The organism is Flavobacterium plurextorum (assembly GCF_002217395.1).
Taxonomy (GTDB): domain Bacteria; phylum Bacteroidota; class Bacteroidia; order Flavobacteriales; family Flavobacteriaceae; genus Flavobacterium; species Flavobacterium plurextorum.
On sequence record NZ_MUHD01000015.1, the window covers coordinates 1 to 57,671 of the forward strand.

At 32.5% G+C, this 57,671-nt stretch carries 59 protein-coding genes (1 of these 59 running past the window's edge); 36 read left to right on the plus strand and 23 right to left on the minus strand.

The features are described from left to right. The 4 genes from B0A81_RS08380 to B0A81_RS08395 all read left to right on the plus strand — a co-directional run. The coding region (locus tag B0A81_RS08380) for a S41 family peptidase (RefSeq protein ID WP_123922169.1) at positions 1 to 1,071 on the plus strand (1,071 nt) is incomplete at its 5' end. 2 nt (positions 1,072 to 1,073) lie between these two features. After that, positions 1,074 to 1,625 (plus strand): hypothetical protein, encoded by a 552-nt coding sequence (locus tag B0A81_RS08385; protein ID WP_089057603.1) that lies wholly within the window; start codon positions 1,074 to 1,076, stop codon positions 1,623 to 1,625. A 10-nt stretch (positions 1,626 to 1,635) separates the two neighbouring features. Beyond that, positions 1,636 to 2,835, plus strand: a complete 1,200-nt coding sequence (locus B0A81_RS08390) for a hypothetical protein (RefSeq protein WP_123922170.1) — start codon at positions 1,636 to 1,638, stop codon at positions 2,833 to 2,835. Between the two features lie 128 nt (positions 2,836 to 2,963). Continuing rightward, positions 2,964 to 3,848 carry a L,D-transpeptidase gene (locus tag B0A81_RS08395; protein ID WP_089057605.1) on the plus strand — a complete coding sequence of 295 codons (885 nt, stop codon included), beginning with the start codon at positions 2,964 to 2,966 and terminating at the stop codon, positions 3,846 to 3,848. Positions 3,849 to 3,908: 60 nt separating this feature from the next. Here the strand turns inward: B0A81_RS08395 and guaB are convergent, their stop codons facing one another. The 4 genes from guaB to B0A81_RS08415 all read right to left on the minus strand — a co-directional run bounded on the left by guaB (position 3,909) and on the right by B0A81_RS08415 (position 8,443). Then, the gene (gene guaB, locus B0A81_RS08400) at positions 3,909 to 5,381 is read right to left on the minus strand and encodes an IMP dehydrogenase (protein ID WP_089057606.1); all 1,473 of its coding nucleotides are present in this window, start codon (positions 5,379 to 5,381) and stop codon (positions 3,909 to 3,911) included. Between the two features lie 171 nt (positions 5,382 to 5,552). Next, complete coding sequence (locus B0A81_RS08405) at positions 5,553 to 6,950, minus strand: DUF5723 family protein (RefSeq protein WP_089057607.1); 1,398 nt, start codon at positions 6,948 to 6,950, stop codon at positions 5,553 to 5,555. Continuing rightward, the gene (locus tag B0A81_RS08410; RefSeq protein ID WP_089057608.1) at positions 6,947 to 7,498 is read right to left on the minus strand and encodes a hypothetical protein; all 552 of its coding nucleotides are present in this window, start codon (positions 7,496 to 7,498) and stop codon (positions 6,947 to 6,949) included. The genes B0A81_RS08405 and B0A81_RS08410 overlap by 4 nt, the downstream gene beginning before the upstream one ends. A gap of 78 nt (positions 7,499 to 7,576) precedes the next feature. Further along, positions 7,577 to 8,443 (minus strand): hydroxymethylglutaryl-CoA lyase, encoded by an 867-nt coding sequence (locus B0A81_RS08415; protein WP_089057660.1) that lies wholly within the window; start codon positions 8,441 to 8,443, stop codon positions 7,577 to 7,579. 259 nt (positions 8,444 to 8,702) lie between these two features. Between B0A81_RS08415 and B0A81_RS08420 the strand changes: the two genes are divergently transcribed. Both B0A81_RS08420 and B0A81_RS08425 read left to right on the plus strand, forming a co-directional pair. Then, the gene (locus B0A81_RS08420; protein ID WP_089057609.1) at positions 8,703 to 9,317 is read left to right on the plus strand and encodes a hypothetical protein; all 615 of its coding nucleotides are present in this window, start codon (positions 8,703 to 8,705) and stop codon (positions 9,315 to 9,317) included. Continuing rightward, positions 9,314 to 10,021 carry a DUF3307 domain-containing protein gene (locus B0A81_RS08425; RefSeq protein WP_089057610.1) on the plus strand — a complete coding sequence of 236 codons (708 nt, stop codon included), beginning with the start codon at positions 9,314 to 9,316 and terminating at the stop codon, positions 10,019 to 10,021. Before B0A81_RS08420 ends, B0A81_RS08425 begins: the two co-directional genes overlap by 4 nt. Here B0A81_RS08425 and B0A81_RS08430 read toward each other — a convergent pair. Then, positions 10,016 to 11,050 (minus strand): quinone-dependent dihydroorotate dehydrogenase, encoded by a 1,035-nt coding sequence (locus tag B0A81_RS08430; protein WP_089057611.1) that lies wholly within the window; start codon positions 11,048 to 11,050, stop codon positions 10,016 to 10,018. The genes B0A81_RS08425 and B0A81_RS08430 overlap by 6 nt on opposite strands. A 283-nt stretch (positions 11,051 to 11,333) precedes the next feature. On the opposite strand from B0A81_RS08430, the gene B0A81_RS08435 reads away from it, so the two are divergent. The 6 genes from B0A81_RS08435 (at position 11,334) to B0A81_RS08460 (ending at position 17,474) form a co-directional block, all read left to right on the plus strand. Continuing rightward, positions 11,334 to 11,915: a hypothetical protein gene (locus B0A81_RS08435; protein WP_089057612.1), complete on the plus strand. Its 582-nt coding sequence runs from the start codon at positions 11,334 to 11,336 to the stop codon at positions 11,913 to 11,915. Between the two features lie 43 nt (positions 11,916 to 11,958). After that, on the plus strand, positions 11,959 to 13,185 hold the full coding sequence (locus tag B0A81_RS08440) for an OprO/OprP family phosphate-selective porin (RefSeq protein ID WP_089057613.1): 1,227 nt from the start codon (positions 11,959 to 11,961) through the stop codon (positions 13,183 to 13,185). A gap of 109 nt (positions 13,186 to 13,294) precedes the next feature. Continuing rightward, a complete protein-coding gene (locus B0A81_RS08445) occupies positions 13,295 to 14,254 on the plus strand; it encodes a DUF6515 family protein (RefSeq protein WP_089057614.1) in 960 nt (319 codons plus the stop codon). A gap of 97 nt (positions 14,255 to 14,351) precedes the next feature. Then, positions 14,352 to 15,488: a formylglycine-generating enzyme family protein gene (locus B0A81_RS08450; RefSeq protein ID WP_089057615.1), complete on the plus strand. Its 1,137-nt coding sequence runs from the start codon at positions 14,352 to 14,354 to the stop codon at positions 15,486 to 15,488. 120 nt (positions 15,489 to 15,608) lie between these two features. Beyond that, positions 15,609 to 16,883: a peptidase T gene (gene pepT, locus B0A81_RS08455; protein WP_089057616.1), complete on the plus strand. Its 1,275-nt coding sequence runs from the start codon at positions 15,609 to 15,611 to the stop codon at positions 16,881 to 16,883. Positions 16,884 to 16,886: 3 nt separating this feature from the next. After that, positions 16,887 to 17,474, plus strand: a complete 588-nt coding sequence (locus tag B0A81_RS08460) for a YdeI/OmpD-associated family protein (protein WP_089057617.1) — start codon at positions 16,887 to 16,889, stop codon at positions 17,472 to 17,474. Positions 17,475 to 17,846: 372 nt separating this feature from the next. Here the strand turns inward: B0A81_RS08460 and yajC are convergent, their stop codons facing one another. From yajC to B0A81_RS08475, 3 genes are all read right to left on the minus strand, one after another. Then, a complete protein-coding gene (gene yajC / locus B0A81_RS08465; RefSeq protein WP_089055418.1) occupies positions 17,847 to 18,122 on the minus strand; it encodes a preprotein translocase subunit YajC in 276 nt (91 codons plus the stop codon). Positions 18,123 to 18,189: 67 nt separating this feature from the next. Beyond that, positions 18,190 to 19,101: a transcription antitermination factor NusB gene (gene nusB, locus B0A81_RS08470; RefSeq protein ID WP_089057661.1), complete on the minus strand. Its 912-nt coding sequence runs from the start codon at positions 19,099 to 19,101 to the stop codon at positions 18,190 to 18,192. Between the two features lie 295 nt (positions 19,102 to 19,396). Beyond that, entirely contained in the window at positions 19,397 to 20,503 is a 1,107-nt protein-coding gene (locus tag B0A81_RS08475; protein WP_089057618.1) for a Glu/Leu/Phe/Val family dehydrogenase, read from the minus strand. Positions 20,504 to 20,706: 203 nt separating this feature from the next. Here B0A81_RS08475 and B0A81_RS08480 point away from each other — a divergent pair, with 203 nt between their 5' ends. From B0A81_RS08480 to B0A81_RS08490, 3 genes are all read left to right on the plus strand, one after another. After that, positions 20,707 to 22,485: an ABC transporter ATP-binding protein gene (locus B0A81_RS08480; RefSeq protein ID WP_089057619.1), complete on the plus strand. Its 1,779-nt coding sequence runs from the start codon at positions 20,707 to 20,709 to the stop codon at positions 22,483 to 22,485. A 69-nt stretch (positions 22,486 to 22,554) separates the two neighbouring features. Continuing rightward, positions 22,555 to 22,923: a PUR family DNA/RNA-binding protein gene (locus B0A81_RS08485; RefSeq protein ID WP_078227816.1), complete on the plus strand. Its 369-nt coding sequence runs from the start codon at positions 22,555 to 22,557 to the stop codon at positions 22,921 to 22,923. 147 nt (positions 22,924 to 23,070) lie between these two features. Continuing rightward, positions 23,071 to 23,619 carry an RBBP9/YdeN family alpha/beta hydrolase gene (locus B0A81_RS08490; protein WP_089057620.1) on the plus strand — a complete coding sequence of 183 codons (549 nt, stop codon included), beginning with the start codon at positions 23,071 to 23,073 and terminating at the stop codon, positions 23,617 to 23,619. Between the two features lie 73 nt (positions 23,620 to 23,692). Here B0A81_RS08490 and B0A81_RS08495 read toward each other — a convergent pair whose 3' ends face one another. Further along, positions 23,693 to 24,028: a tRNA-binding protein gene (locus tag B0A81_RS08495; RefSeq protein ID WP_089057621.1), complete on the minus strand. Its 336-nt coding sequence runs from the start codon at positions 24,026 to 24,028 to the stop codon at positions 23,693 to 23,695. Between the two features lie 175 nt (positions 24,029 to 24,203). Here B0A81_RS08495 and B0A81_RS08500 point away from each other — a divergent pair, with 175 nt between their 5' ends. Together B0A81_RS08500 and B0A81_RS08505 are read left to right on the plus strand one after the other, a co-directional pair. Beyond that, positions 24,204 to 24,758 carry a thioredoxin family protein gene (locus B0A81_RS08500; RefSeq protein ID WP_089057622.1) on the plus strand — a complete coding sequence of 185 codons (555 nt, stop codon included), beginning with the start codon at positions 24,204 to 24,206 and terminating at the stop codon, positions 24,756 to 24,758. A gap of 416 nt (positions 24,759 to 25,174) precedes the next feature. Further along, positions 25,175 to 25,570, plus strand: coding sequence for a GreA/GreB family elongation factor (locus tag B0A81_RS08505; protein WP_089057623.1), 396 nt, complete (start codon positions 25,175 to 25,177; stop codon positions 25,568 to 25,570). A gap of 111 nt (positions 25,571 to 25,681) precedes the next feature. On the opposite strand, the gene B0A81_RS08510 is transcribed toward B0A81_RS08505, so the two are convergent. The 8 genes from B0A81_RS08510 to B0A81_RS08545 all read right to left on the minus strand — a co-directional run bounded on the left by B0A81_RS08510 (position 25,682) and on the right by B0A81_RS08545 (position 31,578). Continuing rightward, complete coding sequence (locus tag B0A81_RS08510; protein ID WP_089057624.1) at positions 25,682 to 25,993, minus strand: cytochrome C; 312 nt, start codon at positions 25,991 to 25,993, stop codon at positions 25,682 to 25,684. Positions 25,994 to 26,088: 95 nt separating this feature from the next. Next, positions 26,089 to 27,021 (minus strand): peptidylprolyl isomerase, encoded by a 933-nt coding sequence (locus B0A81_RS08515; protein WP_089057625.1) that lies wholly within the window; start codon positions 27,019 to 27,021, stop codon positions 26,089 to 26,091. Between the two features lie 68 nt (positions 27,022 to 27,089). Then, entirely contained in the window at positions 27,090 to 28,232 is a 1,143-nt protein-coding gene (locus B0A81_RS08520; RefSeq protein ID WP_233207107.1) for an MFS transporter, read from the minus strand. Between the two features lie 145 nt (positions 28,233 to 28,377). Then, complete coding sequence (locus B0A81_RS08525; RefSeq protein WP_089057627.1) at positions 28,378 to 28,722, minus strand: cupin domain-containing protein; 345 nt, start codon at positions 28,720 to 28,722, stop codon at positions 28,378 to 28,380. 12 nt (positions 28,723 to 28,734) lie between these two features. Beyond that, positions 28,735 to 29,640 carry an archaemetzincin family Zn-dependent metalloprotease gene (locus B0A81_RS08530; RefSeq protein WP_089057628.1) on the minus strand — a complete coding sequence of 302 codons (906 nt, stop codon included), beginning with the start codon at positions 29,638 to 29,640 and terminating at the stop codon, positions 28,735 to 28,737. Positions 29,641 to 29,654: 14 nt separating this feature from the next. Then, a complete protein-coding gene (locus B0A81_RS08535; RefSeq protein ID WP_089057629.1) occupies positions 29,655 to 30,530 on the minus strand; it encodes a sugar phosphate isomerase/epimerase family protein in 876 nt (291 codons plus the stop codon). A 130-nt stretch (positions 30,531 to 30,660) separates the two neighbouring features. Further along, on the minus strand, positions 30,661 to 31,122 hold the full coding sequence (locus B0A81_RS08540; RefSeq protein WP_089057630.1) for a nuclear transport factor 2 family protein: 462 nt from the start codon (positions 31,120 to 31,122) through the stop codon (positions 30,661 to 30,663). Positions 31,123 to 31,251: 129 nt separating this feature from the next. Beyond that, entirely contained in the window at positions 31,252 to 31,578 is a 327-nt protein-coding gene (locus tag B0A81_RS08545) for a hypothetical protein (protein ID WP_089057631.1), read from the minus strand. A gap of 227 nt (positions 31,579 to 31,805) precedes the next feature. Between B0A81_RS08545 and trmD the strand changes: the two genes are divergently transcribed. After that, complete coding sequence (trmD, locus tag B0A81_RS08550) at positions 31,806 to 32,480, plus strand: tRNA (guanosine(37)-N1)-methyltransferase TrmD (RefSeq protein WP_089057632.1); 675 nt, start codon at positions 31,806 to 31,808, stop codon at positions 32,478 to 32,480. 197 nt (positions 32,481 to 32,677) lie between these two features. Next, entirely contained in the window at positions 32,678 to 33,028 is a 351-nt protein-coding gene (rplS, locus tag B0A81_RS08555; RefSeq protein ID WP_089057633.1) for a 50S ribosomal protein L19, read from the plus strand. Positions 33,029 to 33,036: 8 nt separating this feature from the next. Here rplS and B0A81_RS21910 read toward each other — a convergent pair whose 3' ends face one another. Together B0A81_RS21910 and B0A81_RS08560 are read right to left on the minus strand one after the other, a co-directional pair. Next, the gene (locus tag B0A81_RS21910; RefSeq protein WP_262490135.1) at positions 33,037 to 33,159 is read right to left on the minus strand and encodes a hypothetical protein; all 123 of its coding nucleotides are present in this window, start codon (positions 33,157 to 33,159) and stop codon (positions 33,037 to 33,039) included. A gap of 827 nt (positions 33,160 to 33,986) precedes the next feature. After that, positions 33,987 to 34,400, minus strand: a complete 414-nt coding sequence (locus B0A81_RS08560; RefSeq protein ID WP_089057634.1) for a helix-turn-helix domain-containing protein — start codon at positions 34,398 to 34,400, stop codon at positions 33,987 to 33,989. A 401-nt stretch (positions 34,401 to 34,801) separates the two neighbouring features. Here B0A81_RS08560 and B0A81_RS08565 point away from each other — a divergent pair, with 401 nt between their 5' ends. From B0A81_RS08565 to B0A81_RS08615, 11 genes are all read left to right on the plus strand, one after another. Further along, complete coding sequence (locus B0A81_RS08565; protein WP_089057635.1) at positions 34,802 to 37,024, plus strand: NADP-dependent isocitrate dehydrogenase; 2,223 nt, start codon at positions 34,802 to 34,804, stop codon at positions 37,022 to 37,024. A 153-nt stretch (positions 37,025 to 37,177) separates the two neighbouring features. After that, a complete protein-coding gene (locus B0A81_RS08570) occupies positions 37,178 to 39,559 on the plus strand; it encodes a TonB-dependent receptor (RefSeq protein ID WP_089057636.1) in 2,382 nt (793 codons plus the stop codon). Between the two features lie 39 nt (positions 39,560 to 39,598). After that, positions 39,599 to 40,426 carry a DUF4249 domain-containing protein gene (locus B0A81_RS08575; RefSeq protein WP_089057637.1) on the plus strand — a complete coding sequence of 276 codons (828 nt, stop codon included), beginning with the start codon at positions 39,599 to 39,601 and terminating at the stop codon, positions 40,424 to 40,426. Positions 40,427 to 40,428: 2 nt separating this feature from the next. Continuing rightward, a complete protein-coding gene (locus B0A81_RS08580) occupies positions 40,429 to 40,911 on the plus strand; it encodes a GyrI-like domain-containing protein (RefSeq protein ID WP_089057638.1) in 483 nt (160 codons plus the stop codon). Between the two features lie 44 nt (positions 40,912 to 40,955). Next, positions 40,956 to 41,402, plus strand: coding sequence for a DinB family protein (locus B0A81_RS08585; RefSeq protein ID WP_089057639.1), 447 nt, complete (start codon positions 40,956 to 40,958; stop codon positions 41,400 to 41,402). 108 nt (positions 41,403 to 41,510) lie between these two features. Then, a complete protein-coding gene (locus tag B0A81_RS08590) occupies positions 41,511 to 42,173 on the plus strand; it encodes a thiamine diphosphokinase (protein ID WP_089057640.1) in 663 nt (220 codons plus the stop codon). Between the two features lie 214 nt (positions 42,174 to 42,387). Then, on the plus strand, positions 42,388 to 43,338 hold the full coding sequence (gene rlmF / locus B0A81_RS08595; RefSeq protein WP_089057641.1) for a 23S rRNA (adenine(1618)-N(6))-methyltransferase RlmF: 951 nt from the start codon (positions 42,388 to 42,390) through the stop codon (positions 43,336 to 43,338). A gap of 81 nt (positions 43,339 to 43,419) precedes the next feature. Next, positions 43,420 to 43,656, plus strand: coding sequence for a uroporphyrinogen decarboxylase (locus B0A81_RS08600; RefSeq protein ID WP_089057642.1), 237 nt, complete (start codon positions 43,420 to 43,422; stop codon positions 43,654 to 43,656). A gap of 82 nt (positions 43,657 to 43,738) precedes the next feature. Continuing rightward, positions 43,739 to 44,680 carry an alpha/beta fold hydrolase gene (locus B0A81_RS08605; RefSeq protein WP_089057662.1) on the plus strand — a complete coding sequence of 314 codons (942 nt, stop codon included), beginning with the start codon at positions 43,739 to 43,741 and terminating at the stop codon, positions 44,678 to 44,680. Positions 44,681 to 44,726: 46 nt separating this feature from the next. Beyond that, positions 44,727 to 46,718, plus strand: coding sequence for an excinuclease ABC subunit UvrB (gene uvrB, locus B0A81_RS08610; RefSeq protein WP_089057643.1), 1,992 nt, complete (start codon positions 44,727 to 44,729; stop codon positions 46,716 to 46,718). A 104-nt stretch (positions 46,719 to 46,822) separates the two neighbouring features. Continuing rightward, positions 46,823 to 49,006, plus strand: coding sequence for a prolyl oligopeptidase family serine peptidase (locus tag B0A81_RS08615; protein ID WP_089057644.1), 2,184 nt, complete (start codon positions 46,823 to 46,825; stop codon positions 49,004 to 49,006). Between the two features lie 45 nt (positions 49,007 to 49,051). On the opposite strand, the gene B0A81_RS08620 is transcribed toward B0A81_RS08615, so the two are convergent. Continuing rightward, positions 49,052 to 49,453: a helix-turn-helix domain-containing protein gene (locus B0A81_RS08620; RefSeq protein ID WP_089057645.1), complete on the minus strand. Its 402-nt coding sequence runs from the start codon at positions 49,451 to 49,453 to the stop codon at positions 49,052 to 49,054. A 57-nt stretch (positions 49,454 to 49,510) separates the two neighbouring features. Between B0A81_RS08620 and B0A81_RS08625 the strand changes: the two genes are divergently transcribed. The 4 genes from B0A81_RS08625 to B0A81_RS08640 all read left to right on the plus strand — a co-directional run bounded on the left by B0A81_RS08625 (position 49,511) and on the right by B0A81_RS08640 (position 52,972). Beyond that, positions 49,511 to 50,308 (plus strand): alpha/beta hydrolase, encoded by a 798-nt coding sequence (locus B0A81_RS08625; RefSeq protein WP_089057646.1) that lies wholly within the window; start codon positions 49,511 to 49,513, stop codon positions 50,306 to 50,308. A 30-nt stretch (positions 50,309 to 50,338) separates the two neighbouring features. Continuing rightward, complete coding sequence (locus B0A81_RS08630; protein WP_089057647.1) at positions 50,339 to 51,349, plus strand: dipeptide epimerase; 1,011 nt, start codon at positions 50,339 to 50,341, stop codon at positions 51,347 to 51,349. Positions 51,350 to 51,352: 3 nt separating this feature from the next. Beyond that, complete coding sequence (locus tag B0A81_RS08635) at positions 51,353 to 52,375, plus strand: aminotransferase class I/II-fold pyridoxal phosphate-dependent enzyme (protein ID WP_089057648.1); 1,023 nt, start codon at positions 51,353 to 51,355, stop codon at positions 52,373 to 52,375. Positions 52,376 to 52,507: 132 nt separating this feature from the next. Continuing rightward, positions 52,508 to 52,972, plus strand: a complete 465-nt coding sequence (locus B0A81_RS08640; protein ID WP_089057649.1) for a DUF1456 family protein — start codon at positions 52,508 to 52,510, stop codon at positions 52,970 to 52,972. Positions 52,973 to 53,131: 159 nt separating this feature from the next. Here the strand turns inward: B0A81_RS08640 and B0A81_RS08645 are convergent, their stop codons facing one another. Continuing rightward, positions 53,132 to 53,839, minus strand: a complete 708-nt coding sequence (locus tag B0A81_RS08645; protein WP_089057650.1) for a LytR/AlgR family response regulator transcription factor — start codon at positions 53,837 to 53,839, stop codon at positions 53,132 to 53,134. A 3-nt stretch (positions 53,840 to 53,842) separates the two neighbouring features. Continuing rightward, positions 53,843 to 54,883 carry a sensor histidine kinase gene (locus B0A81_RS08650; protein WP_089057651.1) on the minus strand — a complete coding sequence of 347 codons (1,041 nt, stop codon included), beginning with the start codon at positions 54,881 to 54,883 and terminating at the stop codon, positions 53,843 to 53,845. Positions 54,884 to 55,103: 220 nt separating this feature from the next. Here B0A81_RS08650 and B0A81_RS08655 point away from each other — a divergent pair, with 220 nt between their 5' ends. Beyond that, positions 55,104 to 55,889, plus strand: coding sequence for a DUF5694 domain-containing protein (locus B0A81_RS08655; RefSeq protein WP_089057652.1), 786 nt, complete (start codon positions 55,104 to 55,106; stop codon positions 55,887 to 55,889). A 355-nt stretch (positions 55,890 to 56,244) separates the two neighbouring features. Then, complete coding sequence (locus B0A81_RS08660) at positions 56,245 to 57,042, plus strand: DUF5694 domain-containing protein (RefSeq protein ID WP_089057653.1); 798 nt, start codon at positions 56,245 to 56,247, stop codon at positions 57,040 to 57,042. Positions 57,043 to 57,412: 370 nt separating this feature from the next. Here B0A81_RS08660 and sucC read toward each other — a convergent pair whose 3' ends face one another. Further along, positions 57,413 to 57,671 carry the 3' end of an ADP-forming succinate--CoA ligase subunit beta gene (sucC, locus tag B0A81_RS08665; RefSeq protein WP_089057663.1) on the minus strand. It continues 935 nt past the right edge of the window, so the window shows 259 of its 1,194 coding nt (coding positions 936-1,194); the start codon falls outside the window, past its right edge; it ends in the stop codon at positions 57,413 to 57,415.

Genomic DNA, 57,671 nt, shown 5'->3' on the forward strand with positions numbered 1-57,671 from the left:
ATTAAAACCAACAAAATAATAAAGGACTTTAATAAATATTATACCACTGACGGCTATAATATTTCTGGAAAATCTATTGGAATAAACAGTTCTTTTGCTAAATATTTTGAAATAGAATATGGTTCTAAGAAGAAATTTGCAGTAGAATATTCCCTTCCAAACAAAACTGAAAAAATAACCAAAACGGTTGCAGGGGTTTCTAATGACAGCCGAAAAGAGAATTTCAAAAAACGTCACTCCCTTCCTATTGACAGTCTCCAATATGGAAAAATAAAAAACAAATACTCTTTTCAAGTTATTTCGTCTAACATCTCTTTACTTACCATTAATACTTTTGCAATTGGAAAAAATGCAAAAGATAAAGAACATTTGATTTATAAAAAATACCTTGACAGTTGTTTTCAATACCTTTCTAACAATTCACAAATAAACAATTTAATTGTTGATGTTAGAAATAATGGAGGTGGAACAGATCCGAATGACATCTTGACTTTTTCTTATCTAACACAAAAGCCATATCGGGAAAATGCTTCCGCTTATGTTAGTTTTCAGGAAATTCCGTTTTCAAATTATTTTGTTTATGACGAAAAAGAGCCTCAAAAACAACTGGAAGAAAAAAATGATTTTGAAGCTGATTTAAAAGAAGAATTTCCGAAACTAGAAGAAGAAAAATATCCTCAAGATGAAAAATTCAATCTTTTATTACAACCTAATATAAACAATTTTAAAGGACAAATCTATTTATTGATCAGCCCCAGAATAGCATCTGCAGGATCACTTTTTGGTTCACTTGTTGCAGGAAACACCAACGCTATAACAATTGGGGAAGAAACAATGGGTGGCTATTTTGGTCATAATGGCCACACTCCTATTGAATATGAGCTTCCTAACACAAAGATCAAAACACAGTTTTCAATTGTAAATTTAGATCAGGATGTTCCTAAAAAACCAAATCAGATTTTTGGAAGAGGAATTATTCCTGATCATGAAGTCCAACAAACATACGAAGATTTTATGCAAAACAAGGATACTCAATTTGAATATACTTTAAAATTAATTGATCAGAAATAAACATGGATATTTGGAAAGAATTTGCAAAAGAAACCAATAGCACTTTTAAAGAAGGCAATTCCTGGCACTCAGATTCTGTTTCAGTTCAATACAAAAACTGGAAAATAGTTTTTGACAATTACACTTTATGGTCTGGAAAATATAGCGCGGAAACGACAAGAGTTATTGTCCCTATTTCTTTAAAAGGCGAATTTAAATTTGAAGTTTACAACGAAGGATTTATACGAAAAGTAGAAAAACTATTTGGAGCACAAGATATAGAAATTGGTTTTCCCGATTTTGACAAAGCTTTTACTATCAAAAGTAATAACGAAGCTAAAATAAAAGCATTATTGCGAAACAAAGAAATTAGAGATCTTATTTCGTCACAAAAAGAAGTAAACATACAAATTTGCAATCGAAAAGGCATATGGGAAGAAAAACTTCCAGAAAATGAATTTGAACTATCCTTTTACGCAGATGGAAAAATCACAAATATTGAAATTCTAAAAAGTATTAACCTTTTATTTAAGACATTACTAGATAAATTACATGAAACCAATTCGATTAACTAAAACTAAAAAAATGCTCCATTTTAAAATATTTCTTTTACTGCTTTTGTCCATAAATATAACTGCTCAAGAAAAAAAAGAGACCTATCTTTTTTCAGAAGATATTAGTACAAATTTTGAAAAAGATAAAACTTTACCGCGTTTTCAAGTTGCTGCAACCAATTTTTCTATAAGCGGTTATTACAAACTTGCTCTAGAAACTTGGGACAAACAATTTGAAAACGACTTTTCTAAGAAGAGAACTATTTCAAAAGAAGACAGTATTTATTTTAAAACATTTAACCCTGTAAATGCTAAAGAATACATTATTGATCGTTCTAAAAACGAAAGAATCATTCTTATTAATGAAGCACACAACAATTCTAGACATAGAGTTTTTACAACATCATTATTACAAGATTTATACAATAACGGATATCGTTTTCTGGGACTAGAGGCATTATGGGAAAATTTGAACGATAAAGGATATCCAGTTATAGAAAGCGGCTTTTATACTAAAGAATCTCAATTTGGAAATTTAATTAAAGAAGCAACAGCTATTGGTTTTACCGTTTTTGGATATGAATCAACCTCAAAGACAAGAGATGGCGGAAAAACTAGAGAAATAGAACAAGCAGAAAACATCGTCAAATTAATGAAAGAGAATCCAGATTCTAAATTTCTTATTCATTGTGGATATGAACATATCGTTGAAGGAACGCCAGGAATTAAAACATGGGAAAAAGCGATGGCAGGAAGAATTATAGAAATGACCGGAATAAATCCTTTGACAATAGATCAGACCAATTATTCAGAAAAAGGAACTCCGATATTAAATTCTCCTTATATTGAAATGGTAAATTTAGATTATCCAGTCATTATGGTAAATAATGAAAATCAAACATTTAATGGAGATAAAGATAATCCTAAAAAAATTGACTGCTGCATTATACATCCAGTTACTAAATACAAAAATAACAGACCAGACTGGCTGAGCTTATCAAATGAAAGAAAAACTGTTATGATTAAAAAGTCAAAAATTAAAGAATATCCTGCTTTAATTATGGCTTATAGAATCAATGAATATGAAAACAATGGAATTCCTGCTGATATCATTGAAATTTCAAATCGTGATGAAAAAACAAATTTAATATTGAAAAAAGGTCAGTATAAAATTTTAATCAAAAACAAAAACTATAAAATAGCCACCGAATTTGAACAATCTGTAAAATAGACAAACTCTATTCTATCTGAATAAATCAAGCTTATAGCAAAATGAAAATCAGACAACCATTTCTAAAAATTATGTAACCCTTTTATACGATTCTATTTATAACTTTATTTTCATAAAAAACTCATCTTATGAAAAAGTTATATTATACAACGAATCTATTATTCTTTTTAATGTTAGTTTTATTAGGAGCGTGCAAGAAAAACGACAAAGTAAACCTAACCGAAAATACTAAACCTAGAAAAAAGATTGAATACAAGAAACCAAAATCATCTGTTTCGTTTCAAATTGAAAAAACAAAAGACTGGTTAAAAATCAATGAAGCTGACAGCAGCAAACTTAATATTGTTTATGCATTAAACAGAACGGATAAAGCTAATTTTAAAAAACTTGATTCTGCTGTTATTCCGTCAGATTTTAGTGGGGATTTGGTTTATTATATGCCATTCCCCTTACATGTTTCTGCTTTGGAAGAGGTTTCTAAAATCATTCTTTTCTCTTATCCTGCACAAACTTTTGCCGCTTATGAAAATGGCGAATTAGTTTATACCGGACCAACAAATATGGGAAGAAAAAAAGATCCGACTCCAACGGGATTATTCTTTACGAATTGGAAAGCTGAAAAAACAACAAGTACTTTTAATGACGAATGGGATTTAAAATGGAATTTCAATATCGAGAATAAACTAGGCGTTGGTTTTCATGAATACGAACTTCCCGGTTATCCAGCATCACATTCTTGCTTAAGATTATTAGAAAAGGACGCTAAATATCTCTACAAATTTGCTGATGAATGGATTTTGAAAGACAAGGAAAATGTAAAAGTAAAAGGAACTCCAGTTATAGTTTTTGGAAACTATAATTTTGACGGTCCAAAACCTTGGCTGCAATTATCCTCTAACCCTAAAGCTTTAAATATTTCTGAATCTGAAATTGAAAATGAAGCAAAACCATTTATTCCTCAGATTTTAGAGAATCAAAAATTGAGAGAAGCGGAACAGAATACTTCGCTATAAAACCAAAAAAGGCATAAGAAACTGATTCTTATGCCTTTTTGATATTTGAAAAACTAAAAATTATCTAGAATAATTTGGAGCTTCTTTTGTAATTGTTACGTTATGCGGGTGACTTTCAGTAATTCCGCTTGAAGTAATTCTAACAAAACGTCCTGATTCTTGTAAAGTAGGAATATCTTTTGAACCACAGTAACCCATTCCTGCACGAAGACCTCCAATAAACTGAAGCATGCTTTCGTTTAATTCTCCTTTGTAAGGAACACGACCAACAATTCCTTCTGGAACTAATTTTTTAACATCGTCTTCAACATCTTGAAAATAACGATCTTTTGAACCCGTTTGCATCGCTTCAACAGATCCCATTCCGCGGTATGATTTGAATTTTCTTCCTTCAAAAATAATAGTTTCTCCAGGAGATTCTTTTGTTCCTGCTAATAATGAACCTAACATTACACAATCAGCACCTGCAGCGATTGCTTTAGGAATATCTCCAGTATAACGAATTCCACCATCAGCAATAACAGGAACTCCAGTTCCTTTAATAGCCGCAGCAACTTCTAAAACTGCTGAAAATTGAGGAAAACCAACACCTGCAACGATACGTGTAGTACAAATTGAACCTGGTCCAATTCCTACTTTTACACCATCAGCACCATTTTCTACTAAATATTTAGCAGCTTCCGGCGTTGCAATGTTTCCAACGATTACATCTATTTGAGGGAATTTTGACTTTACTTCTTTTAAAGTGTTTACCACACCTTCTGTATGTCCGTGTGCAGTATCTATAATAATTGCATCTACACCTGCATTTACTAAAGCTTCAGCTCTTTGAACTGCATCTCCAGTAACTCCAATTGCAGCAGCAACTCTTAAACGACCAAATGAATCTTTATTAGCGATTGGTTTTTGAGTCAGTTTTGTAATATCTCTAAATGTAATTAAACCAACTAATTCATTATTAGCATTTACAACTGGCAATTTTTCGATTTTATGCCCTTGTAAAACAACTTCTGCCTGCTCTAATGAAGTTCCTTCGGCAACAGTCACTAAATTTTTACTGGTCATTACCTCAGCGATTGGTCTTGCACCATTTTTCTCGAAACGTAAATCACGATTGGTAACAATTCCTTTCAGAATTCTATTTTCGTCAACGATTGGAATACCGCCAATTCCAAATTCTTTCATGGCATTTTTTGCATCTGCAATAGTTGAAGTTGTTGGTAATGTTACCGGATCGATAATCATTCCAGCTTCTGCACGCTTTACTTTTCTAACCTCAGCAGCTTGCTGCTCGATAGTCATGTTTTTATGTAAAACACTAATTCCTCCTTCTTGTGCCATAGCGATTGCCATTGCACTTTCGGTAACAGTATCCATAGCAGCAGATACGATTGGAACGTTTAATGTTATGTTTCTTGAGAATTTCGATTTGATACTCACTTCGCGGGGAAGCACATTCGAGTAGTTAGGTACTAATAATACATCGTCGTAAGTTAAACCTTCGCCGATAATCTTGGAGTTGTGTGCTATCATGTTGCAATTTCTAGTTGAATTGCGTGCAAATATAGTGAATAAATTGGAAACTTGAATACTAACTTATTCATAAATTTACTTTTACAGGAAAATACTTAAAATTTAAAACTCCAAAAACTAAATTTTAAATTCCAATAAAAGTAAAAATGAGATTCTATTTTTTCTAAGATTTTACTCTTTTGAATCTTGAAAAATAAAATTAAAACCGAATTGAAATGCAATACTATTTGCTTTTGAAACATCTTTATATTCAAAAACATTATCTACAAGAACATACATATTGAGTTTTCCAAGAGTTCCAGAAAGTCCCAAACCGATATTTGTATAAGAATATGGATCAACTGTATAAGTTGCTTTTACATCCAATTTATCCGTAATACTGCGTTTGTAAAAAGCGGTTAATGCGACGTAAGGATCTTTTGGCATTGTCATAGCAAATAATTGCACACCAACAGCATTAAGGTATTTTCGTTCGCTTGAACCTTTGCAATTACAATCTTCATCAGATCTTGTTTCTCCGAATGAATATTGAATAGAAGAATTAAATTTAACAGGACGCCAAGTTGTATATTTATTATATAGTTTTTCTTCTGGAATAGCTTCTTCAAAATCATCTATAATATTACTTGGTTCATTAGTCGCATCAAAACTAGGATTTACTCCATCATACTTATAACTTCCTTTATAAGTTCTGGTTTCAACATCTTTTGATTGTCTAATAAAACCAACATCAAGCACACTTGCAGTAAACTGAAGATTATCTTCTATATTATAAGTAAGTCCGGCATCAAATCCTAAACCAAGACTTCCGTTAAAAAAAGTATTGCGCGCAATATCCTTAGGAATACTGCCATCGTACTCGTCTTTTGTAAATTTTGCTATTCCGGCAGTTTTAAGTTCTAAATTTGATTCAATTATTTGGGTATACATATTTGTTCCCGTGCCTTGTGCTGTATAAATGTATCCTGAATTTTTGGTTGAAGTTGCGTTGGCACCGCTCGAATAAATTTTAGCGCGTCCGCCCAAAACGAGTTTTTTGTTTAATTTTTTATGAAAACCAACATGAAAAACAGAAAGTACTTCGGCACGAACATTTATATCGGCTAAATTGAAGGATTTGCCCATATAATTCTGATTTCCATCAACGGCCAAAATAGCTGCGTCTTTTGGAAAATACATTAAAAAATCAAATTCCTGATAAGCTCCAAATGAAATATAAGACTTACTTTCCTGTCCTCCTATTCTAAATCCGCCTGAGAATATTTCAAGCTGTTGATTAACTTGTGTTTTATCATTTGCTGATGATTTATTGATAACATTTCTGACTTTATCATTAAAATCTACACCGTTGTTGGCAAACAAATCATAAGCAGAAAAACTGCTTGAGCCAACATTTGCAGAAACTCCTGATAAAACGGGAATCCCAAAATAGAATTTATAAGACACATCAGCACCTGGATTAACGAGGGAAGACTGCGGGATTGATGTAAAGTTGTATAATACTTGTTTGTTCTGAGCGAAAGATGAAAATTGAAAAATCAAGATTACAATTAAAAGTGTTTTTTTCATTGTATTTTCATATAAACAATTGCACCTGATTTTAGTTTTAAGTTACCTGAAATGGTTCCTGTTCCTGATCCTGGAACTATACGCACAACAAATGCTATTTTTACAGATTTTTTCAGCCTGACTAATCGTTCTCCTTCAAAAACCTCTGTGGGATATTTTATAATATTTGAACCTCCGGTATAGGTTGGAACATTTAAAGAAATAGTTTCTAAGGGTGCATTATTAGCATCAAGCAGAATCAAATCAACCTCAAAACCTCTGTTAATTGTATTTTCGATTTCAAAATTAAACTCCGCTTTCATCAAATTTTCATTGAAGAACTTGTTTTTAAAAACATCAAAATCTTCTACAGCTGGAGGAATTGGAAATCCCGAACCATTGTCTTCAATTTGATCTGCCGCAATAGTAAAATAAGCCAGATTAGCAACAAAAGTTGGCTGAAGTACTAGATCATCGACTTGATTAAAATCTAAATCACTCGAACAGGAGAGAAATAAAATCGATGAAAACAAAACTATAGAGATTCTATTTATGAAATTTGACTTCATGTTTGTTTTATATAGGATAAATAAAAACGTCTTTCTTTAATTGGATATTGCCTAATTGCTAAATTATTGTAATCTTTTTTAATGAAACTTTCCAAACAATTTTGACGCTTCGTTATACGCACTTTCAAAGCTTAAGGAATTAAGTCCTGTTGCTTTTTTATTCGCAGTAAAATACGAAACCAATTTTTCGGTTGGCATATTTCCTGTTAGTTTATCTGTTGCCATCGGACAGCCTCCAAATCCTTGAATTGCACCATCAAAACGTGCACATCCAGCTTTTGCTGCGGCATCAATTTTTTCAAACCAGCTATCGGGAGTTGTATGCAAATGCGCTCCAAATTCAATTTTCGGGTATTTCGGAATTAAATTTGAAAAAAGATAGGTAATAACTTCTGGTGTCGAACTTCCAACAGTATCTGAAAGTGATAAAATTTTCACTCCCATTCCTGCCAATTTTTCTGTCCATTCAGCCACGATCTCAACATTCCACGGATCTCCATAAGGATTTCCAAATCCCATTGAAAGATAAGTAACAACCTCTTTCTTTTTTTTATCAGCAATCTCTAGAATTTCTTCAAGAGTTATCAAAGATTCTGCAATGGTTTTATGAGTATTACGCATTTGGAAATTCTCTGATATCGAAAAAGGAAACCCTAAATACTGAATTGATTCATGTTCTGAAGCCAAAGCTGCTCCTTGTGTATTTGCAATTATCGACAAAAGTTTACTTGTAGTTTGAGACAAATCTAGCTGTGCCAAAACCTCGGCAGTATCCTGCATTTGCGGAATAGCTTTAGGCGATACAAAACTTCCAAAATCAATAGTATCAAACCCTACACGAAGTAAAGCCTGAATATAGGTTACTTTATTTTTTGTGGGAATAAATGCTTTAATACCTTGCATGGCATCTCGCGGACATTCGATAATCTTGATTTCTTTATTCAAAACGTACTCTTTTGTAATGGCTAAGTTAGTTCCTTTTTTAAAGAAATAAAAATTAAGTCGTTTTGTATAATTCGTTTTTTTTAACCATATAAGCCTCATAAGTCTTATTCCTTTTTTATACCATTACCAAAAATAGTAATAAAACAAAATATTCCTAAAAAAGGTAATAATCAAATATATTACCAATAAATGTAATATTTAAAAATATTACTTATATTTGTAATAGAAATTTTATTATTTTTTAATTATATTTGATGTTATGACTAGTGTAATTACAGGCGACATAATTGATTCAAGACAGCAGCAATCAAAACATTGGGTTGAGGATTTAAAAGAAATCCTAGCTCAATTTGGCGACGCACCAAATCAATGGGAAATTTACAGAGGAGATGAATTTCAAATTGAAGTTAAAAATCCCGAAGAAGCTTTACTTACGGCTATTTTAGTAAAAGCACGTTTAAGAGCTATAAAGCTGGACGCTCGAATGAGTATTGGTTTTGGCAATAAAACACATAGTGCTGCAAAAATATCCGAAAGTAACGGAACTGCTTTTATAAATTCTGGAGAACTTTTTGGAACTTTAAAAAAACAAAAGGTAACACTGGCTTTACGAACTGGCGATAGTATTTTTGACGAAAAGCTGAACTTAATGTTACAACTGGCTTTAACCTTCATGGATAATTGGCTGGTACAATCTGCTGAATTTGTAGCAACAGCAATAGAAAACCCTGCTTTATCTCAGGAAGAAATTGGTCAGAAATTAGGAATTAACCAAGCCGCTGTGAGCCGCAGACAAAAACGTGCTCAATTTGATTTGGTTATGACTTTAGACCGCTATTTTAGAACGCAAATAAAACAACTCACAGCTCCATGATTTTATTTATAAAACTGTTTTTATCTCATTTATTAGGAGATTTTATATGGCAGCCCAACAAATGGGTCGCTGATAAAGAAACGAAGAAACATAAAAGCATTTATTTATATCTTCATGTTTTACTGCACGGAATTTTGGCAGCAATTCTAGTTGGAGAAATTAGTTTTATACCTTACGCAGCATTCATAGCCATTACCCACGGCTTTATAGATTTTATCAAACTTAATTTTCAGAAGAAGAAAACAAAACGCACTTGGTTTGTTGTAGACCAAATTGCACATATTTTGATTCTGATTGCCATCACACTTTTATACCAAAATAAAAATATGATTCATTTTTGGCTTGATGATGAATTTTGGATTTTAGTAACAGGAATTATATTTATCACTAAACCGACTTCTATTTTTATTAAAACTATTATCTCTATTTGGAATCCCGAAAGCCAAAACAGTAATCAGGATAACTCACTTGCCAATGCAGGAAATTACATTGGCATATTAGAGCGTTTATTTATATTCTGCTTTATCCTTTTAGGACATTTTGAAGCAATTGGATTTTTATTGGCCGCAAAATCTATTTTTAGATTCGGAGATTTAAAAGAAGCCAAAGATCGAAAACTTACCGAATATGTCTTGATCGGTACTTTAATCAGTTTTGGAATCGCAATACTTGTTGGACAAGTCGTTCAGACGTTAATTTTATAACTGGCTTAAAACTTTCTTGTTTATTGCTTTTATAAGCGCTGGGCCTTCATAAATAAAACCTGTATACAATTGCACTAAACTTGCACCTGCATTTAGTTTTTCGATTGCATCATCTGCAGAATGAATTCCTCCTACTCCAATAATTGGAAACGCTTTATTGCTTTTTTCCGAAAGAAAACGAATTACTTCTGTAGAACGTTTTGTTAATGGTTTTCCAGATAAACCTCCCATTTCAGATTGGTTTTGAGATTGTAATCCATCTCTTGAAATAGTAGTATTTGTAGCAATTACACCCGCAATTTGAGTTGTTTTTACAATATCTATAATATCTAACAATTGCTCATCTGTAAGATCTGGAGCAATTTTTAAAAGAATTGGTTTTACTTTTTGAGTACTTGTTTTTTGTTTCTCGATATTTCTATCTTGCAACGTCTGCAATAAAGCTGTTAAAGGCTCTTTGTCTTGTAATGCTCTTAGATTTGGTGTATTTGGAGAACTTACATTTACCACAAAATAATCAACATGATCAAACAAAGCATCGAAACAAATGATATAATCGTCAACCGCATTTTCATTTGGTGTCACTTTATTTTTTCCGATATTTCCGCCAATCAAAACTCCTGAATTCTTTTTCAAACGTTCTACAGCTTCAATAACTCCGCCATTATTAAAACCCATTCGGTTAATAATTGCCTGATCTTCTTTTAAACGGAACAAACGCTTTTTAGGATTTCCTTCTTGACCAACCGGCGTTACAGTTCCAATTTCGATAAAACCAAAACCAAAATCAGAAAGTTCCTTATATAACTTGGCATCTTTATCAAATCCAGCCGCAAGTCCAACCGGATTTTTGAATTTAATTCCAAAAACTTCTCTTTCTAAACGAGAATCTTTAACCTCGTAAATAGATTTTATAATTGACGAAACTCCAGGAATTTTTGAAATGAATTTTACAAATGAAAAAGTAAAGTAATGCACTTCTTCAGGATCAAACCAAAAAAGTATCGGACGGATTATCAATTTATACATAAGTGTGTTGTTGTTTTTTTTCGGATGCAAATTTAAATATTATAGTTTAAAAAGGTGCTTTTTTACAAAAAACAAATTACAAGAGTTTTCAAATCAATTTTAGCTTAAAAATTTGAACCTTCTTAAAAAACATGAAATACTGAGTCAAAATTTACTTTTTTGACGTTGCAAGTTATAAAATGAAACGATTTAAGAGCTTGAAGCAAGCTTGTTTGGAGTATTTATTATTTAATTTTGAGCTATTTACAGCTTTAGACTAATATTTTATTAATACAGACTTTAAATGTTTTCTACTATAAATCATATTAAGATAACAGTTCTACTGACAACGATTTTTTATTTAGTTAGTTACAGCAGTGTTACAGCCCAAGAAAATGAAAAAAAAGTATTTAGTCGGCATCATCAAATAGGAATATCAATCAATCACGCTCATGTTTTTGAAGGTCGTGATGATGAAGGAAATCATGAAGTCCTAAATCTGCCTGCATGGGGAGTTGATTACACGTATCAGTTTCATGAAAAATGGGCAATTGGTCTTCACACCGATTTTATTATTGAAAAATTTAAAGTCGAAAAAACATACGCAAGCGGTGATGATAAAGAAACTGTCGAACGCAGTTATCCAATCGCTCCCGCAGTTATGGGAATCTATAAACCTAGCGAATCATGGAGTATTCTTTTAGGATTTGGAGGAGAATTTTCAAAAGAAGAAAACTTCTTTTTGACGCGAGCTGGAGTAGAATATGGTTATGAACTTCCAAAAGATTGGGAAATATTTGGAACTTTCAGCTATGACTTAAAATGGAATGCATATGACAGTTGGGGAATTGGTTTAGGAATTGCAAAAAACTTTGGGGGAAAATAGGCGTATTTAAGTAACTAATAAATTACACAAACATTCTAAGCATATGCATAACGAAAACATTTTAATTCGCATATCGAATACTCTTCTTCTCAGCTTAGTACTATTATTTAGTTTACATAGTTCAGCGCAGCAAGTGAAAGAAAAAGATACCACCAAACTAATTAATGTTCGTTATGGAAATAAAGGAATAGAATTACAAACCAAAGACAACAAATTTCTATTTCAATTGCAAAGCCGGTTTCAATTTCGATTTTCCACTCCAAACGATACTGATCCTTTAACTTATGATGATTACAGCCAAGATAAAAAAACTACTTTCAAGATAAACCGCGCCAGACTAAAAGTTGGCGGTCATGCTTTTGAACCTTGGCTAAAATACTATTGGGAATACGAACTCAGTCAATCCAACTTATTAGATTTCAGGTTAATGATTGAAAAATGGGAATGGTTGAGTTTTAAAGTAGGACAATGGAAGGTAGAATATACTAGGGAACGTTTTATAAGCAGCGGCGAACAGCAAACTGTAGAGCGATCATTGATCAATAGGCCTTTTACTGTAGACAGACAAATGGGAGTTGAAGTTAATGGTCACCTTAAAGGAGCAGGAATTGCCGATTTTAATTACTGGGCAGCTGCTTTGACAGGAACTGGTAGAGGAAATACCAGTAATGACGATAATAATTTAATGTATTTTGGACGCGCTCAATGGAACTTTTTAGGACGATTTCTTGAATTTGAAGGCAGTGATCTAGAATTTCACGAAAAGCCTACTCCAATTATTGCTTTCTCAGCCTTAACAAACCGAAGCCCATATACCCGATTTTCACAATCTGGCGGAGGCTCTTTAGATGGTTATGAAAACGGTGCACCTGGTCAATATCGAGTAAATCAATGGAATCTGGAAACTGCTTTTATGTATCGCGGTTTTTCTTGGCAAAGCGAATGGCATACCAAAGAAATTATTGACAAGCTGAATAATAATGACACAACAACTTTAAAAGGATACTACGTTCAGGCTGGTTATTTTTTTCATAATGTATTTAATTGGTGGCCGCAACACTTGGAAATGGCAGGAAGACATGCTGCCTATCGCCCTGACAACAGCATAAGACAAAATCTGCAAGACGAAACAACTATTGCTTTTAATTGGTTTTTTAAAGGACATAAAAACAAACTTACCTCAGAGGTTTCCTATTTTAGCTTTCAAGACAAAACACTGCCTTTAGAGCAAGGCTGGCGTTTTAGAATACAATGGGATATTTCTTTGTAGAATTTAAATTTTTAATCTAAAAATGATATTGCAAAACTCAAAATATTCGATTTAATATTCTATACAAATTATATTTTTTAATAACTTTAACCAACATAAAAATCTGAAAATGAAAAACTTAACTAAAACTCTAAAAAAAGGTGCATTACTATTTTTAGCTGGATCATTTTTTTTGATTTCAATCGATAGTACAGCACAGCGTCGAGGCGGAGGCGGTGCACACAGACCTGCCGGCGGAATGCAGAGAGGCGGCGGTGCTATACAAAACAGACCTGCAACTCAAGCGAGACCAGCAGTAAACAGACCTGGCGCCAATAATTCGGGTACTAAAATAAACAGACCTTCCAACTCTTCCAACTCAAAAATTGGAGGAAGAACTACAACCAACAATAGAAATTCAAATACGGTAAATAGAAATAAAACAGGAAATAGAAATACCAATATCAGCGGTAACACTGTTAATCGAAACAGAAACAATGTAAACATTAATGTAAATAACAGTGTTCACGTTCGCAACAACCGTAATACTGTGGTTAGACCTGGCGTTAGACCTTATGCACGTCCGCCTTATGTATATGGCGGATATCGATACAATTGTTATCACCCTTATTTCCCTCGTCCGTATACACCTTTTTATTGGGGACCAGTTTGGCATCCTTGGGGATTCTTCGTAGCAACACTAGCCGTTACAGCAATTGTAGTGAGCGTAGAAAATGAAAAATACCATTATGATCAAGGTGTTTGGTACACTTCTTCAAATGGAGGTTATACTGCTGTTCCTGCCCCAGTTGGAGGTACCGTAAACAACATTCCGAGTGGAGCCGAAACAGTCAATACAGGAACCGTCAATAACTATTATTACGGAGGAACGTATTACGAAAAAGACGGAAGTAACTATAAAGTAGTTGCTCCAACTGCTGGAACTGTAGTAGACAAACTGCCAGAAGGTGGTGAAGAAGTAACTATTGGAGATGTAAAATATGTAAAATTTGGTGAAACCTATTATCAACCAGTTCAAGTTGACGGAAAAGATAAATATGAAGTAGTTCAGGTTGAAAAAGAGAATTAATTTTTTAAATTCTACTAATTCAGTATACTATTAAAAATTATTTTATTTACTTTTATACCTATCTATTAACAACCATTATCAGCTTAAAATTTTTACAATGAAAAATAAAACCTACTGGATATTTGCCGTGCTGACTATCTCTATTATTTCAATTGCTTATGGTTATACCAAATTAATATTACCTAAGCAAAATATGGCAGTAATGGATTGTGCCGAAACACCCGATAAATCAATAGCTTCTGTCTTTACACCAACTGTTGAAAATAAAAATAAGCCTTCAGGAAAAGCTCCAAAAGGAATGGTTTGGATTCCGGGCGGTGAATTTTCAATGGGAAGCAATGTCGAGGACGAAAGTTTATGCAGCATAAAAGGTGTTACAAAAGATGCCGCTCCAGTACATAGAGTTTATGTTGATGGCTATTATATGGACGAAACAGAAGTTACGAACGAACAATATGCTGAGTTTGTAAAAGCTACAGGATATGTAACTGTTGCTGAACAAAAACCTACCAAAGAAGAATTTCCAACCGCTGCTGAAGAAGACTTAGTAACTGGTTCTGTAGTATTCAGCCCTACTCCTGCTGCAGTAAATTTGAACAATTTTTTGCAATGGTGGGCATATATTCCTGAAACGGACTGGAAACATCCTCTTGGACCTCAAAGCTCTATACAAGGAAAAGAAAAATATCCGGTTGTACATATTACTTATGAAGATGCTGCTGCTTACGCAAAATGGGCTGGAAAAAGACTCCCAACTGAAGCTGAATGGGAATTTGCTGCAAGAGGTGGCAAAACAGGAGAAATTTACGCTTGGGGAAATGTTTTGAAACCAAAAGGAAAATTTCAAGCCAATATTTACCAAGGTAATTTTCCAATTAAAGACGGAGATACAGGCGAAGACGGCTTTAAAGGAATTGCTCCAGTAAAACAATATGCTCCAAACTCTTACGGACTTTACGATGTTGCTGGAAATGTTTGGGAATGGACAAGCGATTGGTACAGCGTAGATTACTACAAATCTTTAAGTGAAAGCGGAAAAGTTGCTAAAAACCCGCAAGGACCTGATGCTTACAATGATCCTGCAGATCCAAGCCAAATAAAACGCGTGCATCGAGGCGGTTCATTTTTATGTACAGATAAGTATTGCACAAGATACATGGTTGGAACTAGAGGAAAAGGAGAAATAAGATCTGCGGCCAATCATCTTGGTTTTAGATGCGTTAAAAGTATATAAAAGAATAAATCATATCAAAAAAAAGGATTCTGAAAACAGAATCCTTTTTTTGTTTTTAGCGACAACTTACTAAAGATATCTGCTGAAAAAATTACTTATATTTGCTAAAAATTAAAAAAAATGCAACACATCATAGATCGTTTTATCAGTTATGTAACAATTGATACCGAATCAGATCCGAATTCGAAAACTACTCCAAGTACAGAAAAACAATGGAATCTTGCTAATAAATTAGTTGAAGAACTAAAAACTATAGGCCTAACAGATATTACAATTGACGACAAAGCTTATATCATGGCGACTCTGCGAAGTAATGTTGATCATGAAGTACCGACTATTGGATTTGTTTCTCATTTTGATACGTCTCCAGACTTTAGCGGTGCAAATGTAAAACCACAAATTGTAAAGAATTATGATGGTAAAGATATTATTCTGAATGCTGAAAAAAACATCATTTTATCTCCTGATTATTTCAAAGATTTATTGCAATATAAAGGTCAAACTATCATTACAACTGACGGAACTACTTTGTTGGGTGCCGATGATAAGGCTGGAATTACAGAGATCGTTTCTGCAATGGAATACTTAATTCAGCATCCAGAAATTAAACACGGGAAAATTAGAATTGGTTTTACTCCTGATGAAGAAATTGGACGCGGCGCACATCATTTTGATGTTGAAAAATTTGGTGCTCAATGGGCGTACACAATGGATGGAAGTCAAATTGGCGAATTAGAATATGAAAATTTTAATGCTGCTGGTGCAAAAATTACTTTCAAAGGAAAAAGCGTTCACCCAGGATATGCCAAAGGAAAAATGATAAACTCAATGTTGATCGCAAATGATTTTATCAATGAACTTCCTAAAGGCGAAACTCCGCAGGAAACAAAAGGCTACGAAGGCTTTTTTCATGTTCATCATATAAAAGGTAACATTGAAGAAACAGTTTTAGAATTGATTATACGCGACCATAACAAGAAAAAATTCGAAAAACGTAAAGAGTTAATCGCAAAAATTGCCAAAAAATTCAACAAAAAGTTTGCGAAGAAATTTGGTGAAGATATTGTAATTGCTGAAGTAAAAGATCAATATTACAATATGAAAGAAAAGGTGCTTCCTGTTAAACATATTGTAGATATTGCCGAAAAAGCAATGCGAGAACTAGACATTAAACCAATCATAAAGCCTATTCGAGGCGGAACTGATGGATCTCAATTATCTTTCATGGGATTACCTTGCCCAAATATATTTGCGGGAGGGCATAATTTTCACGGAAAGTACGAATATGTTCCTGCTGAAAGCATACAAAAGGCAACAGATGTAATTGTAAAAATTGCTGAACTTACAGCAATTCCTGGAATTTTTGAAGCAACCGAAAAACCTAAAAAGAAATAATAATTGGAACCTAATTCTGATAAAAAACACGTTTGGGACAAAGTCAATTATTGGCAGGAAGAATTACTTTTCCTTAAGTCAATTATTGATAAAACTGAACTGGTTGAAACTATAAAATGGGGCGGACCTATTTATGTTTACAACAAAAAAAATGTTATTGGAATTGGAGGTTTTAAAAATTACTTCGCTATTTGGTTTCTGAACGGAGTTTTTCTAAAAGATGAAAAAAAGAGACTTATCAATGCTCAGGAAGATAAAACAAAATCTATGCGCCAATGGCGTTTTACTTCAAAAGAAGAAGTAAACGAAAAAGAAGTTTTAGAATATATCTTAGAAGCTATTGAAAATGAAAAGCAGGGCAAAATTATTAAACCTTCAAAAAAAGAAATGATAGTTTCAGAACTGTTGGAAAAAGAAATGATCCAAAATCCAGCTTTAGCCACAGCTTTTCAAAAATTCAGTCCATACAAACAGTATGAGTTTTTAGAATATATTGAAACCGCTAAACAAGAGAAAACGAAGCTTACCAGAATCGAAAAAGTGATTCCGATGATATTAGCAAATGTTGGACTGAATGATAAATACAGGTAGTATTTAAAAATTCCACGTTACATTAAACCTTTGCCAAAGTTTTAAACCTTGACAAAGGTTTTCTTTTTTTGTCATTTCGAGGAACGAGAAATCTTCGTAAGAAACTCTACAATGATTGAGGAAATTGATTGAGGAGCTACCTACAGAGATCCCTCGTTCCTCGGGATGACAATATTGAGTCGATTTCTATAGAGTTCCTGTTGTAATTTCTCTTCATAAGCAGCTCTACAAAGATTAACGATTTTGTTTGCGGAGTTTCATACGAAGATTTCTCGTTCCTCGAAATGACAAAATTGTGTTGAATTTTGTCACAAAAAAAAATCCCAAACTCCATTGAGGAATTTGGGATTTTCGATATTGTAATTTAAAAAATTAAGCTTTTTTATTCAAAGCAGCACTCATTTCCATAGAAATAGCTGAACGCTCTATTTTTAATTTTCCAGACATTGTTTCGATAATAACTGAAGTTTCAGCAAGTTCAACAACTTTACCGTGGAAACCGCTTTTTGTAATTATTTTGTCACCTACTTTTAGGCTGCTTTCAAATTCTTTTTCGTTTTTTGCTCTTTTTTGCTGTGGTCTGATCATGAAGAAATAGATTACCACAAACATTAATAGAAATGGCGCAAATTGAGTTAATTGTCCCATAATTGAAATTCTGTTTTTGATTTATATTAATACTTTCTTTTGGAATTTATAAACTGGAATTACCCTTTTACATTAGTCCTCTTCCAACTTTAACCATTTTTTTATTGGCTGTAAGTTCCTTAACAAGATTATCTAAAATTCCGTTGATAAAAATACTACTTTTTGGTGTAGAATACTCTTTTGCAATTTCTAAATATTCGTTAAGAGTTACTTTTACTGGAATTGAAGGAAATTTCAAGAATTCGCAAATTGCCATTTTTAAGATAATAGTATCAATTTCGGCAATCCTTTCACTGTCCCAATTTGGCGTTTTATCATCGTATTCTTTTGCCAAAACAGATTCGTTTAAAACTGTTCTTCTAAATAAATCTTTCGCAAAATCCTTATCCTCAACATCTTTATACAATTTAGGAACTCTAAAATCGTCTGGATCTTCAGTCTTAATTGCTTTCAATTGTTTAATGATATGTGTATTTACAACCGGAATATCATCAACCCAAGTTAATTTATCGTCTTCAAGATATTCGTATAATTTATCATTTGGAACAATAACTTCAGCAAACAAATCAGCAATAAACTGTTTGTCTTCCTCAAAAGTATTAACATTGTTGCTCATGTATTTTTTATACAAATCGCTTGCTTTAATATCATTTAAAAGTAAAATGATATAATCGTCATTTAAAGTCCAGTTGTTGATTTTACGATTTTCTAAAGCGATACTTAGAGAATTGCTCTCGGCAAGAAGTTGAAAAATTTTGTTTTTGATAAATTTTTCATTCGGATTACGTTCTGCAGCAGTTGCAAGATGTTTTTTGCTTGAAAGATGTAAAAAAACAGATTCTTTTTTGCAAATTTCAATCAATGAAGAAAGCATTATAAGATATAAATCCTGAATATTATCAATGCTGTAGAAAAGAAACTTCTCTTCTTTTTCCATATTATCAGAACCGCTTTGATGCATTGCATAAATGGACTGCATTACTTTAACGCGTATGTGTCTTCTATTTACCACCTTGTAAGAACATTTAAAAATTAGTCTGCAAAATTAGGAATTTCAATCCTTATATTAAAATTTATTCGCAAAAAAGTAATGGTTTTAGCGGTCAGTTTTCAGAATTTACTGGTCAGTCTCCGTTTATAGTGATCAGTAATCCGTATTTTAGTAGTCAGTCTAAGTATACAGGTAAAAAAAATCTCAGTCTACAGAAAAACTGTAAACTGAGACTTACTAATATATTTTCTAAACACTATAAAAAGTGAACACTGAACACTAATTATTTCTTAGCGTTTTCAATTTTTCTTGCATCAATACGATTTTGAGCAATCGTAAGCGCAGCTTTATGAGTAGTCATTCCGTTTTTCACAGCATAATCGATAATCTCTAAAGTAGTATTATAGATATTCTCGGTTTTAGCCATGATTTCTGCTTTACCATAATGCTCTAATTCAGCATAAACATTGATAATTCCACCAGCATTGATCAAGAAATCTGGAGCGTATAAAATTCCTCTTTCTTGTAATCTTGCACCGTGAACATTCTCGTCTGCCAATTGGTTGTTTGCAGCACCAGCAATAACTTTAGCTTTAATTTTGTTAACTGTATTATCGTTAATAGTTGCTCCCATTGCACATGGTGCATAAATATCAACATCTGCAGTATATAAATCCTCGCCAGTATAAATTGTCGCATTGTATTTTGAAGCAACCTGATATAATTTTTCTTCGTTAATATCAGTAATTGTAACCTGTGCTCCTTCTTTAGTTAAATACTCAACCAAAGTTTCACCCACGTGTCCAATTCCTTGAACTAAAACTTTTTTACCATCTAAAACATCAGAACCAAATTGGCTTTTTGCAGCCGCTTTCATTCCTAAATAAACACCGTAAGCTGTTACAGGAGAAGGATTTCCAGAACCACCTCTTTCTTCAGAGATTCCAGTTACGTAAGGAGTTACATCTCTTACAGTATCCATATCTTTAGTTTCCATTCCAACATCTTCAGCAGTAATATATCTTCCGCTTAAAGAGTGAACAAACTCACCAAACTTGCGCATTAACTCAGGTGTTTTTTGCGTTTTAGCATCACCAATAATTACTGCTTTACCACCTCCGATATTCAAACCGGTGATAGCTGATTTATAAGTCATACCTCTTGAAAGACGCAAAACATCGTTTAACGCTTCCCATTCAGTATTGTAATTCCACATTCTAGTACCACCTAAAGCTGGACCCATAACCGAATTATGAATACCAATAATTGCTTTTAAACCTGTATCTTTGTCATTGCAAAATACAATTTGTTCGTGATCGTCAAAAGATAATTGACCAAAAACAGGATCCATTTTTTGAAGTTCCTTTCCAGTTGCGAAAGCTGCATCCATAGCGCTAGTATTAATTAGTTAAAATTATGAATTTGTCAAAAAGACTTCTCAAACTTAAACAAAAAATACACTTGTGCTAATTTTTTATCTATATAATAACAATTACACAATATATTATTTCTGATTTAATTACATTTTATTATAATTTTAATTAAGAATAATTCATAAAATTAAATCAATTCAATATTGAATCTCTTAAAAAAATGAAAGAATTAAGCTATTTAAATAAATATTTCATTAAATACAAATACAGTTTCTCCTTAGGTATTTTAATCACCATAATCGCACAAATATTTTTCTTATTTACTCCAAAACTGGTCAGTAAGTGTTTTGACGTGATTGAGCGCTTTCTAAAATTATCCGAAGCAGACAAAAATTCAACAATAATTATCGATTTTTACCAGCGTGAATTAATCCATAACGCACTCTTAATCACGGCAAGTGCCATCGTTGGAGGATTTTTAACCTTTTTAATGCGCCAGACTTTAATAGTAATGTCCCGTCATATTGAGTTTGATTTAAAAAATGAGGTTTTTAAACAATACGAAAATCTTTCTCAAAATTTCTACAAGCAAAACCGCACCGGAGATTTAATGAACAGAATTAGTGAAGATGTATCAAAAGTTCGTATGTATGTAGGACCTGCGGTTATGTATACCATTAATACTTTTATTCGTTTTGCGATTGTTATACTATATATGTATAATGTCTCGCCGTTACTTACTTTATATACCATTTTACCTTTACCAATTTTATCGTATTGCATTTTTAAACTAAGTTCTGAAATCAATAAGCGAAGCACAACCTTTCAACAATACTTATCAAAAGTTTCGAGTTTTTCGCAGGAAATATTCTCTGGAATTAGAGTTATAAAAGCGTATTCTTTAGAAAATCAACATCAAAACAACATGATTGATCTTGCCGAAGAAAGCAAACGTAAAAGCTTAAGTCTCGCAAGAGTTCAATCATTATTTGGTCCTTTAATGATTGCCCTGATCGGAATCAGTAATTTAGTTGTGATTTATTTTGGAGGCGTAATGTATATCAACGGAACAATTCCGAATATTGGAACTATTGCTGAATTTATATTGTATGTAAATATGCTTACATGGCCTGTTGCTTCATTAGGATGGGTTTCATCTATGGTTCAGGAAGCCGAAGCGTCTCAAAAGCGTCTAAATGAATTTTTGAAAATCGAACCAGAAATCAAAAACAACAATCCAAACTCATCAGACATTCAAGGTTCAATTGCTTTTGAAAATGTAAGTTATACTTATGCAGATACTAACATTGAAGCTTTAAAAAATGTCACTTTTACCGTAAAAAAAGGAGAAACATTAGCCATTTTAGGAAAAACTGGTTCTGGAAAATCGACTATCTTATCTTTAATATCGCGATTATACGATGTTAATGACGGAAGAATAACGATTGACGGAAATGAAATCAGTACGCTAAACTTAAATGATTTGCGAAATAATATTGGAATTGTTCCTCAAGATGCATTCTTGTTTTCGGACACAATTAAGAATAACATCAAATTTGGCAATCAAAATGCAACAGATGAAGAAGTAATTGAAGCCGCAAAAAGTGCCGTTGTACATGATAATATTGCCGCTTTCAACAAGCAATACGACACTGTTTTAGGCGAAAGAGGGATCACACTTTCTGGCGGACAAAAACAGCGTGTATCGATTGCGAGGGCAATTATAAAAAATCCAGCAATTTTACTTTTTGATGATTGTTTATCTGCGGTAGATACCGAAACAGAAGAAACTATCCTAAATAACCTTTTCGAAATTTGTAAAGATAAAACTACAATAATAGTCAGTCATCGAGTTTCCTCAGCAAAGAATGCCGATAAGATTATAATTTTAGAAGATGGTAAAATCATTCAACAAGGCTCTCATAATCAATTAATAAATCAGGAAGGCTATTATTCCTCGTTATATTTAAAACAACTTTCGGAAAAAGAATTACTTTAATTGTTGCGTAATAGATAATTTTTTATGATTTTTGAGTACTATTAATTCCAAAAAATGATAGAACGTATTATGAGAGAAAATGACATGTTAGAAAAAGAAGAGATTTTTTCTAAAGTATTACGAGCAGGAAGAAGAACTTATTTCTTTGATGTGAGAGCTACTAAAGCTGACGATTATTATATCACAATTACTGAGAGTAAAAAATTTACTGAAGAAGATGGTTCTTTTCATTTTAAAAAACACAAAATTTATTTATACAAAGAAGATTTTAGTGCTTTTGCCGAAATATTAGAAGAAATGACTTCATACGTTTTGAACCACAAAGGCGAAGAAGTAATTTCTGAAAGACATCAAAAAGATTTTAAAAAAGAATACAGTTCTGATAAACCTGAAGGACAAAGATCTAGCTTTACAGATATCGATTTTGACGATATTTAGTCCTATTATAACTTTTTAAAAAGTACAAGTCCAAAATGCTAACCATTTTGGACTTTTTTTATATATTTAAACTCTATAAGTTTAGTCGAGATAAAACTAGGTCTAAACTTTTAAACTAACCATTTTAATATATAAAAATTCCAAGAAATGGAAATACAACTATTAATATTACCTGGCCTAGGAAACTCTGGCGACAAACATTGGCAGACCTTTTGGCATGAGAAATTTAAAAATTCTATTCGTTTAGTTCAAGATAATTGGGATGAGCCCGTTCGCGAAGATTGGATTTCTCGCTTAAACGAGCAAGTTTCTAAACTTGACAAACCAACTATTTTGGTCGCCCACAGTTTAGCCGTTTCTTTAGTATTGCATTGGGCAGAAACAAACAACAATAAAAATATTGCCGGAGCATTACTGGTTGCTCCTGCCGATGTCGATTCACCCGAACACACTCCTGATGTTATTAGAAATTTTTCGCCAATGCCGCTTTATAAATTACCATTTCCGTCGATAGTTGTAGCCAGTGAAAACGATCCTTACTCTTTGTTTGAAAGAAAGCAGTATTTTGCTGAAAAATGGGGTAGTGATTTTGTAAATATTGGCAGACAAGGCCACATTAACTCAGATTCTGATTTAAAATATTGGGAAGAAGGACAAGCGATTTTGCAAAAGCTGATATCGAATATTAATAAGTAATCAGTGTTCAGGTTTTTAGTATTCAGTTTTAGATAAGTAAATAATTGAACACTAAAAACCTGAACACTGAACACTATCCTATACGAAGTCCATTTTCAATCTTAAAATCGGGGGCTAATAAAATAACATCTCCCTCCTCGCCTACTGCACCAAGCACAAGACATTCGCTCATAAATTTCCCTATTTGTTTTTTAGGAAAGTTTACAACCGCTACAATTTGTCTGTTTAGTAAATCTTCTTTTTGGTAGCGTTTTGTAATTTGTGCAGATGATTTTCTAATGCCAATTTCTGACCCAAAATCTATAGTCAATTGAAAGGCAGGTTTTCTCGCTTCAGGAAAATCATTTACCTCCACGATAGTTCCAACTCTCATATCTGTTCTTTCAAATTCATTCCAGGTTAAATCCATTTTTTGATTTTTGATTATTTACAAACCTATAAATTTTGTCCCTAATATCATTATTTCTGCAATCTATTTTTTAGAGCTGTCTTTACTCTTAAAAAGCAGCTCTAGAAGAATTATTCTTGTGCTCTTTTTTTTACAGAAATTAAAAGCTATTTTTGAGAACTAATTTTCTATAAAAATGGCACGAACTCCTTCAAATATGATTCCTTTGGGAACAATTGCTCCCAATTTTTATCTAAAAGATACCAATTCTAATAATGAATACTCTTTTGAAGATTTGAAAGGATCAAAAGGAACTCTTGTTATTTTTATGTGCAATCATTGCCCATTTGTTCTTCATGTCATCAAAGAAATTGTAATGATTGCAAATGATTACCGCGTTCAAGGACTTGGCGTAATAGCCATTTCAAGCAATGATATTGAAAAGTATCCTGAAGATTCGCCAGAGATGATGACTGAATTTGCTTTTAAAAATAAAATTGATTTTCCCTACCTATTTGATGAAACTCAAGAAATTGCAAAAGCTTATAATGCCGCCTGCACTCCTGACTTTTACTTATTCGACAGTCAAGATCGATTATTTTACAGAGGTCAGCTTGATGATTCAAGACCCGGAAACGGAATTCCGTTAAGCGGAAGCGATTTAAGAAGTGCCATTGATGCCTTAATTTACAATCGTACCTTAAATGCAATTCAAAAGCCAAGTATAGGCTGCAATATCAAATGGAAATAAAGAGTGTACACCTTTAAAAAAGTTTACCTATCTTTGCACTATCTAATAAACAAATCCTCATTTTGAGCACTATAACAATATTTACAGTTTACCTGTTGTTGTCTTCTTTAAGAAGAGAACTGTCTGGTGCTGTTTTTATTTCACATAGTAAGGCCTTTATTAATTAGGCCTCCGTCTATTCCAATTTCTTCTTTCAGGCGGAGGATTTTACCACATTTTAATATTTATTTTTATTTGAAGGAGTAACTTCTCTCAAATAATTTTTTGCTTTTTTTAATCAAACAATCCCAAAACATCAATTGTACAAAATCTACAATTTGATTTTTTTTGAGTTAAAAAAAAACTAATCAGCCTGAAAGAACAAATTTGAAATACAAAACACAAACGTTTAAATTATAACAATAAAATATAGATATATGAAACCAACACCCACATTCTGTAAAACAGATTATCAATTTTTAAGAGAATTGATATTAAAAAGCAAAAATTCAACAAATACTAAAGAAGCAAATCAGCTTTCGCAAGAATTAGATCGTGCAGTTATCAGCAAAGAAAGCGAGCTGGATAGTTCTGTTATCCGAATTAACTCTTTTGTAACAATTGAAGATGTAAAGGCGAATAAACAAATGAAAATTCAAATCGTTTTACCTTCATCTGCAGACGTAAAACAATCTAAAATTTCGATTCTTGCACCATTAAGCGTTGCTATCATCGGATTTAAGGAAAATGACGAAGTCGATTGGGAATTACCTGCTGGTATAAAGACTTTAAAAATAATAGCAGTAGACAATACGGCTGTACATAATTTATAACTTTTTAAACACCTCATTCTGTGACGGTGTTTTTTTTATATCTATCCATAAACAAAAAAACTATTCAATAGACTTACTGAATAGTTTTAATTATCATTTCTTAAAAGCAAATTATAACTGCGAATGAATATAATTTGTTATTGATGCCATTTTCACATCGTCTAACTTTGCTTTCTTCTGCATACGCACCAAAATTGGCTTCCAATCTTCTTTCGTAAAATCTTTTGGTTCGTACAATTTGTGACATTTTGCACAACTATTATCATACAAATTTTTACCCTCTGCCAATTCAGGAGTTAATTCGGCTTTTACCGTTTTAGAAGCTGGAGCAGAAGTTTCTGCTGTTGCAGCGGTTGTTTTTTTTGTACCGCACGACGCTAAAAGTAACGTTACAACTGCTAAAGTTAGAATTTTTGTTTTCATTGCCTTGATTTATTTTTAAGTAAATATAAAAAAAATCCCATTCGACAAGGCGAATGGGATTCTATTTAAAATCAATTTAAACTTTATCAGTTTTATTATTTTACGTCCATTAATTCAACGTCAAAAATCAAAGTTGCGTTTGGCGGAATTACTCCTCCTGCACCTGATGGTCCGTAAGCTAAATCAGAAGGAATTACAAAACGAGCTTTGTCTCCAACTTGTAATAAAGCAATACCTTCATCCCATCCTTCAATAACTTGACCTTGACCTAATCTAAATTCGATTGGTTTTTTACGTGGGTAAGATGAATCAAAAACTTTTCCGTTTTCTAAAGATCCTTCGTAGTGAACAGAAACTGTTTTACCTGCTTCTGCTTGTTTACCGTCACCTTTTTGAATCATTTTGTAACGTAAACCGCTTTCTGTTTTATCAAAACCTGCTGCTAATTGTTCCATTTTTGCTTCAGATTCTGCTTTTAAAGCTGCTTCACGTTTCAAACGAGCACCTTTTAAACCAATAAAAGCTTCGATTGCATTCCATTTTTGAGCCTCTTCACCAACTCTAATAATTTCTAAAGTTTCAAGAGCATCACCTTGAGCAACAGCATCAACTACATCTTGTCCTTCAACAACATAACCAAAAACACTGTGTTTTCCATCTAACCAAGGAGTTGGAACGTGTGTGATAAAAAACTGAGAACCGTTACTTCCTGGACCAGAATTTGCCATAGACAAAACTCCTGGACGATCGTGTTTTAAACTAGATACAAATTCATCATCAAATTTATAACCTGGATCTCCAGTTCCAGTTCCTTTTGGACATCCACCTTGAATCATGAAATCAGGAATTACTCTATGAAAGTTTAATCCGTCATAAAATTTTTGTCCTTGAGGTTTTACTTTATTCTCCATATTTCCTTCTGCAAGAGCTACAAAATTCCCTACGGTTCCTGGTGTTAAATCGTGTGTAAGTTTTACTAAAATCGAACCTTTACTAGTATTGAATTTAGCGTATATTCCGTTTTCCATTGTTGTTATTTTTAATTTGACTGCAAATTTACAAATTAATTTTTTATCAATTTGCGCTTTCTATTTTTTTAGACCCGACGTTTCTGCTTTGATTTATAAGTAAGTCCGTAAACGGCTAATGCTAATAATGACAACACCATACAGCCAATTGCTACGGCATGCCATCCGCCTAATTTCCACAACAATAATCCGTATGCAGATCCTGCCGCGGTTCCTAAAAAGCTAAATGACATAAATACGGTATTTAACCTGTTTCTGGCTTCAGGTAATAGAGAATAAACTCTCGTTTGGTTTGAAATATGCACTCCTTGAATTCCAATATCAATAAACACAATTCCAATCGCAATTCCGATTACACTTTCAATAGAAAAATAGAAAATCAAAAAGCTTATTAAAATCAGTAAACAACCGTAACCAACTGCAATTCTGGAATTTCCTTTGTCTCCAATTTTTCCAACCAAAGGCGCCGCCAATGCTCCAGAAGCACCAACAATACCAAATAAACCAATTGTTGCGCTATTAAAATGAAATGGTTCACCAGAAAGCAATAAAACCATAGTAGTCCAGAATGCACCAAACTGAGCAAAGCTAAAAACATTAATCATCGTAGCTTCACGCAATACAGGCTGTGTTTTTATAAGTGTAAACAAAGATTTTAACAATTCGCCATAAGTACCTTTAAACTGAGGTTTATTAACCGGAAATTTACTTTGGATCAGGAAAAAGATCAAAAGACAAATTCCCGCTGCAATATAAAACATGGATCTCCAACCTAAAATCTGACCAATAAAACCACTTAAAGTCCTAGAGAGAAGAATTCCAACTAAGAGACCGCTCATAATGGTTCCAATTACTTTTCCTCTTTGTTCAGGAGTGCTCAGCGAGGCTGCCAAAGGCAAAATAAGCTGTGGTACAATTGATGTAATCCCAATTAATAAAGAAGCAATTTGCAGAACCAAAAAGCTTTTGGCTGCAGCAGCAATAAGCAATGCTATTACAGAGGCAAAAGTGGTTATTAAAATTTGCTTTTTACGTTCTAGTTTATCCCCTAGCGGCACCATAAAAAACAACCCAATAGCATAACCTGCCTGAGTTAAATAAGTTATAGTTCCTGCACTGGCTTCTGGAATTTTAAATTCGTTGGCAATTAAAACAATTAAAGGCTGGCAGTAATAAAGATTTGCAACGATAAGACCAGTGCAAACTGCCATAAAAAGGACATTCGTTTTAGATAAATTCATTTTGCAAAAATACTATTCTAATTGGAACCAAAACTTTAAAAAAAATATAAAATTTCTAAAGTCTCCATTAAAACCAAGCCTTTTTATACCAATTATGCAGTATTTGAAAACTTTTTTATTTCATAAAATCTTCGCGCATTGGGCTAAAAACATCGGTTAGAAGACCACTTTCTAAGCAAACAACACCATGAACAGCATGAGGCGGAATATAAAAACTATCTCCTTCTTTCAAAGTTTCTGTTACGCCGCTTATCGTAACATCAAATTTACCGCTTGAAACGTAAGTAACCTGAGAATGATAATGTTCATGCAAAACACCAATTCCTCCTTTTTCAAAATGTACATTAACAAGCATAACGCGATCATCAAAAGCTAATATTTTACGTTTGATTCCTTCGCCTACAACTTCCCATTCTATTTCATCTCCTTTAATAAACTCTTTACTTGTTCCGAAACTCATATTATTTAATTTTTATTGAATGCTTTTAAGGTCTTTTTTTGTTACCTGTAATCCTTCAGCTAAATTGTTGTCCTTAAAATATTTTTCTAATTCTTTTAACCTTTTTACATTATCATACTTAAAACCCGAATATAATTTTCTTTGACAGAGAGAACATAATCTAATAGAATGTCTGTCTGTTTCTACCATACTATTGGTTCCATTCATGACGCAATTTACTTCAATACAATGATGCAAACCAAACATATGTCCAATCTCATGCGAACAAATTTTCAGCAATCGATCTAAACATAAATTAAAATCAGCTTCTTTCTGCATTCTGTAAATAGAACTTACTGCAATTTTATCTCTGTAAGATGCCAGCCCAAAAACATAATTCCATTCTGGTTTTGGATACAAATCCTTTTCAGTTATTGCCATTAATGCAATTCTTTTATCAGGACTTTCTTCTTTTAAAACATCTGTCAAAATATATCCTGCTAAAAATTGTTCTTGTCCAACATCTCCAATTCGTCTGGCATGATTTGGAATAATATCATTTGAAGCATTTTCTAAAACCTTGGTTTCAAGCTGAAAGAATATTTGCAAATATTGACGAACCAATTCAATCTGTTTTAATTGTGAAGAATTAAATTGTCCAATTGGTTTCAAATAGATAATATCTTCTTCTTTTGTTGGGACAACATGTTTAGTCCGAACAAATTGCTCAAAACTTTGCCCTTTCTCTTTATGAGAAAACAACCAATCGCCAAAAACTGGTTCCCCAAGCTTAACATCATTAACTTTAATATCTAAAAAATAAGGTTGAGGAGGTAAAATTTGCTGCGAATTTAACTGTGCTTTTGAATTATTTTCTTCTTTCTTATTTGAATGACAAGAACAAAAAAATACAAACACCAACAAAACAAGTTTCTTCATAAATTACTACTTATTCAGATTAAGTTTTTTGAAATGAAATCATAACTGGTTTTAATCGAATCAATAGCATTTGGAATATAATTGTTCTCCTGCTCCACAAAAAAACACATCATTCCTGATATTTTTCGCTGCTTGAAAAAAGATTTAAAATCAATAGATCCAGAGCCTATTTCAGAATTCAAGCTCTGGTTTTCTTTATCCATATCTTTTACATGCCACATTTTAAATCGCCACGGATTTGCAGCAAACAATTCAAGAGGATTGTTGCCTGAACGAACAACCCAGTATAAATCTAACTCAAAAAACACTAAATCTTTCTCTGTTTCTTTTAACAAAATCTCATAACCTGTAGTGCCGTTTTCTAATTTTTGAAACTCAAAATCGTGATTATGATAGGCAAATTTCAATCCTTCGTCTTTACACATTTTGGCAGCTTCATTCAAACGTACAGCAATCTTTTTATAATCTTCACTATTTTTTCTATACGCTTCATCAATCCATGGAACAGTTAAAAAATCGCTTTTTAAAGTTTTTGCCGCTTTTATAGCAGCAATCAATTCTTCTTTATTTCCATCATAGAGAAAACTCCCTAAATTATAATGTCCGCTTACGACTTTCAAATCATTTTCATCCAAAATCTTTTTAAATTCTGAAGGCGACAATCCCCAAAACTGATCTTTGATTGAAAATCCGTAAGTTTCTACAATTGAATAACCTGAATCTGATATTTTCTTTAAAGTCGATTTTACGTCTTTTGGAAGTTCCTCTCGCAATGTATATAATTGCAAGCCTATTTCTTTTTTCTCCATGCTAAATGCTAATGACGGCAAAGCCAAAACTGCGGCTCCTGCCAAACTGCTGTTTATTATAAATTTTCTTCTTGTTACCATCTTTACAAAAAAAGTAAAACTTAAAATTATACAAACTGATTTTCAAAATCACGAATAAAACTATGAAGAGCAATCGCAGTCTCTTTGTACATAATTTCCTCTTGTCTCATAAATTTTTCATTACGCTATTTTACTTTGAATCTTCTTCTTCAAAGTTATCGAAATAAGTAAAATCTTTTGTAATCATTCCATTTTCGATTGTAAAAATAGTACAGATAGGCAGTTCAAATTTTGAATTATCCGGCGCAGTACCACTTGAAATAAATTCAACAATTATATGTTTCTCTCCTGACGGATATATTTGCACAATACTGTCTTTTAAATCTGGAAAAACTTCATTTAAACCTGCATATTTCTCCTCGATTTGTTTCCGAGTCTGCTTTACAATTCCCTGCCCTAATGAAGGATCCTTAAAATCGGCTGTTTCAGTATACATTTCAGCCATTTTTTTCCAATTATGACTATTGAAATATTCAAAATATTGCTTTACTACTTTTTCGTTTTTTGTGGTATCCATTGTTTTTGACTGGTTTTGGTTATTACAAGAAGCAAGTACAAAAATTGCAGCTAGTATTGTTATTCCTTTTTTCATCTGTTATTGTTTTTTAAGCTTTAATAAAAGTAATTAAATTTAACAATAATTCACTTAAAGAAACAACAAAAAACAATCTTATCTTATTGATTGTAAATAACTAAACAAAAAAAAGATCAGCCATTAAAGTTAATCCGCAATAACTATTTGCTGCGGTGGATAATTCTGCTTTTCGTTTTTATACGAATACACTTTTCCTTCAAAATCAATGTATATATAGGTATAATTCCAATAACTTGGCCCGGCAATTCTTTGCTTAGCATTGTTAGAGTTTTTATAAACTTGATCTGCATAAACCAATATCTGTCCTTGAGCGTTGTTAATAGTCCGAATAGGAAATCCCCAGCTTTTAATAAGATTGTGTCTCGTTTTGCCAGTCAAACCATCTAATGTATTTTTTGAGCTTGAGCAAGAAGTTAAAATTACAATTATAAGTAACAATGTGATTTTTTTCATGTTTATTTATTTTGTCTTATTGCTATAGGTACATCATTTTAAAAGTAGGCTTTAATCCAAAAAAATAAATAAACCTAAGATCATCAATTGATTAAATAAACATTAACTCGTACGGTTCTTAATGGTCAAATATTTCAATTTAACAGGTATAAATGTTTCAGATATTAAATCATTAAAACTTCAAATATTAACTTTGTATCTTTGCAGCAAACTTTTGAAGAAAAACAATGCGAATTGACATTATAACGATTTTGCCGGAATTATTAAGAAGCCCGTTTGAGGCATCGATTATGAAACGTGCTATTGATAAGGGTTTAGTAGAAGTGCACTTTCATAATTTACGTGACTATACAACCAATAAACAAAAAAGTGTTGATGATTACCCTTTTGGCGGAGGCGCTGGAATGGTAATGACTGTACAGCCAATCGATGATTGCATCACGCACTTAAAAAGTGAACGTGAATACGATGAAATCATTTATATGTCGCCTGACGGTGAAACGTTAAACCAGAAAATGGCCAACAAAATGTCTATGTATGAAAATATTATCATTTTATGCGGACATTATAAAGGTGTTGATCAGCGTGTAAGAGATCATTTTATTACTAAAGAAATTTCTATTGGTGATTATGTTTTATCTGGCGGTGAATTAGGCGCTTTGGTTTTATCTGATGCATTAATTCGATTAATTCCAGGAGTTTTGAGTGATGAAACCTCAGCGTTGACAGACAGCTTTCAGGACAATTTACTTTCAGGACCTATATATACAAGACCTGCTGATTATAAAGGATGGAAAGTTCCAGAAGTTTTAACGAGCGGACACTTTGCTAAAATTGATAAATGGCGCGAAGATATGGCTTACGAACATACTAAAAACAGAAGACCTGATTTACTGGAATAGTCTTAAAATACGCAAGTCAGCATATTCATTTTTAGAACATTACAGCTTTACAGACTTCAACTTTATATCTTAAAAAATAATTCACAATTTATAATTCATAATTTATAATTATTTTCTACATTTGCACCCGAATTGGACTAACCTCTGGCGAGATCCGTGAATGTTACTCTAAATAAAACTATAATAATAAAATTATCATGGCAGATTTATTAAAATTCGTTCAAGACGAATTCGTTGCTAGAAAAGATTTCCCTGTATTTGGAGCTGGAGATACTATTACAGTATTCTACGAAATTAAAGAGGGTGAAAAAACAAGAACTCAGTTTTTTAAAGGAGTTGTTATTCAAAGAAGAGGTTCTGGTAACACAGAAACTTTCACGATTCGTAAAATGTCTGGAGCTATTGGAGTTGAGCGTATCTTCCCAGTAAACTTACCAGCTTTACAAAAAATCGAAATCAACAAAAAAGGTTCTGTTCGTAGAGCTAGAATTTTCTACTTCAGACAACTTACTGGTAAAAAAGCTAAGATTAAAGATAAAAGAAGATAATCATTTATCTAATTGTTATAAAAAACTCGTTTCATATCATTTGAAACGAGTTTTTTTTTGCGTCCAATTTTTAAAATACCATAATCTTTTTCAGGAGCTAATCCCGCTCCCGAAGCCTCGGGATGTTTCAATCTTTTGCCTTATAAAGAAAAAAGCAAAAGGATTTCCATTTCTATCGGGGCTAGGGCAATAATTTTCATAACAATATTTTCTTTTAGTTTGTCATTTCGACGAAGGAGAAATCTTCGCAAGTAGCGCGACAAAAATTGGCGACAATATTGAAATTCGCTTTGCGAAAAAACAGATTAAAACGGATTTTATCAGCTTAATCTTGTCATTTCGCGCGAAGGGAGAAATCACACTAGAAACTCCGTTCCTAAAATCGTAAATCTTTGTCGAATCCCGCGTGTGATTTCTCCTTCGTCGAAATGACAAGATTGTGAAAATAATTGTGCTTAATAAACAAAAAGTTCTTATTCTACGGTTTAAGTCAATGTCATTAAGTTAATCTTTTGGAAAATAAAATCCGTTTTTATCTGCGTTTTACGAAGTAAATCTGTTTTATCCGCGTCAAAATTAGACGCTGATTATACTGATTCGCTAAAGCGAAAACGCTGATAAAAACGGATTTTATCAGCTTAATCTTGTCATTTCGACGAAGGAGGAAATCACACCAGAAACTCCGTTCCTAAAATCGTAAATCTTTGTCGAATCCCGCGTGTGATTTCTCCCTTCGCGCGAAATGACAAGATTGTGAAAATAATTGCGCTTAATAAACAAAAAGTTCTTAATTCTACGGTTTGCGTGAGGGATAGAAGTGGAAAGCCCACAGCCTGACGAAGGAAGTGCGAGGACTTGAAACGGATAGCCCGGTTCGCCTTTTTCGGCGAACGCGCCCAAAATAAAAAAAACCGATACTCATAAAGCATCGGTTTGTATTTAATAAAAAATTGGTTTTCTATTTTTTTAATAGTTTTTCCAAATATTCGATTTTGTCTTTTTCAGCTTGCAGTAAACGCTCGTAAAGCTTTTCTTTTTCCTGATAAGCTTCAATTAATTTGTCTAATGGATTGAATATACAATTATTATTATGTCCCAAATGACCGTTATTGATACTATTATCGTGAAAAGTATTAAAATAGCTAATCATATTTTCTTCTGAAAAATTTTTAATTGCTTCTACACTTACTCCCAAAGCTTTTGCAACTTCTGCAAGTTTTTCATCATCTATTGTCTCACTGTTTTCAATAGCCGATACAGCTTGTTGGTTTGTTCCTAAAGTCTGCGCCAAAGCTTCTTGCTTCATATCACGAAGTTCACGAATACGGCTTATTTTTCGCCCTATATGATTTGGTTTTGTAAGTGTGCTCATAATTCAAAGATAATGATTAAGCGTAATAATAAACAACAAGTAAAAAACATATTAAACAATGTATCTTACATTTGTTACATGTTGATTGCTTTTTGGTCAAAAATACAACTTTTCGCACAAAAAAGACTGAAAATAAAATAGATTTATACAACTGTAGTGTTTTCTATTTTCGAAATGTTCTGCTTTTACCTATGATTAATCAAAACTGCAATTTTTTAATATCAAAATCATCGATTTGGCAATTTAACGTGTGCGAATTAGTAATCTGATAATTCCAGTATTTCTCAGCAAAACTATACCGTTTTCGGACTGTTTTTATTATATTTGCTCCGCTCATTTTGAGCCGACTATATCATTCACATCGCCATTCCTTGACGACACGATTATAAAAAAAAAAAAAAATGACACAGAATTCAAAAATTTTTTACACCTTAACTGATGAGGCGCCGTTATTAGCGACTTACTCTTTATTACCTATTGTTCAAGCTTTTACTTCCACAGCTGGTATTGCTATTGAAACTAGAGATATCTCGTTAGCAGGAAGAATTTTATCTAATTTCCCTGAGTCTTTAACAGATGCTCAAAAAACAGGTGACGCTTTGGCTGAATTGGGTCAATTAGCTACAAAACCAGAAGCTAATATTATCAAGTTACCAAACGTTTCTGCATCTGTACCACAATTAAAAGCTGCTATTGCTGAATTGCAATCGCATGGTTATAACATTCCTAATTTCCCAGAAGATCCGCAAAATGATGCTGAAAAGGAAATTAAAGCAAAATATGCAAAAGTATTAGGTTCTGCAGTAAACCCAGTTTTACGTGAAGGAAACTCTGACCGTAGAGCTCCAAGAGCCGTTAAAAACTTTGCAAAAGCAAATCCGCACTCAATGGGCGCTTGGTCTGCTGACTCAAAAACTAAGGTAGCTTCTATGCCGAATGGTGATTTTTACGGAAGTGAAAAATCACTTACTGTTACTGAAGCTAATGATGTAAAAATTGAATTTGTTGCTAAAGACGGTTCTACAACTGTTCTTAAAGCAAGTACTCCTTTAAAAGCTGGTGAAATCATCGACAGCTCTGTAATGCATTTAAAAGCTTTAAAAAGTTTTGTTGCTGAAGCTATTGCTGATGCCAAAAAAGAAGGTGTTTTACTTTCTGTGCACTTAAAAGCTACTATGATGAAAGTTTCAGATCCAATTATCTTTGGCGCTATCGTTGAAGTTTATTTTGCTGATCTTTTCAAAAAATACGAAACTTTATTCAAAGAATTAAACATTGACACTAGAAATGGTTTAGGTGATATCTATGCAAAAATTGCTGGAAAACCTGAGCAGGCTGAAGTTGAAGCTGCGATCAATGCTGCTATCGAAAACGGACCAGCTCTTGCAATGGTAAATTCTGATAAAGGAATTACAAACTTACATGTTCCTTCTGATGTAATTGTAGATGCATCTATGCCTGCAATGATTCGTACTTCTGGACAGATGTACAACAAAGAAGGAAAACAACAAGATACAATCGCGATTATTCCGGATCGTTCTTATGCTGGAATCTATACTGCAACTATCGATTTCTGTAAAAAACACGGTGCTTTTGATCCTAAAACAATGGGAAGTGTTCCTAACGTTGGATTAATGGCTCAAAAAGCAGAAGAATACGGATCTCATGATAAAACTTTCCAATTGAAAGAAGACGGCGTTGTTCGCGTTGTTGATGCAAATGGAAATGTTTTAATGGAACAAAACGTTGAAGCAAATGATATTTTCAGAATGTGTCAAGCAAAAGACGCTCCTATTCAAGACTGGGTTAAACTAGCTGTAAACAGAGCTCGCTTGTCAAGTACTCCTGCAGTTTTCTGGTTAGACGAAAACAGAGCGCATGACAGAGAATTGATTTTAAAAGTTCAAAAATATCTTAAAGATTACGATACTACAAACTTAGATATTCGCATTTTAAATCCAGTTGCTGCAACTGAATTTACTTTAGACAGAATCATCAAAGGTTTAGATACTATCTCTGTAACTGGAAACGTTTTACGTGACTATTTAACAGATTTGTTCCCAATTTTAGAGTTAGGAACTTCTGCAAAAATGTTATCTATCGTTCCTTTAATGAACGGTGGTGGATTGTTTGAAACTGGCGCAGGAGGATCTGCTCCTAAACACGTTGAGCAATTTACAGAAGAAGGATATTTACGTTGGGATTCACTAGGAGAATTTTTAGCTCTTGGTGCTTCTTTAGAGCATTTAGGACAAACTTTAGACAATTCTAAAGCAATTGTTTTAGCTGAAACTCTTGACGAAGCAAATGACAAATTCTTAGCAAACGATAAATCTCCAGCTCGTAAAGTTGGACAAATCGATAACCGTGGTTCTCACTTTTATCTTGCATTCTATTGGGCTCAGGCTTTGGCTGCTCAAAATAAAGATGCAGAATTAAAAGCTATCTTTACTCCAATTGCTGCTGAACTTGAAGCTAATGAAGCTAAAATTGATGCAGAATTAATTGGCGCACAAGGAAAACCTCAAACACTTGGAGGATATTATCAGCCAACACCAGAATTGGTAAGCAAAGCAATGCGTCCTAGCGAAACATTCAATGCAATTATTGCCAAAATAAAATAATTTAGACGCACTGCTTTGCTCTGCACATCTATAATAAATACGGAAAGGACAACTCATAAGGTTGTCCTTTTTTTATTCTTAACTAATGTTTAACAAAATTCAGCCTGCTATATTTAGTAAGAATTATTAACTATGTAGTTCAAAACCAAAGCAATGATTACAAAAAAGATTAGTTTACTTCTTATCCTTATTTTTACCACATTTGCTTCTTTTTCTCAGGAAAAATTCACACTCAGCGGAACTATAAAAGATTCTAAAAATAACGAAAGTTTAATTAGTGTAAACGTTTATATTCCTACCTTAAAAATTGGAACAACAACTAATGAATATGGTTTCTATTCTATAACAGCTCCAAGCGGCGAGCATGAAATTGAAATTAGTTATTTAGGGTATCAAACCATTCATAAAACTATTATCTTAAATCAAGATACCAAAAATAACTTCTCCATCAGCGAAAGCGGTCAAGAACTTCAAGAAGTTATCATTAAAGATAATAAAGGAAAAATAAATATTAAGTCGCCAGAAATGAGTGTCAACAAACTCTCTATTTCGACGATTAAAAAAATGCCTGTAGTATTGGGTGAAGTCGACGTTATTAAATCCATTTTACTTCTTCCAGGAGTAACTAATGCAGGCGAAGGTGCATCAGGATTTAATGTGCGAGGCGGCGGTGCCGATCAAAATTTAATTTTATTAGATGAAGCTACAATCTTTAACTCTTCACACGTATTTGGTTTTTTCTCGGTTTTTAATCCAGATGCGATCAAAGATTTGAAATTGTATAAAGGAGGAATACCTGCCAGATTTGGCGGTCGCGCCTCATCTGTTTTAGATATTTACCAGAAAGACGGGAGCAGCAAGAATTTTCATATGAGCGGCGGAATTGGTTTAATATCCAGCCGACTTCTTTTAGAAGGTCCAATTGTAAAAGACAAAGGTTCTTTTTTAATTGGCGGAAGAGCTTCATACGCCCATTTATTCTTAAAACTATCCGAGGAAAACAAAGACAACTCCGCTTATTTTTATGATCTAAATGCAAAATTCAGTTATAAATTAAACGACAACAACAGCTTATATTTATCTGGATATTTTGGTCGGGATGTTTTCAGCCTTAATAAAAGTTTTACAAATACTTACGGAAACTCTACTTTAAATCTTCGTTGGAATCATTTGTACTCTAATAAACTGTTCTCAAATTTATCTTTAATCTACAGTGATTATTATTATGGCCTTGATTTGGATTTTGTTGGTTTCAAATGGGATTCAGGCATCAAAAATTATAATATTAAATACGATTTCAAAAACTATATTTCAGATAAATTCAAATTAAATTATGGTTTAAACGGGATTTATTATGATTTTAATCCCGGAACTATTAAACCAAGCAATGATACATCTGGGATAAATCCAGATCAACTAGATCGAAAATATGCGTTTGAACCGTCAATTTATATAGATGCTGAAAACCAGCTTTCTAAAAAAATAACGCTGGCTTACGGATTACGTTACAGTTTGTTTTATCGTTTAGGAGCATCGACCATAAATTATTACGACAATAATAATCCTGTGCTGTTTAATACTGACATGCAGATTTACGAAAAAGCAACTCCATCTTCAACAAAATATTTTAGTTCAAATAAAGTAATTCAAGATTACAACAACTTAGAACCTAGACTTTCTGTTTCTTATCAATTAAATGACGATCAGGCAATAAAAGCAAGTTACAATCGCATGGCGCAATATCTTCAGTTAATTTCGAATACCTCATCTCCTACTCCGCTGGATGTTTGGATGCCAAGTGATAATTACATTAAACCACAACTTGCTGATCAAGTTGCTTTGGGTTATTTTAGAAACTTTAATAACGGCGTTTATTCTCTTGAAGTCGAAACTTATTATAAAAAAATCAAAAACAGACTGGATTATATCGATGGTGCTGATTTGATTGCAAATGACGCAATTGAACAAGTGATTCTAAACGGACAAATGCGTGCTTATGGTTTAGAAATTATGCTGAAGAAAAACGAAGGTAAATTCAACGGATGGATTTCTTATACTTTATCTAAGTCAGAACAGCAGACACCGGGAAGAACTCCTGAAGAAATAGGCATCAATAACGGAAAATGGTACAGCTCTGCTTATGATAAAACACATAATTTAGCCGTAACATCAGCTTACAATTTAAACGATAAATGGTCGTTTGGCGCTAATTTCATTTTACAGTCTGGACAACCTGTAACTTACCCAAACGGTCAATATGAATATTTAGGAATTACAGTTCCAAGTTATGGACTTCGAAATAAAGATCGCCTGCCTGCCTATCATCATTTAGATATTTCGGCGACTTTAACTCCAAGAAAAAATAAAGACCGAAACTGGAAAGCTGAATGGGTTTTTAGCATATACAATCTATACAACCGCCAAAATGCAGCATCAATCAATTTTAGACAAAATCTAGACACAGGAGTAAATGAAGCCGTGCAATTGTCAATATTTGGTATGGTTCCCGCTGTTAGTTATAACTTTAAATTTTAAAGAAGTTTCATTTCTGTAGAGAAATAATAAAGATACATCATGAAAAAAATTATTCTATTAATCGTATTATTTACAACGACACTTTTTACAAGTTGTGAAGAAGTTGTAGAAGTTGATTTAGATACTGCACCGCCAAAATTAGTAATCGAAGCTGCTATCAATTGGGAAAAAGGAACAAAAGGAAATGAACAGACGATAAAATTAACTACAACAACTGGTTATTTTGATAACGTAATTCCGACCGTTTCTGGTGCAATTATCAATATAAAAAACAGTCAAAATGAACAGTTTAATTTTATCGAAGTTAAAAAAACCGGTCAATATGTATGTTCAAATTTCACGCCTGTAATTGGAGAACAATACACCTTAACCGTAATCAGCAGAGGAAATAGATACATTGGCACTGAAACTTTAAAATCAGTGGCCCCCATAACTCGAATAGATCAAAATGACAAAGGTGGTTTAACAGGAAAAGATATCGAAATAAAAGCGTTTTATAATGATCCTGGCGATGCAGAGAATTTTTATTTATACAAATATGTATATTCTAATAAAGTAAAATCAACCTTTTATGTAGATGAGGATAAGTTTTTTAACGGAAATGAATTTTTCAGTCTTTCTAATGATGAAGATTTAAAAGTTGGAAATGAAATCGAAATAACACATTACGGAATTTCAAAACAATACTTTAATTATATGAGTATTTTAGTCAGCATTGCTGGAAGCAATATTGGAGGTCCATTTCAATCTCCTCCTGCAACTGTAAAAGGAAATATTATTAATGTAACCAATAAAGATAATTATCCATTAGGTTATTTCTCTCTTTGCGAAACTTCTAAGGTTAATTATAAAATAAGTACAAAATAAAAATGGAAGCACAAATTAAAATCGCAACCGAAAAAAAACTAATTGGCAAATGCATTAAAATGTCGTTTATCGAAAACCGAACGTTTCAATTATGGAGCAGTTTTATGCCAAAACGCCGTGAAATTAAAAATTCAATTGATTCTAATTTATACTCTTTAGAAGTTTTTTCACCGAATCATTTTGACAATTTTGATCCTAACAAAAGTTTTCAAAAATGGGCAGCAGTAGCCGTTACTGATTTTGATGTAATCCCATCAGAAATGGAAACACTTGTTGTACCAACTGGTTTATATGCCGTTTTTATTCATTACGGCCCAGCAGCTGAAGGACACAAAACCTACCATTCTATTTTTGCAGAATGGCTTCCAAAATCAGAATATACAATTGACGACAGGCCTCATTTTGCAGTAATGGATCATAAGTACAAAAAAGACGATCCAAACTCGGAAGAGGAAATCTGGATTCCCATAAAAAACAGAGACTAATTTTCAGTACTTCTTTATTATTCTTAATTTTCAACTAAAAAAACATGCTGGTCGAAACATTAAAATCACTGTTCAATAGAGATTTGAACAAATTAAAAGTCGAAATAGAATCTTACCAAAATGAAAATCAGCTTTGGGCAATCGATAAAAACATTTCAAACTCAGGTGGAAATCTCTGCCTCCATTTAATTGGCAACATCAACACCTATATTGGTGCCGAAATAGGAAAAACAGGATATGTTAGAAATCGTCCATTAGAATTTTCTCTAAAAGACATTTCAAAATCCGAATTAATTTGTAAAATCGACGAAACCATTCTTGTCGTAAACAACACCCTTGATCTTTTAACTGAAGAAGATTTAAACACCATTTATCCGCAGATTGTTTTCGAAAAAGAAATGACAACAGGATTCTTTTTTGTTCATCTTTCTACACATTTAGCTTATCATCTTGGACAAATTAATTATCATAGACGATTGCTGGATTTATAATTTTAGATTTTAGATCGTTCGAAAATCTTTTGCAAAAAAAATCAGAAATCTAAAATCAGAAATCTAAAATTGTAACAGTACCTTTGCAACACATTCAAAAAAAATAACATGTCATCACACCATATAGTTCGCGACGATCAGGAACCCGCTTTAATAATTGCAAACGGCGCCGCCTGCAACCCTGAATTATTGGGACAATTATTAGAATGGTCTCCGCTTGTTATTGTTTTAGACTCAGCAATTGAACGTGTTATAGATTTAGGTATAAAAATCGATGTGCTTTTAGGTGATTTTGATCGTGGTTTTGATCCCGAAATATATAAAACTTCGCAATATCCTATCGAAATCGTTCATACTCCAGATCAAAATAAAACCGATTTAGAGAAAGCTTTTGATTATTTAATAGAAAGAAAAATCCCTGCTGTAAATGTAGTTTGGGCTACTGGAAGACGTGCAGATCATACGATTACCAATCTTACCAATATTGTTCGTTATCGAAACTTACTTAAAATTGTGATTCTCGACGATCATTCGAAGATATTTTTACTGCCAACAAAATTTGAGAAATGGTATACCGCCAAAACACCTATTTCGTTGATTCCAATTGGCGTTGTAAACGGAATTTTTTCTAAAAATCTAAAATACGAATTACAAGACGATACGCTTACAATGGGCTATAGAACTGGAAGCAGTAATTCTGTAGAAAAAGACGGACTTGTAACTATAACACATCGTGAGGGAGATTTACTTTTAATGGAATGTTTTGATTAGAAACATTTGAAAATAAAAAGTCTCGGAGGGACGCAATATTTATAAATCAAAATCTCTTGTTCTAATTAAAGCTCCAGCGAGGTGACACACAAAACCTATGTCGCTCTGCTGGAGCTTTTGTTTTAATTATAAAATAATTGGCAGTAAATATTACGCTCTTCTGAACCTTTCTTTAAAGAAAGGAATACCTATCTTTGCACAGAAATCAACAAAAATGAAAGCAGAAAACAATTCTCAAAAAGACAATTTACATCCTAGAAACATTCATCGCTCACGCTATGATTTTGATTTGCTTATTTCAAATTGTCCTGAATTAAAAGCTTTTATTTCCATAAACAAATTTGGAATTGAAACTATTGATTTCAGCAATCCGCTTGCTGTAAAAACGCTCAACAAAGCTTTACTGCAAACCTATTATGACATTCAAAACTGGGATATTCCAAAAAATTATCTTTGTCCGCCAATTCCAGGCAGAGCTGATTATATTCATTATATAGCCGATTTATTGGCAGAAACGAATAACGGTCAAATTCCTGAAGGTAATTCTGTTATGGGACTAGATATCGGAACGGGTGCTAATTTAATCTATCCGATATTAGGAAATTCGATTTACAATTGGAGTTTTGTTGCAACAGATATTTATAAAACTTCAATCGAAAACTGCAGTAAAATTATCGAAGCAAACCCCAAATTAATTGATGCAATTAGTTTACAGCAACAGACAGAATCTCGATTTATCTTTAAAAACATTATCATTCCCGAAGATCGTTTTACATTTACTATGTGTAATCCGCCTTTTCATGCTTCCGCTGAAGAAGCTAATAAAAGCACCTCTAGAAAAGTATCCAATTTAAACCCGAAAGAGAAGAAAAACACAAATCCTGTATTAAATTTTGGTGGTCAAAATGCTGAATTGTGGTGCAATGGCGGCGAAATTGGCTTTGTAACTCAAATGATTTACGAAAGTGTAAAATATGCTTCGCAATGCTTATGGTTTACGACATTGGTTTCTAAAAAAGAAAATCTATCCTCAATTTACAAAACCTTGAAAAAAGTAAACGCAGTTTCTGTAAAAACCATCGAAATGTCGCAAGGACAAAAAAACAGCCGTATTGTCGCTTGGAGTTTTTTAAGTAATACGGAACAGCAAAAGTGGACGCTTTAAAATATTGATTTTCAACTTCAAAACCTTGATTTTATAATTTGCTTTTGGTAAGTTTACTATAAACTATTCAATATCAAAATCATGGCAGATTATATTGGTTACCTAGCATCATTTTTTATAGTAGGAGGTTTTTTATTGAAAGATCTCAAAAAAATACGTTTAATTAACTTTTTCGGATGTATGTGTTTTGTAATATACGGCATCTTTTTAAAAGATTACAGAGACGTTAGTCAATGGCTTTTGCCTGTTATTATTCCCAACGGAATTTTAGCATTGGTACAAGTTTATCACTTAACTGTGCAAAAAAATAAACCTTAGAATTATGATACTTTAAAACAAAATTCTGATACAGAAACGCTTTTCCAAAATTGTATCTTTAGCTAAATTGAATTTTATTGCAATGCAAAAATTATACTTCAGATTAGTTCTAATATTGTTAGTAATCACAAGTTGTTCATCCATTAAAGAAGCTAAATTTGATGATTATATATTCGAAACCAAAAGCGAAAAGCAATCGTATTTAAATGCATACGACAAAGCATTAAAACTTTGGGATATTCCTTATACAGAAGAAAATGTAAAAACAAGTTTTGGAACAGCACACGTAATTATCGCGGGACCAAAAAATGGAAAAAGTTTAGTTTTACTTCACGGAATGGACGCTACCTCAACCATGTGGTATCCTAACATTAAGGCTTTAGCGAAAAATCATAGAATTTATGCGATCGATTTTTTGATGGAACCAGGAAAATCAACTTTAACAGCAAAACCGCTTTCTTCAAAAGAAATTGTGATTTGGTACAATGAAATTTTCAGTTTCTATAAATTAAAACAATTTGACATTATTGGAGCATCAAAAGGCGGATGGATCACAGTATTATTAGCTTCTCAAGAAAAAAAATCAATCGATAAAATAGTATTACTAAGCCCCGCACAGACTTTTAAATTTATAGATAAAGTAAGAAAAACAAGTTCTGCATTGCTCTTAAAACTTTTTCCAAGTGAAAAAAAATTTAATAAAACACTCGAAACATTTTCAACGCATCCCCAAAACATAAACTCCAATTACAAAAGGCAGTTTTATTTGGCAAACAAATATGCAAAATCAAATTCCAGTATGCTTAAAATGCGTCCGTTTTCAGACGAAGAATTACAATCAATTACAAATCCAGTATTAGTTTTAATTGGAGATCATGACGTTATTAACTCTGAAGAAAGTTTGACACGAGCACAAAAATTTTTAACAAACTGTAAAACGAAAACTATTAAAGATGCAGGACATTTTTTATCTATTGACCAAGCGAAAATTACGAACGACGCTGTTATTAATTTTTTAGAATAGAATTCAAACTTTGTATCTTTACACAACTAATCTTCATCCATAAAAAATGAATTTCCAAGTAACTTCAGAATATAGTCCAAAAGGAGATCAACCTCAAGCAATTCAAAAATTGTCGCAAGGTATAATCGACGGCGAAAAATATCAAACTTTATTAGGAGTTACAGGATCTGGTAAAACATTTACGGTAGCTAATGTTATTGAGGAAGTACAGCGTCCAACGTTGGTTTTGGCGCATAATAAAACTTTGGCTGCGCAATTATATTCAGAGTTTAAACAATTTTTTCCAAATAATGCGGTTGAGTATTTCGTTTCTTATTACGACTATTATCAGCCAGAAGCTTTTATGCCTGTTACAGGAGTTTTTATTGAAAAAGATTTATCTATCAATGAAGAGCTTGAAAAAATGCGTTTAAGCACGACTTCTTCTTTACTTTCAGGAAGACGTGACGTTTTAGTTGTAGCCTCAGTTTCCTGCTTGTATGGTATTGGAAATCCAGTAGAATTTCAAAAAAATGTGATCGAAATAACTCGAGATCAAGTTATTTCGAGAACTAAATTACTGCATAGTCTTGTACAAAGTTTATACGCTAGAACTGAAGCCGATTTTAATCCGGGAACTTTTAGAATTAAAGGCGATACTGTTGAAGTTTATCCCAGCTATGCTGATGATGCATATCGAATTCACTTTTTTGGAGATGAAATTGAAGAAATCGAAGCTTTTGATCCTAAAACCTCACAGGTTATTGAAAAATTTAAAAGATTAACGATTTATCCCGCCAATATGTTTGTGACTTCTCCTGAGGTTTTGCAAGGAGCAATCTGGGAAATTCAACAAGATTTAGTAAAACAAGTTGATTATTTCAAAGAAATAGGCAAACATTTAGAAGCAAAACGTCTTGAAGAACGAACTAATTTTGATTTAGAAATGATTCGCGAATTAGGATACTGTTCTGGAATTGAAAACTATTCGCGTTATCTTGACGGACGTGAGGCTGGAACAAGACCGTTCTGCTTGTTAGACTATTTTCCGAGTGATTATTTAATGGTGGTTGATGAAAGCCACGTAACGGTTTCACAGGTTCACGCCATGTATGGAGGCGATCGCAGCCGAAAAGAAAATTTGGTTGAATATGGTTTTAGACTGCCTGCCGCAATGGACAACAGACCTTTGAAATTTGAAGAGTTTGAAGCCATGCAAAATCAGGTAATTTACGTTTCGGCAACACCTGCAGATTATGAATTGCAAAAATCTGATGGAATTTATGTAGAGCAGATTATTCGTCCAACAGGATTATTAGATCCAATTATTGAAGTAAGACCAAGTTTAAATCAGATCGATGATTTGATTGAAGAAATACAAGTTCGATGTGAACTGGACGAAAGAGTTCTAGTGACAACGCTGACTAAAAGAATGGCTGAGGAACTAGCTAAATATTTAACTAAAGTAAACATTCGATGCCGTTACATCCATTCTGATGTTGATACTTTAGAACGAATCGAAATCATGCAGGATTTACGAAAAGGTATTTTTGATGTCTTAATTGGAGTTAACTTGCTTCGTGAGGGTTTAGATTTACCTGAAGTTTCTCTTGTTGCGATTCTCGATGCCGATAAAGAAGGTTTTTTAAGAAATCACAGATCTTTAACGCAGACTATTGGTCGTGCCGCAAGAAACTTAAATGGAAAAGCGATTATGTATGCTGATAAAATTACCGCAAGCATGCAAAGAACAATAGACGAAACTAATTACCGAAGAACTAAACAGATTAATTATAATACTGAGCACGGTATTACACCTCAGGCATTAAACAAAAAAATAGACAGCGCTTTTACAAAAAATCCTTTAGTAGAATACGAATTAGGGCATACTTTACCTGTTGCCGCTGAACCTGAAACTGCTTATTTGTCTAAATCTGAGTTAGAAAAAATGATACGAGAAAAAAGAAAATCAATGGAAAAAGCAGCAAAAGAGCTAGACTTTTTACAAGCTGCCAAACTTCGTGATGATATTAAAAAACTACAAGATCAATTAGCTTAAAAAAAAACACAACATATTGATCATCAATTATTTAAAATAATTTCATAAATTTACGCGTCCATAATCTATCTGGAATTTTTTCTTACTTTTAAACTAGATAAATTATGAACACTAAATTTATTTTTACTACTGCGGCTCTTTGCGGCTCGGTAGTATCGAACTTCGGGCAAATTAAACCACAGCCCGCCCCAGAAAAAATCGTCGTAGATGAATATTTCGGAGAAAAGATAGAAGATCCTTACCGTTATCTTGAAAATTTAAATGATCCGAATGTGGTTACTTGGATGAAAGCTAATGCTGATTATGCGCGAGCAAAGCTAAATGAAGTTCCAGAACGCCAAAATCTCTTTAAAAAACTAAAAGAGCTTGATGCAAGAAAAGAAAGTACTATCTCTGACTTACAAATTACCGAGAATGATCATTATTTCTATCTAAAACGAAATGCCAACGAGGAAAATGGTAAATTGTATCATAGAATTGGCTATAAAGGAACTGAAAAACTACTTTTTGATCCAGAAACTTATAAAAAAACACCTGGAGTAAATTACAATATAAGCTCGATAACTCCTAATGAAAAAGGAGACAAAGTAGCCGTAGAAATAGCTCCAAGCGGTTCTGAAAGTGCTGAATTACTTATTGTAAGCAGTGACGGAAAAGTTTATCCTGAAGTATTCGACAGATGCTGGTTCAGTACTCCTTCTTGGATGCCTGATGGAAATTCATTTACTTACGGACGATTAAACTCTGCAAATGTTACTGATCCAAACAGATTACTGAACTCTAAAGTATATTATCACAAATTAGGAGAAGACCCAAACAAAGATGTAGAATTTTTATCGAGTGCAACCAATCCAGAACTTAACATAGGTGCAGAAGAATTTCCTTTAAATCTCTATCATAAAAATTCGAATAAAAACTATGGTTTGGTTCTTACTGTAGACAATCGAATTAAGTTATACGACACTGATTTAAAAGACAATTTCAAACCTACAAAATGGATAAGTTTAGTTGACAAGAAAGATGAAGTAACGAATTATAATGTTGATAAAGAGTTTATTTATTACTTGACTTATAAAAATGCTTCTAATTACAAAATTATCAAAGTTCCCATTTCAGATCCTAACATTGAAAAGGCAGAAACAGTTATTCCTGAACCCAAAAATGGAAATATTACCAATTTTACACTTACAAAAGATGGTTTATATTATTCACTTACCGAAAATGGCGTACAGGCAAAAGTATTTTTCTTAGCAAAAGGAAAAAAAGAACCTATTGAATTAAAACTTCCTTTTCAAGCAGGTTCAGCTTCATTTTTAACTGTAAATGAAAATAAAAGTGACATCTGGATCACTCTTTCTGGCTGGACTTCTCCAACAAAACGCTATTTGTATAATCCATCATCAAATACATTTACCTTTCAGCCTATGACAAAACCAATCGAATATCCTGAATTCAAAGATATAGTCTCAAAAGAAATTATGGTTCCATCTCATGATGGCGTTATGGTTCCAGTTTCTATCATTTACAATAAAAACACCAAATTAAATGGTGATAATCCGATGCTTATGATGGGATATGGTGCTTATGGAATCTCTATGGAACCGCGATTTAGCTCTAGCTTTACACTGCCCTATTGTACTTATGGCGGTATTTACGTTATTGCTCACGTTAGAGGCGGCGGAGAACTAGGAGAAGCTTGGCATAAAGCAGGTTTTAAAACTACTAAGCCTAACACATGGAAAGATTTAATTGCGGTTACTGAATATTTAATTAAAGAAAAATACTCTTCGCCAAAAAGAATCGCAATTTGGAGCGCAAGTGCAGGTGGTATATTAATTGGAAGAGCAATTACTGAACGACCTGATTTGTTTGCGGCAGCCATTCCAGAAGTAGGTTCATTTAATACAATCCGCTCAGAATTATCTCCAAATGGCCCTGGCAATATTCCTGAATTTGGAACTGTAAAGGATAAAACAGAGTTCAAAGCGCTGTTAGAAATGGATTCATTTCATCATATTAAAAAAGGAACTGCTTATCCAGCAACATTAATAACGGCAGGAATGAATGATCCTCGTGTAATTGCTTGGGAACCTGCAAAATTTGCTGCTTCACTTCAAAATGCAAATACTTCCAGCAATCCAATATTATTTTTAACGGACTTTGAATCTGGTCACGGAATGGGTGACAGTGCTACAAAAAGCATAGAAAAAAATAGTGATTTAATCAGCTTTGCATACACTTATACTGGGCATCCAAAATTTCAACCTTCAAAAAAAATAAAACCGTAATAAAATAAGATTTTAAAACGGTACATTTTATTCCTTTTTCTTGACCTAATTGTGTTGTTCCTGAAATACTTTGAGCAGCACTTTTGGGTCAATTAAAGCATTTGGTGCTTTTTCCATAAGATCTAAAACACGTTTTACAGCACCTGGATTTAATCCCATTTCAATTGCAATCTGTTGAATTGCTTTTGCTTCTTTTTCATGCAGAATGCCGTCGCAATGCATAATCAGTGCCAATCTGTAAAATTGCTGAATACGCTGAAATTCAGACTTTATTACTTTTGCAGTATATTCTTGATGAAATAAATCCTGAAAAAGAGCACGATCGATTTTCAGTTCTTGTGCAACCAGCCACAAAAAATCCAACTCGCGTTTATGCAATTGACCATCAACTGTCGAGAAAGCAATCATTTCTAAAAGTAAACTTCTCTTTTCTTCTTCGGTATTCATCAAATTTGTTATTTTTAGCTAAAATATTATATTTAAATCTAAAACACAAAAGAACTGATGCTTAGAGGAGTTTTCTTTTTTATTTTTCTCTGTTTTGCAATTGGAAATGCTCAAGAAAGCACCGCTTCAAAAAACATATCAACTTTTACAATTGAAGCTCCTCAACTCAAAACCACCAAAAAAATCTGGATTTATTTACCCAAAGACTATTCGGCTTCAGCCAAAAAATACAGCGTTATTTATATGCATGACGCTCAGAATTTATTTGATGCTAAAACTTCTTATTCCGGCGAATGGAATGTTGATGAAAAATTAGACAGTCTTAAAGCTCCAGTAATCGTAGTTGGAATTGAACATGGAAATGAAAAACGCATTAATGAATTAACGCCATACAAAAATGAAAAATACGGCGGCGGAAAAGCAGACGATTATCTTGATTTTATTGTAAAAACTTTAAAACCTTACATCGACACACATTATAGAACCAAAACCAAAGCAAAAAACACTGCCATAATGGGAAGCTCACTTGGCGGTTTAGTTTCTTATTATGCTATTCTAAAATATCCTGAAGTTTTTGGCAAAGCAGGTATTTTTTCGCCTTCATTTTGGTTTTCAAATGATATTTATACTTTAACAGAACAGGCTCCAAAAAATAAAACCAAAATTTATTTTCTGTGTGGAGATAAAGAAAGTGATGATATGGTAAAAGATTTAAATAAAATGGAACGTTTATTAGAAAAAAACCGCTGCTATTGCCTGCATCTTACCAAAACAAGAATTGTAAAAGGCGGAGAACACAACGAAAAACTATGGAGAGACAGCTTTGTAAAAGCGGTTCTTTGGCTTGGTTATTGAGCAAAATACAACAAAAAAACAGCATAAAACATGAAACTAATTTTAAAAGAATATAACTTAAAGCTAAAACATACTTTTACTATTTCGAGAGAATCTATTGATTTTCAACCTTCATTAATCGTGGAGCTGCAAAGTGATGGTTTATCGGGTTTTGGAGAAGCTACTTCTAATCCGTATTACAAAACGACCGTTCCAATGATGATGGAAGATTTAGAAAAAATCAGAAATATTATTGAAGGTACAGAAAATGAAACTCCCGAAATATTTTGGTCAAAAATTCATCCGTATTTAAAAGACGATATGTTTGCACTTTGCGCGTTGGACTTAGCTTACAATGATTTGTATGCACGTAAAAAAGGCAAAAAATTATACGAATTATGGAATTATACGACCGAAAGAAATCCAATGACGGATTATACAATCGGGATTGCATCTATTGAAAAAATGGTTTCGAAAATGCAGGAACTTCCGTGGCCAATCTATAAAATTAAATTGGGAACTAAAGAAGATATTGCAATCGTAAAAGAGCTTAGAAAACATACGAATGCCGTTTTTAGAATTGATGCGAATTGCGGCTGGGGAGTTGAAGAAACAATCAACAATGCTATAGAATTAAAAAAGTTAGGCGTTGAGTTTTTAGAACAGCCTATGAAAGCAGACAATTGGGAAGCACATAGAGAAGTTTTCAAGCATTCTGTTTTACCAATTATTGCCGATGAAAGCTGTATTATTGAAGAAGATGTTGCTAAATGTTTTAATCATTTTCACGGCGTGAATGTAAAATTGGTAAAATGCGGCGGATTAACTCCGGGAAAACGCATGATTGAAGAAGCTAAAAAACTAGGATTGAGAACTATGGTGGGTTGCATGACCGAATCTACGGTAGGTATTTCTGCAATCGCGCATTTACTTCCTCAACTTGATTATGTAGATATGGATGGCGCACTGCTTTTAGCAGAAGATATTGCAACTGGTGTAACTATAAAAGATGGTGTTGTAAGTTATTCTAATCTAAACGGAACTGGTGTTACACTGCTATAAAAAATGAAAGTCGAAAAATTTCCTGATCGAGTTATTGAAATTGACCAAGAACAGTATTTGTATTTTGGCGGAACTGCTTATTTAGGGCTTCCAACAAATAAAGCTTTTCAGAATCTGGTCGTTAAGAACATTTTAAACTGGGGAACTACTTATGGCAGTTCGAGAACTGCAAACATCAAGTTAAGAGCTTATGATGAAGGCGAAACCTTTTTAGCTTCTCATATTAGTTCAGAAAGTGCTGTTACTGTTTCTTCTGGAATGCTGGCGGGAAAATTGGTTATAGATTTAATAAAGAAACAAACTGACTGTTTTTTTCATTTGAATGATACGCATAATGCAATCCGAATCGAAAACAGCCTTCCATTATTTGTAAATGAGCAATTAAACGAACGTTTATTAGATTCAAAATGGGAGAAAATAGCGATTCTTACTGATGGAGTTCCTTCGTTTGAAACTAAACCTGTTGATTTGTCTTTTTTAGAACAAATTCCAAGTCATAAAGAAATTACATTGCTTATTGATGAATCTCATTCTTTTGGAATTTTAGGCAAAAATGGCTGCGGCATTTATTCTTCAATTCAATATCCTGTTAAAAGAAAAATAATGGTTTCGTCTTTAGGAAAAGCATTTGGATTAACTGGCGGTGTTATTGCATCTGATTTAAAATTTATCAATGAAATAAAGGAGTTAGAAACTTTTACAAGCGCAGCGGGAATGAATCCTGCTTTTGTGCAAACACTTTCAGATGCGGCAGAAATCTACACTTTGCAGCACAAAAAACTCTTAGACAATTTAGAATATATCGATTCGATTTTAATTAAAAACAACTATCTCAAATTTGATAAAACTTACCCTTTGATTTATCTTTTATCAAATGAATTAGTAGAAAAATTAAACCAGGAAAAAATCGTCATTGCTAGTTTTAAATATACTAAAGATGCTGAACCATTAAATCGCATAGTAATTACCGCAAACCATTTAAAAGAAGATTTGGATAAATTAGTTCAGGTCTTAAATCATAAATAAAAAATAGGCTGCGAATTACAATATTTCCACTAATTCATTTAAAAAATTTAATTCGGGCAAATATTGTAATTCGCGGTCAAAAAAATACTCCAAATCTTTGCTTATAAAACGTACCTTTGTAAAAAATAAACAATGACAAATAACGATATACTTAAAAAACTTCGCGTGGCTTTAATGCTCCGTGATGACCAAATAGTTGAAATTTTAGAATTAGTAGATTTTAGAATTTCAAAATCAGAATTAGGTGCTTTTTTCAGAGCTGAAGATCATCCAAACTATATGGAATGCGGTGATCAGGTTTTGCGTAATTTCTTAAACGGATTAGTAATTCATTTGAGAGGAACTAAAGAAAATCCGAAAAACCCAACTGATGTTTTAGCAAAACATAAATCTGAAATTCCAAAGAAAGAAACTTCTAAGGAAAGACCAGAATTTAAAGCTTCTCAAAAAGATTCAGAAAAATATAGAGGTGATCAAAGTTCATCAAAGTCAGGTTCATCAGCTGGAAAACCTAAAAAGAAAGCATTTCCTAAAGGAAATGGAAAACCATCTGTTGTAGAAAAAGTGGTTTTTAAAAACGGGAAAAATAAGAAATAATTTAACAGCAAAGGGCGCAAGGATCTTTTGTTATAGATTATGAATATAAATGCAAAGTTCGCAAAGCTTTAATGGATAAAGCTTTGCGAACTTTGCGTTTATAAGTGTTTTCTGAAATAAAATCTTAGCTTCCGACGGCTATCGGGATTGCGGTTAAAATCAAATTTTGTTTTCTTCTATCTTATCAAAAAAAGCATCTTTAAAAGTAGCACCAATTGGCAGTTCTTTCCCGTTCACAAAAACAGAAAAATTATCCGTAGATTCAATATGATGTAGAGAAATCACATGCGATTTATGAATCTGAATAAAATGATTTTCGGGAAGTGATTCGATTACATTTTTTAATGACGAATGTGTAATAATCTGCTGTTTTGAAGTATGAATACAAACGTAATTCTGCAAACTTTCTACATACAAAATATCGTTTAGAAAAATCTTCTGGAATTTATTCTTTCCATCTGTTTTAATGAATATAAAATCGGGCGTATTATTCTGACTCGAAATAATCGTTTTTGATTCTATATTCAACTTTGAAACAGCTTGATAGAAACGTTCAAACGAAATGGGTTTTAATAAATAATCAACTGCATTCAATTCAAAACCTTCCAAGGCAAAGTCTGGATAAGCAGTTGTAAAAATGACTTTTATATCCTTCGAAATAATTCTAGAAATCTGTAAACCTGTCAATTGAGGCATTTGAATATCTAAAAAAATAACATCAACTGTTTGTGTATTTAAAAATTCTAAAGCCTTTAATGAATCATTAAAAACTCCCGTTTTTTCAAGGAAATTTACTTTTCCAATATAATTCTCTAGAATACGAGTTGCCGGCGGTTCATCGTCAACAATAATACATTTAAAAGTCATAAATTATTTTTTTAGCGGTATTTTTAAGTAGGTTTTAAAGGTATTATTTTCTTCTGTTTTTTCAAGTATAAATTTACCTTTATACATGTACTCTAATCTTTTGGTTAAGTTATCAAAACCAATTCCTGTTGAAGAATAATTCTCGCCTTCAACAGTATAATTAAACGTGGAAATCTCTAAAAAATCCTCTTTTATTTTAATGAATATAACTGCTTTTTCCTGCTCGCTATTAAATTTTCCGTGTTTAAAAACATTCTCTACAAAATGAATCAAAGCTGATGAAAGAATTTTTTCATTCGAGTACTTTCCTTCAATTGAAAAATCTAGATACAATTGATCTTCAAATCGTTTTTTCTGTAAATGAATGTAGTTTTGAATAAACTGAATTTCTTTTGAAAGTACCGCCTCATCTTTTTCTGTTTCTGTAATAACATAGCGCAGTAAATCGGAAAGCACCAAAACATCCGAAGCCATTTCATCATCTTTTAAAACCAACTGACTGTAAAAAGAATTCAATGTGTTAAATAAAAAATGTGGACTAACCTGTGCTTTTAACATTTGAAATTCAGCTTTTTTATTCTCCAAAAGCAATTCCTGATTTTGATGTTGTGTAGTATGATACTGCCAAAACAAAAAAGTCAATGCGCTTAAAATTACAGCCGGCAATCCGAAGAAAAAATTATCTTTTATGTAATAACCTATTTCTCTGGCTTCTTCATAATAGTTGTGCATTCCAGTAATATTAAACATAACGACTTCTTGCAAAAAATAGCGAACAGCTGCAAAAAGCAATAGCGAAACTGGAATTGTCAGAATATAAAAAAGTAATTTCTTCCTGTTTAAAAACCATTCACAGAAGTAGTAAAAGTTGAGGATGTAAATACAAAATATTGCTAACAAATGAGTTGGCGTAATTCCATAACATATTGCTTTGATTACAATTTCTATTTTTTCATCATTAAGTCCAATATCCCACAAAATGTACGTTAGAAATAATAAAAAGAAAAAGACAATGTGATAGTAAAAAGGGATTCTTGATTTCATAGTTTTTGATAATTAATTCAAAAATACAACTAAGCCTTAAATAGAAAATTAAATTTATTTGAAACATGCTTTTTTAAGGATCAAATATCAAAAACATTACACGAAATTATTACGCCATAAATCTCGTGTGTTTGTAAAATGAAATCCTACGTTCATCAAAAACAAAAAATAGAATTCAAAAGACAACATACATTTACCATGAATTTAAAAAATAACAATCATGCAAAAAATTATTTTATTACTAGTTCTCATCATATTTAATCTATCATCTGCTCAAACAAAAAAGAAACAAATATTATTATTTGGAAGTTTCCATTTTGAAAATCCTGGGCTTGATGTTGCTAAAGTAAATACGTTTAATGTAATGTCTGATAAGAGCCAGAAAGAACTCGAAAACATTACCAATAAAATTAAAAAATTTGGACCTGATAAAATTTTCGTAGAATGGAATTTTAAAAAACAAGATAAATTAGATAAGTTTTATGCTAAAAATACTGATAGTTTATTAAAAAACGATTCAGATGAAATAGTACAAATAGCTTTAAGATCAGCTAAAAAATTAGGGCATAAAAAATTATACGGAATAGATTACAATGATACTGATTTTCCATATGATAGCTTAGTAAAAGAAATGAAAGCTGCCAATCAATTTGATTTAATCAAGAAGAATGAAGAAACGATAAAACATAATGAAACAGATTTCAATACAAAAATCACAAAATATTCGTTGACCCAGTTACTTTTGGATGTTAATACAAAAGATATCAGCTGGTATCTTGAAACAGCTATTAAAGGAGGAAAAACAGATAATTTTGTGGGTGCTTTTTTAGTTTCAGAATGGTACCGAAGAAATCTTTATATGTATGCTTTAATTGAAAAGTTAACAGAAAGCAAAGACGATAAAATAATGGTTTTATTAGGGGCCGGACATACCGCTATAATTAGAGAATTTGTAAAACATAATTCTGAATACGAAATTGTAGAATTATCGACAGTTTTAAAATAGTGTTTTTCTAACCGTAAAACACACCACAACTTATGCAAAGTTCGTAAAGTTATATATAAATAGCTTTACGAACTTTTCGATTTTATAGAACCTCAGAACTACATACAATTTATGTATTTGAATAAAATCATTTTCCAAAAGCAATTCAATTCCATTTTTACAACTAGCCGTTAAATAGAGAATTATATTTATTTAAAAGATACTTTTTTAGGGATGAACTATCAAAAACATTACACGAAATTATTACACTTCTAATTTCATATGTTTATAAAATGAAATCCTATGTTCATCAAAAACAAAAAATATAGGTCAAAAGGCAGCATACATTTGCAATGAATTTAAACACAAAATCATCATGCAAAAAATTATTTTATTACTAGCCCTTATTACATTTAATCTATCATCTGCTCAAACAAAAAAGAAACAAATCTTGCTAATTGGAACTTTTCATTTTGCAAATCCAGGAAATGATGTTGCCAAAATAAAAACATTTAATGTTATGTCCGAAAAAAGTCAAAAAGAGCTTGAAACCATGAGCGACAAAATCAAGAAATTTGGTCCAGATAAAATTTTTGTTGAATGGAGATTCACCAAACAAGCTGAATTAGATAAGTTTTACAATAAAAACACTGACAGTCTTTTCAAAAAAGATGCAAATGAAATTACTCAATTAGCACTTCGTGCGGCGAAAAAACTAAATCACAAAAAATTATACGCAATTGATTATCGCACTCCATTTCCTTACGATAGTTTAATGATGAGTATGGAAAAAGCGGATCAAAAGGATTTGATGGAGAAGACTAAAAAAATGATGGAAGAATATCAGAAAGAGCAAAATGAGAAAATTTCAAAAAGCACTTTAACAGAACTTATGCTTTATTTCAATAAAAAAGAAACTGATAAAGATAACTTACAATGGTACTTAGAAGTAGCAAACAGAACTGGAAAACCAGATGATTTTACGGGAGCTTCTTTAGTTTCAAATTGGTACAAAAGAAACTTATACATGTATTCTTTAATCCAAAAACTAACTGAAAGTAAAGATGATAAAATAATGGTTTTAGTAGGCGGTGGTCATGCTGCAATGTTCAGACAGCTTATTGAAAATGATCCAACGTTTGAACTTATAGAATTATCGACTGTTTTGAAATAAGTTTTTTTTACTAAGGATTGTAAATACAAACGCAAAGTTCGCAAAGCTAAATACATACAGCTTTGCGAACTTTGCGTTTATAAAAAGATTGTTTTTTTTATATAGCCCTTGGTTGAAACCACGTGGACACAATGCATATCGCAATCTGTATATCACAATCTGTATATCACAATCTGTAACATCGTGGAGCATCCTTATAGTTGAAACCACGAGCTGTATTGAAATACAATCCGTAAAATTTTATTGATTTAGCTTTTCGTTTATATTTACTATCCCAAATTAAATTCTAAGCGTACTTTAAGGTAAATCCAAAAAAAAAATCCATTCCTTTCGGAATGGATTTTCTATATAAATTGATTTCTTATTTTAATTAAGAAAGAGCAGCTTTAACTTGGTCAGCAGCTTCTTGAAATTGAACTGCAGATAAGATTGGCATACCTGAATTGTCAATTAATTCTTTTGCAATTTCAGCATTTGTTCCTTGCAAACGAACGATGATTGGCACATTGATAGCGTCTCCCATGTTTTTGTAAGCATCAACAACACCTTGAGCAACACGGTCACAACGAACGATACCTCCGAAGATGTTAATTAAGATAGCTTTTACGTTTGGATCTTTCAAGATAATT

Excerpts from the sequence above, each read along its gene's own strand:
- B0A81_RS08385 (WP_089057603.1), top strand. The coding sequence starts at position 1,074 with ATGGATATTTGGAAAGAATTTGCAAAAGAAACCAATAGCACTTTTAAA.
- B0A81_RS08390 (WP_123922170.1), top strand. The coding sequence starts at position 1,636 with ATGCTCCATTTTAAAATATTTCTTTTACTGCTTTTGTCCATAAATATA.
- B0A81_RS08395 (WP_089057605.1), top strand. The coding sequence starts at position 2,964 with ATGAAAAAGTTATATTATACAACGAATCTATTATTCTTTTTAATGTTA.
- guaB (WP_089057606.1), bottom strand. The coding sequence starts at position 5,381 with ATGATAGCACACAACTCCAAGATTATCGGCGAAGGTTTAACTTACGAC.
- B0A81_RS08405 (WP_089057607.1), bottom strand. The coding sequence starts at position 6,950 with ATGAAAAAAACACTTTTAATTGTAATCTTGATTTTTCAATTTTCATCT.
- B0A81_RS08410 (WP_089057608.1), bottom strand. The coding sequence starts at position 7,498 with ATGAAGTCAAATTTCATAAATAGAATCTCTATAGTTTTGTTTTCATCG.
- B0A81_RS08420 (WP_089057609.1), top strand. The coding sequence starts at position 8,703 with ATGACTAGTGTAATTACAGGCGACATAATTGATTCAAGACAGCAGCAA.
- B0A81_RS08425 (WP_089057610.1), top strand. The coding sequence starts at position 9,314 with ATGATTTTATTTATAAAACTGTTTTTATCTCATTTATTAGGAGATTTT.
- B0A81_RS08430 (WP_089057611.1), bottom strand. The coding sequence starts at position 11,050 with ATGTATAAATTGATAATCCGTCCGATACTTTTTTGGTTTGATCCTGAA.
- B0A81_RS08435 (WP_089057612.1), top strand. The coding sequence starts at position 11,334 with ATGTTTTCTACTATAAATCATATTAAGATAACAGTTCTACTGACAACG.
- B0A81_RS08440 (WP_089057613.1), top strand. The coding sequence starts at position 11,959 with ATGCATAACGAAAACATTTTAATTCGCATATCGAATACTCTTCTTCTC.
- B0A81_RS08445 (WP_089057614.1), top strand. The coding sequence starts at position 13,295 with ATGAAAAACTTAACTAAAACTCTAAAAAAAGGTGCATTACTATTTTTA.
- B0A81_RS08450 (WP_089057615.1), top strand. The coding sequence starts at position 14,352 with ATGAAAAATAAAACCTACTGGATATTTGCCGTGCTGACTATCTCTATT.
- pepT (WP_089057616.1), top strand. The coding sequence starts at position 15,609 with ATGCAACACATCATAGATCGTTTTATCAGTTATGTAACAATTGATACC.
- yajC (WP_089055418.1), bottom strand. The coding sequence starts at position 18,122 with ATGGGACAATTAACTCAATTTGCGCCATTTCTATTAATGTTTGTGGTA.
- nusB (WP_089057661.1), bottom strand. The coding sequence starts at position 19,101 with ATGCAGTCCATTTATGCAATGCATCAAAGCGGTTCTGATAATATGGAA.
- B0A81_RS08475 (WP_089057618.1), bottom strand. The coding sequence starts at position 20,503 with ATGGATGCAGCTTTCGCAACTGGAAAGGAACTTCAAAAAATGGATCCT.
- B0A81_RS08480 (WP_089057619.1), top strand. The coding sequence starts at position 20,707 with ATGAAAGAATTAAGCTATTTAAATAAATATTTCATTAAATACAAATAC.
- B0A81_RS08485 (WP_078227816.1), top strand. The coding sequence starts at position 22,555 with ATGAGAGAAAATGACATGTTAGAAAAAGAAGAGATTTTTTCTAAAGTA.
- B0A81_RS08490 (WP_089057620.1), top strand. The coding sequence starts at position 23,071 with ATGGAAATACAACTATTAATATTACCTGGCCTAGGAAACTCTGGCGAC.
- B0A81_RS08495 (WP_089057621.1), bottom strand. The coding sequence starts at position 24,028 with ATGGATTTAACCTGGAATGAATTTGAAAGAACAGATATGAGAGTTGGA.
- B0A81_RS08500 (WP_089057622.1), top strand. The coding sequence starts at position 24,204 with ATGGCACGAACTCCTTCAAATATGATTCCTTTGGGAACAATTGCTCCC.
- B0A81_RS08505 (WP_089057623.1), top strand. The coding sequence starts at position 25,175 with ATGAAACCAACACCCACATTCTGTAAAACAGATTATCAATTTTTAAGA.
- B0A81_RS08510 (WP_089057624.1), bottom strand. The coding sequence starts at position 25,993 with ATGAAAACAAAAATTCTAACTTTAGCAGTTGTAACGTTACTTTTAGCG.
- B0A81_RS08515 (WP_089057625.1), bottom strand. The coding sequence starts at position 27,021 with ATGGAAAACGGAATATACGCTAAATTCAATACTAGTAAAGGTTCGATT.
- B0A81_RS08520 (WP_233207107.1), bottom strand. The coding sequence starts at position 28,232 with ATGGCAGTTTGCACTGGTCTTATCGTTGCAAATCTTTATTACTGCCAG.
- B0A81_RS08525 (WP_089057627.1), bottom strand. The coding sequence starts at position 28,722 with ATGAGTTTCGGAACAAGTAAAGAGTTTATTAAAGGAGATGAAATAGAA.
- B0A81_RS08530 (WP_089057628.1), bottom strand. The coding sequence starts at position 29,640 with ATGAAGAAACTTGTTTTGTTGGTGTTTGTATTTTTTTGTTCTTGTCAT.
- B0A81_RS08535 (WP_089057629.1), bottom strand. The coding sequence starts at position 30,530 with ATGGTAACAAGAAGAAAATTTATAATAAACAGCAGTTTGGCAGGAGCC.
- B0A81_RS08540 (WP_089057630.1), bottom strand. The coding sequence starts at position 31,122 with ATGAAAAAAGGAATAACAATACTAGCTGCAATTTTTGTACTTGCTTCT.
- B0A81_RS08545 (WP_089057631.1), bottom strand. The coding sequence starts at position 31,578 with ATGAAAAAAATCACATTGTTACTTATAATTGTAATTTTAACTTCTTGC.
- trmD (WP_089057632.1), top strand. The coding sequence starts at position 31,806 with ATGCGAATTGACATTATAACGATTTTGCCGGAATTATTAAGAAGCCCG.
- rplS (WP_089057633.1), top strand. The coding sequence starts at position 32,678 with ATGGCAGATTTATTAAAATTCGTTCAAGACGAATTCGTTGCTAGAAAA.
- B0A81_RS08560 (WP_089057634.1), bottom strand. The coding sequence starts at position 34,400 with ATGAGCACACTTACAAAACCAAATCATATAGGGCGAAAAATAAGCCGT.
- B0A81_RS08565 (WP_089057635.1), top strand. The coding sequence starts at position 34,802 with ATGACACAGAATTCAAAAATTTTTTACACCTTAACTGATGAGGCGCCG.
- B0A81_RS08570 (WP_089057636.1), top strand. The coding sequence starts at position 37,178 with ATGATTACAAAAAAGATTAGTTTACTTCTTATCCTTATTTTTACCACA.
- B0A81_RS08575 (WP_089057637.1), top strand. The coding sequence starts at position 39,599 with ATGAAAAAAATTATTCTATTAATCGTATTATTTACAACGACACTTTTT.
- B0A81_RS08580 (WP_089057638.1), top strand. The coding sequence starts at position 40,429 with ATGGAAGCACAAATTAAAATCGCAACCGAAAAAAAACTAATTGGCAAA.
- B0A81_RS08585 (WP_089057639.1), top strand. The coding sequence starts at position 40,956 with ATGCTGGTCGAAACATTAAAATCACTGTTCAATAGAGATTTGAACAAA.
- B0A81_RS08590 (WP_089057640.1), top strand. The coding sequence starts at position 41,511 with ATGTCATCACACCATATAGTTCGCGACGATCAGGAACCCGCTTTAATA.
- rlmF (WP_089057641.1), top strand. The coding sequence starts at position 42,388 with ATGAAAGCAGAAAACAATTCTCAAAAAGACAATTTACATCCTAGAAAC.
- B0A81_RS08600 (WP_089057642.1), top strand. The coding sequence starts at position 43,420 with ATGGCAGATTATATTGGTTACCTAGCATCATTTTTTATAGTAGGAGGT.
- B0A81_RS08605 (WP_089057662.1), top strand. The coding sequence starts at position 43,739 with ATGCAAAAATTATACTTCAGATTAGTTCTAATATTGTTAGTAATCACA.
- uvrB (WP_089057643.1), top strand. The coding sequence starts at position 44,727 with ATGAATTTCCAAGTAACTTCAGAATATAGTCCAAAAGGAGATCAACCT.
- B0A81_RS08615 (WP_089057644.1), top strand. The coding sequence starts at position 46,823 with ATGAACACTAAATTTATTTTTACTACTGCGGCTCTTTGCGGCTCGGTA.
- B0A81_RS08620 (WP_089057645.1), bottom strand. The coding sequence starts at position 49,453 with ATGAATACCGAAGAAGAAAAGAGAAGTTTACTTTTAGAAATGATTGCT.
- B0A81_RS08625 (WP_089057646.1), top strand. The coding sequence starts at position 49,511 with ATGCTTAGAGGAGTTTTCTTTTTTATTTTTCTCTGTTTTGCAATTGGA.
- B0A81_RS08630 (WP_089057647.1), top strand. The coding sequence starts at position 50,339 with ATGAAACTAATTTTAAAAGAATATAACTTAAAGCTAAAACATACTTTT.
- B0A81_RS08635 (WP_089057648.1), top strand. The coding sequence starts at position 51,353 with ATGAAAGTCGAAAAATTTCCTGATCGAGTTATTGAAATTGACCAAGAA.
- B0A81_RS08640 (WP_089057649.1), top strand. The coding sequence starts at position 52,508 with ATGACAAATAACGATATACTTAAAAAACTTCGCGTGGCTTTAATGCTC.
- B0A81_RS08645 (WP_089057650.1), bottom strand. The coding sequence starts at position 53,839 with ATGACTTTTAAATGTATTATTGTTGACGATGAACCGCCGGCAACTCGT.
- B0A81_RS08650 (WP_089057651.1), bottom strand. The coding sequence starts at position 54,883 with ATGAAATCAAGAATCCCTTTTTACTATCACATTGTCTTTTTCTTTTTA.
- B0A81_RS08655 (WP_089057652.1), top strand. The coding sequence starts at position 55,104 with ATGCAAAAAATTATTTTATTACTAGTTCTCATCATATTTAATCTATCA.
- B0A81_RS08660 (WP_089057653.1), top strand. The coding sequence starts at position 56,245 with ATGCAAAAAATTATTTTATTACTAGCCCTTATTACATTTAATCTATCA.